Annotated in this window: 48 protein-coding genes and 1 pseudogene (2 of these 49 cut by a window edge); 24 read left to right on the top strand and 25 right to left on the bottom strand. The window is 71.2% G+C overall.

The window, feature by feature from the left end; translation table 11 throughout:
• The 5 genes from IO36_RS24600 to IO36_RS24620 all read right to left on the bottom strand — a co-directional run.
• Window positions 1-1,833 carry the 5' portion of a hypothetical protein gene (locus tag IO36_RS24600; RefSeq protein WP_037623021.1) on the bottom strand. The gene continues 144 nt to the left of window position 1, outside the view, so 1,833 of the gene's 1,977 nt are visible here — the first part of the coding sequence; it begins with the start codon at window positions 1,831-1,833; its stop codon lies beyond the left edge, outside the window.
• Window positions 1,830-5,462, bottom strand: a complete 3,633-nt coding sequence (locus IO36_RS24605) for a vWA domain-containing protein (RefSeq protein ID WP_037623022.1) — start codon at window positions 5,460-5,462, stop codon at window positions 1,830-1,832. Before IO36_RS24605 ends, IO36_RS24600 begins: the two co-directional genes overlap by 4 nt.
• A complete protein-coding gene (locus tag IO36_RS24610; protein ID WP_037623023.1) occupies window positions 5,459-6,619 on the bottom strand; it encodes an ATP-binding protein in 1,161 nt (386 codons plus the stop codon). The genes IO36_RS24605 and IO36_RS24610 overlap by 4 nt, the downstream gene beginning before the upstream one ends.
• An 87-nt stretch (window positions 6,620-6,706) precedes the next feature.
• Window positions 6,707-11,605, bottom strand: coding sequence for a DNA-binding protein (locus tag IO36_RS24615; protein ID WP_209441260.1), 4,899 nt, complete (start codon window positions 11,603-11,605; stop codon window positions 6,707-6,709).
• On the bottom strand, window positions 11,602-12,468 hold the full coding sequence (locus IO36_RS24620) for a DUF4132 domain-containing protein (protein ID WP_037623024.1): 867 nt from the start codon (window positions 12,466-12,468) through the stop codon (window positions 11,602-11,604). Before IO36_RS24620 ends, IO36_RS24615 begins: the two co-directional genes overlap by 4 nt.
• A gap of 237 nt (window positions 12,469-12,705) precedes the next feature.
• Here IO36_RS24620 and IO36_RS24625 point away from each other — a divergent pair, with 237 nt between their 5' ends.
• Together IO36_RS24625 and IO36_RS24630 are read left to right on the top strand one after the other, a co-directional pair.
• Window positions 12,706-13,494, top strand: coding sequence for an inositol monophosphatase family protein (locus IO36_RS24625; RefSeq protein ID WP_037623026.1), 789 nt, complete (start codon window positions 12,706-12,708; stop codon window positions 13,492-13,494).
• Window positions 13,495-13,737: 243 nt separating this feature from the next.
• Complete coding sequence (locus IO36_RS24630) at window positions 13,738-14,685, top strand: ABC transporter substrate-binding protein (protein ID WP_037623028.1); 948 nt, start codon at window positions 13,738-13,740, stop codon at window positions 14,683-14,685.
• 162 nt (window positions 14,686-14,847) lie between these two features.
• On the opposite strand, the gene IO36_RS24635 is transcribed toward IO36_RS24630, so the two are convergent.
• From IO36_RS24635 to IO36_RS24645, 3 genes are all read right to left on the bottom strand, one after another.
• On the bottom strand, window positions 14,848-16,512 hold the full coding sequence (locus tag IO36_RS24635) for a polysaccharide deacetylase family protein (RefSeq protein ID WP_051900905.1): 1,665 nt from the start codon (window positions 16,510-16,512) through the stop codon (window positions 14,848-14,850).
• A 109-nt stretch (window positions 16,513-16,621) separates the two neighbouring features.
• Window positions 16,622-17,995 carry a glycosyltransferase gene (locus IO36_RS24640; RefSeq protein WP_078943411.1) on the bottom strand — a complete coding sequence of 458 codons (1,374 nt, stop codon included), beginning with the start codon at window positions 17,993-17,995 and terminating at the stop codon, window positions 16,622-16,624.
• Window positions 17,996-18,273: 278 nt separating this feature from the next.
• Entirely contained in the window at window positions 18,274-19,617 is a 1,344-nt protein-coding gene (locus IO36_RS24645) for a nucleotide sugar dehydrogenase (protein WP_078943412.1), read from the bottom strand.
• Between the two features lie 672 nt (window positions 19,618-20,289).
• Here IO36_RS24645 and IO36_RS24650 point away from each other — a divergent pair.
• Both IO36_RS24650 and IO36_RS24655 read left to right on the top strand, forming a co-directional pair.
• Complete coding sequence (locus tag IO36_RS24650; protein WP_051900906.1) at window positions 20,290-21,159, top strand: LamG domain-containing protein; 870 nt, start codon at window positions 20,290-20,292, stop codon at window positions 21,157-21,159.
• Between the two features lie 326 nt (window positions 21,160-21,485).
• On the top strand, window positions 21,486-23,876 hold the full coding sequence (locus IO36_RS24655) for a beta-L-arabinofuranosidase domain-containing protein (protein ID WP_037623029.1): 2,391 nt from the start codon (window positions 21,486-21,488) through the stop codon (window positions 23,874-23,876).
• Between the two features lie 122 nt (window positions 23,877-23,998).
• On the opposite strand, the gene IO36_RS24660 is transcribed toward IO36_RS24655, so the two are convergent.
• From IO36_RS24660 to IO36_RS24670, 3 genes are all read right to left on the bottom strand, one after another.
• Window positions 23,999-24,505 carry a DUF6584 family protein gene (locus IO36_RS24660; protein ID WP_037623030.1) on the bottom strand — a complete coding sequence of 169 codons (507 nt, stop codon included), beginning with the start codon at window positions 24,503-24,505 and terminating at the stop codon, window positions 23,999-24,001.
• Complete coding sequence (locus IO36_RS47440) at window positions 24,492-24,686, bottom strand: hypothetical protein (RefSeq protein ID WP_167347415.1); 195 nt, start codon at window positions 24,684-24,686, stop codon at window positions 24,492-24,494. Before IO36_RS47440 ends, IO36_RS24660 begins: the two co-directional genes overlap by 14 nt.
• Window positions 24,687-24,784: 98 nt before the next feature.
• Window positions 24,785-26,161, bottom strand: a complete 1,377-nt coding sequence (locus IO36_RS24670) for a serine hydrolase domain-containing protein (RefSeq protein ID WP_037623033.1) — start codon at window positions 26,159-26,161, stop codon at window positions 24,785-24,787.
• A gap of 105 nt (window positions 26,162-26,266) precedes the next feature.
• On the opposite strand from IO36_RS24670, the gene IO36_RS24675 reads away from it, so the two are divergent.
• Complete coding sequence (locus tag IO36_RS24675; protein ID WP_037623034.1) at window positions 26,267-26,962, top strand: TetR/AcrR family transcriptional regulator; 696 nt, start codon at window positions 26,267-26,269, stop codon at window positions 26,960-26,962.
• Window positions 26,963-27,048: 86 nt separating this feature from the next.
• Here the strand turns inward: IO36_RS24675 and IO36_RS24680 are convergent, their stop codons facing one another.
• Window positions 27,049-27,651, bottom strand: a complete 603-nt coding sequence (locus tag IO36_RS24680; RefSeq protein WP_051900907.1) for an HD domain-containing protein — start codon at window positions 27,649-27,651, stop codon at window positions 27,049-27,051.
• Window positions 27,652-27,826: 175 nt separating this feature from the next.
• Here IO36_RS24680 and IO36_RS24685 point away from each other — a divergent pair, with 175 nt between their 5' ends.
• Together IO36_RS24685 and IO36_RS24690 are read left to right on the top strand one after the other, a co-directional pair.
• Window positions 27,827-28,786, top strand: a complete 960-nt coding sequence (locus tag IO36_RS24685; RefSeq protein ID WP_037623035.1) for an SdpI family protein — start codon at window positions 27,827-27,829, stop codon at window positions 28,784-28,786.
• Window positions 28,780-29,190 (top strand): GntR family transcriptional regulator, encoded by a 411-nt coding sequence (locus tag IO36_RS24690; protein WP_051900908.1) that lies wholly within the window; start codon window positions 28,780-28,782, stop codon window positions 29,188-29,190. The genes IO36_RS24685 and IO36_RS24690 overlap by 7 nt, the downstream gene beginning before the upstream one ends.
• 422 nt (window positions 29,191-29,612) lie before the next feature.
• Here IO36_RS24690 and IO36_RS24695 read toward each other — a convergent pair whose 3' ends face one another.
• Window positions 29,613-30,497 carry an alpha/beta fold hydrolase gene (locus IO36_RS24695; protein ID WP_051900909.1) on the bottom strand — a complete coding sequence of 295 codons (885 nt, stop codon included), beginning with the start codon at window positions 30,495-30,497 and terminating at the stop codon, window positions 29,613-29,615.
• Between the two features lie 103 nt (window positions 30,498-30,600).
• On the opposite strand from IO36_RS24695, the gene IO36_RS24700 reads away from it, so the two are divergent.
• The 4 genes and pseudogenes from IO36_RS24700 to IO36_RS24710 all read left to right on the top strand — a co-directional run bounded on the left by IO36_RS24700 (window position 30,601) and on the right by IO36_RS24710 (window position 36,136).
• Window positions 30,601-31,014: a winged helix-turn-helix transcriptional regulator gene (locus tag IO36_RS24700; protein WP_037623037.1), complete on the top strand. Its 414-nt coding sequence runs from the start codon at window positions 30,601-30,603 to the stop codon at window positions 31,012-31,014.
• 503 nt (window positions 31,015-31,517) lie between these two features.
• Window positions 31,518-33,353, top strand: a pseudogene (locus IO36_RS48315) (DNRLRE domain-containing protein); the annotation flags it as partial.
• A gap of 258 nt (window positions 33,354-33,611) precedes the next feature.
• Window positions 33,612-35,615 carry an amidase domain-containing protein gene (locus IO36_RS48320; protein ID WP_280923754.1) on the top strand — a complete coding sequence of 668 codons (2,004 nt, stop codon included), beginning with the start codon at window positions 33,612-33,614 and terminating at the stop codon, window positions 35,613-35,615.
• Between the two features lie 2 nt (window positions 35,616-35,617).
• Window positions 35,618-36,136 carry a hypothetical protein gene (locus IO36_RS24710; RefSeq protein ID WP_037623039.1) on the top strand — a complete coding sequence of 173 codons (519 nt, stop codon included), beginning with the start codon at window positions 35,618-35,620 and terminating at the stop codon, window positions 36,134-36,136.
• A gap of 748 nt (window positions 36,137-36,884) precedes the next feature.
• Here the strand turns inward: IO36_RS24710 and IO36_RS24715 are convergent.
• Window positions 36,885-37,382, bottom strand: a complete 498-nt coding sequence (locus IO36_RS24715; protein WP_245173463.1) for an SMI1/KNR4 family protein — start codon at window positions 37,380-37,382, stop codon at window positions 36,885-36,887.
• Between the two features lie 791 nt (window positions 37,383-38,173).
• On the opposite strand from IO36_RS24715, the gene IO36_RS24725 reads away from it, so the two are divergent.
• On the top strand, window positions 38,174-38,389 hold the full coding sequence (locus tag IO36_RS24725) for a hypothetical protein (RefSeq protein ID WP_158997472.1): 216 nt from the start codon (window positions 38,174-38,176) through the stop codon (window positions 38,387-38,389).
• Window positions 38,390-38,663: 274 nt separating this feature from the next.
• Here IO36_RS24725 and IO36_RS24730 read toward each other — a convergent pair whose 3' ends face one another.
• Window positions 38,664-39,239: a TetR/AcrR family transcriptional regulator gene (locus IO36_RS24730; RefSeq protein ID WP_037623047.1), complete on the bottom strand. Its 576-nt coding sequence runs from the start codon at window positions 39,237-39,239 to the stop codon at window positions 38,664-38,666.
• A gap of 91 nt (window positions 39,240-39,330) precedes the next feature.
• Here IO36_RS24730 and IO36_RS24735 point away from each other — a divergent pair, with 91 nt between their 5' ends.
• Entirely contained in the window at window positions 39,331-40,161 is an 831-nt protein-coding gene (locus tag IO36_RS24735) for an oxidoreductase (protein ID WP_037623048.1), read from the top strand.
• 545 nt (window positions 40,162-40,706) lie between these two features.
• Here the strand turns inward: IO36_RS24735 and IO36_RS24740 are convergent.
• Both IO36_RS24740 and IO36_RS24745 read right to left on the bottom strand, forming a co-directional pair.
• A complete protein-coding gene (locus IO36_RS24740; RefSeq protein WP_051900911.1) occupies window positions 40,707-41,450 on the bottom strand; it encodes a hypothetical protein in 744 nt (247 codons plus the stop codon).
• A 2-nt stretch (window positions 41,451-41,452) separates the two neighbouring features.
• Entirely contained in the window at window positions 41,453-41,917 is a 465-nt protein-coding gene (locus tag IO36_RS24745) for an RNase A-like domain-containing protein (RefSeq protein WP_342455128.1), read from the bottom strand.
• 451 nt (window positions 41,918-42,368) lie between these two features.
• Here IO36_RS24745 and IO36_RS48330 point away from each other — a divergent pair, with 451 nt between their 5' ends.
• A complete protein-coding gene (locus tag IO36_RS48330) occupies window positions 42,369-42,923 on the top strand; it encodes a hypothetical protein (protein WP_245173465.1) in 555 nt (184 codons plus the stop codon).
• A 423-nt stretch (window positions 42,924-43,346) separates the two neighbouring features.
• Here the strand turns inward: IO36_RS48330 and IO36_RS47450 are convergent, their stop codons facing one another.
• From IO36_RS47450 to IO36_RS46955, 5 genes are all read right to left on the bottom strand, one after another.
• Window positions 43,347-43,958, bottom strand: a complete 612-nt coding sequence (locus IO36_RS47450) for a hypothetical protein (protein WP_167347416.1) — start codon at window positions 43,956-43,958, stop codon at window positions 43,347-43,349.
• Between the two features lie 96 nt (window positions 43,959-44,054).
• The gene (locus IO36_RS24760; protein ID WP_037623051.1) at window positions 44,055-44,414 is read right to left on the bottom strand and encodes a hypothetical protein; all 360 of its coding nucleotides are present in this window, start codon (window positions 44,412-44,414) and stop codon (window positions 44,055-44,057) included.
• A gap of 668 nt (window positions 44,415-45,082) precedes the next feature.
• Window positions 45,083-45,922, bottom strand: coding sequence for an 8-oxoguanine DNA glycosylase OGG fold protein (locus IO36_RS46950; RefSeq protein WP_037623056.1), 840 nt, complete (start codon window positions 45,920-45,922; stop codon window positions 45,083-45,085).
• Window positions 45,919-46,878: a PIN domain-containing protein gene (locus IO36_RS24770; protein ID WP_037623060.1), complete on the bottom strand. Its 960-nt coding sequence runs from the start codon at window positions 46,876-46,878 to the stop codon at window positions 45,919-45,921. Before IO36_RS24770 ends, IO36_RS46950 begins: the two co-directional genes overlap by 4 nt.
• A gap of 491 nt (window positions 46,879-47,369) precedes the next feature.
• Window positions 47,370-47,522: a hypothetical protein gene (locus tag IO36_RS46955; RefSeq protein WP_158997474.1), complete on the bottom strand. Its 153-nt coding sequence runs from the start codon at window positions 47,520-47,522 to the stop codon at window positions 47,370-47,372.
• Window positions 47,523-47,620: 98 nt separating this feature from the next.
• Here IO36_RS46955 and IO36_RS24775 point away from each other — a divergent pair, with 98 nt between their 5' ends.
• A complete protein-coding gene (locus IO36_RS24775; RefSeq protein WP_158997476.1) occupies window positions 47,621-47,797 on the top strand; it encodes a hypothetical protein in 177 nt (58 codons plus the stop codon).
• A 592-nt stretch (window positions 47,798-48,389) separates the two neighbouring features.
• On the opposite strand, the gene IO36_RS24780 is transcribed toward IO36_RS24775, so the two are convergent.
• Window positions 48,390-48,947 (bottom strand): DinB family protein, encoded by a 558-nt coding sequence (locus tag IO36_RS24780; RefSeq protein WP_037623065.1) that lies wholly within the window; start codon window positions 48,945-48,947, stop codon window positions 48,390-48,392.
• 231 nt (window positions 48,948-49,178) lie between these two features.
• On the opposite strand from IO36_RS24780, the gene IO36_RS24785 reads away from it, so the two are divergent.
• From IO36_RS24785 to IO36_RS24815, 7 genes are all read left to right on the top strand, one after another.
• The gene (locus IO36_RS24785; protein WP_037623067.1) at window positions 49,179-49,907 is read left to right on the top strand and encodes a hypothetical protein; all 729 of its coding nucleotides are present in this window, start codon (window positions 49,179-49,181) and stop codon (window positions 49,905-49,907) included.
• Window positions 49,908-50,225: 318 nt separating this feature from the next.
• Window positions 50,226-50,795, top strand: coding sequence for an RNA polymerase sigma factor (locus IO36_RS24790; RefSeq protein WP_037623197.1), 570 nt, complete (start codon window positions 50,226-50,228; stop codon window positions 50,793-50,795).
• Entirely contained in the window at window positions 50,788-51,699 is a 912-nt protein-coding gene (locus tag IO36_RS24795; protein ID WP_037623069.1) for a hypothetical protein, read from the top strand. The genes IO36_RS24790 and IO36_RS24795 overlap by 8 nt, the downstream gene beginning before the upstream one ends.
• A 139-nt stretch (window positions 51,700-51,838) precedes the next feature.
• Window positions 51,839-52,498: a hypothetical protein gene (locus IO36_RS43315; protein ID WP_158997478.1), complete on the top strand. Its 660-nt coding sequence runs from the start codon at window positions 51,839-51,841 to the stop codon at window positions 52,496-52,498.
• Between the two features lie 53 nt (window positions 52,499-52,551).
• A complete protein-coding gene (locus IO36_RS24805; RefSeq protein ID WP_078943425.1) occupies window positions 52,552-53,205 on the top strand; it encodes a hypothetical protein in 654 nt (217 codons plus the stop codon).
• Between the two features lie 172 nt (window positions 53,206-53,377).
• Complete coding sequence (locus IO36_RS24810; protein ID WP_037623073.1) at window positions 53,378-53,584, top strand: hypothetical protein; 207 nt, start codon at window positions 53,378-53,380, stop codon at window positions 53,582-53,584.
• A gap of 1,223 nt (window positions 53,585-54,807) precedes the next feature.
• The gene (locus IO36_RS24815; RefSeq protein WP_245173467.1) at window positions 54,808-55,869 is read left to right on the top strand and encodes a hypothetical protein; all 1,062 of its coding nucleotides are present in this window, start codon (window positions 54,808-54,810) and stop codon (window positions 55,867-55,869) included.
• A 240-nt stretch (window positions 55,870-56,109) separates the two neighbouring features.
• Here the strand turns inward: IO36_RS24815 and IO36_RS24820 are convergent, their stop codons facing one another.
• On the bottom strand, window positions 56,110-56,397 hold the full coding sequence (locus IO36_RS24820; protein WP_037623077.1) for a hypothetical protein: 288 nt from the start codon (window positions 56,395-56,397) through the stop codon (window positions 56,110-56,112).
• Between the two features lie 29 nt (window positions 56,398-56,426).
• Between IO36_RS24820 and IO36_RS24825 the strand changes: the two genes are divergently transcribed.
• The gene (locus IO36_RS24825) at window positions 56,427-56,888 is read left to right on the top strand and encodes a hypothetical protein (protein WP_037623078.1); all 462 of its coding nucleotides are present in this window, start codon (window positions 56,427-56,429) and stop codon (window positions 56,886-56,888) included.
• Window positions 56,885-57,340 carry a VOC family protein gene (locus IO36_RS49375; protein WP_037623079.1) on the top strand — a complete coding sequence of 152 codons (456 nt, stop codon included), beginning with the start codon at window positions 56,885-56,887 and terminating at the stop codon, window positions 57,338-57,340. Before IO36_RS24825 ends, IO36_RS49375 begins: the two co-directional genes overlap by 4 nt.
• Before the next feature lie 48 nt (window positions 57,341-57,388).
• Here the strand turns inward: IO36_RS49375 and IO36_RS24835 are convergent, their stop codons facing one another.
• Window positions 57,389-57,671, bottom strand: the end of a protein-coding gene (locus IO36_RS24835; protein WP_037623081.1) for a TetR/AcrR family transcriptional regulator. It continues 329 nt past the right edge of the window; only the last 283 of its 612 coding nucleotides appear in the window; its start codon lies off the right edge, out of view — the gene reads right to left on this strand; it ends in the stop codon at window positions 57,389-57,391.

Genomic DNA, 57,671 nt, shown 5'->3' on the forward strand with positions numbered 1-57,671 from the left:
ACGGTCGGCCTCCGCGGTGAGTCCGGCCGCCAGTTCGGCCGCCGCTGCGAAACCGCCGCGCCGCAGGGCCGCCCCGTCCCCGCGCAGATCACCGTCGCGCGCCGGTTCCGCGACGGCTCGGCGGCCGCCCGACACGGCGGTCTCGACCAGCCGCCGCAGCCGCCACAGCGGGGCCTGCGCCAACGGGTCCGGCACGTCCTGGCCGGGACCGACGGCGGGCTCGGCGTCGGCCACGACCTCCGGCGACGGCAGATGCGCGCCCTCCAGGCGGTCGTAGCCGAGATCGGCGTGGCCCCGCCAGTCACCGGGAAGCCGCAGCGTCGCCTCGGTGCCCGGCAGCGGGGCGACGGCCAGCGGGCGAAGCGTCGCGGCGCGGTCCGGGTCCAGCCGGCCGACGACCCGCAGCCGCAGTCCCGGCCGGGAGGCGAGCCGGCGGAAGTTGGCCGTGTGCGCGAGACCGGGATGATCACTGGCCGGGGCCAGCCGCAGCAGGACCCCGTCCGCCTCCGGCCGTCCGGTCGGCAGTTCCCTGGCGATCAGGTGATCGCCGGCGGCTCCGACGAGGACCACATCGCAGCCGATCAGCTCGCGTGCCCGCTGTTCGGCCTGCTCGGGGTCGGCGTCCGGCGGCGCGGCCAGCCGCTCGGCGACCGTGTCGGCGAGCGGCCGGGCGAACAACGCGGCGAGCGGACCCGAGGTCCAGGACCCGCCGTCGGCACCCGAGGCCGAAGAGCCACCGGGCAGCGGAGTCGCCCGCACCCCCTTGCCCGAGCCGAGGCGCCCGTCGGAGGACACCGTCGCACCGGAGATCAGCAGCCCGCCCCGGGACAGCCGGGCGTGGTCGAGGTTCCCCGAACCGAGCGCCACGGTGGCGGTGGCCGCGCCCTGCGCGCGAGCCGCCCCGCCGGGCTTGACGTCGGCCACCGAGAACCAGCGCCCGTCCTCGGAGACGACATGGGTGACGACGCCGCCGTACCCGGTGGCGGCGATCACGGGCTCGCTGCAGACCCCGTGGACGCGCAGGCTGCCGCCCGGCTGATAGGCGCGGCGGGCCGTGCCGATCAGCGCGGGACCCGGTGCCGCCGAGCCCAGCAGGGCCGTGGTGAGGAGCAGCTCCCGCAACTGCGCGACGAGGTCCGCCAGCCGGTGGCCGTCCTGGCGGGCCCGCGCGCCCCGCAGCCCTCGTACGACCCGCAGCGCGGCCGCCTCGGCGCGGTGCAGTCCGGCGAGCCGGGCGGTGTGCGCGGCCCGCAGCAACTCGGCCTGGGGGACCGCTCCGGCGGCGGGCACACCCGCCGCGAGCAGGGCCGCTGCCGCCGTCCACAGCCCGGAGGCGGCGGCGCGTTGGGCGGCGGTGAGCGCGACGGCCTCCTCGGGCTCGGGCTCGGTGCGGGACGACTGGGCGGAATCAGCGGGCGTCGCGAACTCCGGCGTGGTGTCGGCCGTGGCGGCGCCCGAGTCGCCGTCCGTCGATCCGCTGGCCGCCTCGGAGCCCGCCGGGTCCGCCCCGACCACGCCTTCGCCCTCGGTCCCGGCGTCCGGCTCGGCCAGCGGGCAGGCGCCGAGGACGGCGGCCCGGTGCAGACACCGTGGAGCGAGCAGACAACTGCACACCACCTGGTCCGCGTCCGTGACGGTGCCCGAAGGACCGGGAGTGAGCGCGACCTCCGCGTCCTCGCCACACCGCACGCGCCTGACCGTGCCGTCGACGACGACCGGCAGGGCCGCGTACGACTCGATGGCGGCGTCCAGCCTCTTGCGCAGCCTGGTGGTCAGACCCTCCACGGCGGCGGCGACCACATCGGGAGCCGCCGGGGGCAGTTCGGGGTTCATCGGGCCTCTCCGCGGAGACGGTCGCCCACCCAGCGGGCGAGGGCGAGGGGACTGAGGGCGGCGACGGGCATGCCGGCCGCGACGAGCTGCTGGGCGACGGGCACCGAGTAGCGCGGGTTGCCGGTGTCGTCCAGGGCGGCGCAGCCCATCAGGTGCACCCCGGAGCTCGCCAGGGCGCTCACCTCGGCGAGGAGTCCGCCCAGCGGATAGCCCTCCTCGAAGTCGCTCACCACCGCTACGAGGGTCCTGCTGGGCACGGTGACCAGGGAACGGGCGTGGCGGAGCCCGGCAGCGATGTGGGTTCCGCCGCCGACCTTCACCTCCAGGAGCAGCGACAGCGGGTCGTCGACCCGGTCCGTCAGGTCGATCACGTCCGTCGAGAACGCGAGGAAGTGCGTGGACAGGGTGGGGACTCCGCCCAGCACCGCCGCCGTCAGGGCCGACCAGATGACGGAGGCCTCCATCGACCCGGACACGTCGACCACGAGGATCAGCCGCCAGTCCGCCTCCTTGCGCGAACGCGTGCTGAACACCGGCCGCTCCGGCACCACGACGGTGCGTCCGTCGGCCGTGCGGCGGGAGTGGGCGAGGTTGGCCCGCAGGGTGCGCGAAAGGTCGAGCCTGCCGCCCGGGCGCCGGGTGGGGCGGGGGGTCGCGAGGCCGGTGAGGGCGGGCCGCATCCGGGTCGCGAGTTCCTTGGCCAGCTCGTCGACCAGGCGGCGTACGAGCGGGCGCAGACGGGCCAGTTGCTTCTCCGGCATTCCGCCCGCGAGGGACAGCACCGAGGTCAGCAGGTCCACCGACGGCCGGACCGAGGCGGGGTCGAGTTCGGCCAGGACGTCGCTGCGGCCCTGGTCGGCGGCGCGGGCCAGCACCTCTTCGCGGACCTCGGCCCCGAACAGCGCCTCCAGCTCCTCGGACCAGTCGCGGGCCGTCGGGAAGGATGCCTCCCGGCCGCCGCCCTGACCCGGGGAACCGCCCTCGCGGCCGAGGTCCGTCGACCCCTCGCCCCGGCCGGCGCCGTACAGCTCGTCGAGCGCGTGGGCGTAACGGCGGGCGTTCTGCGGCAGCTTGTCGGTCTCGCGGCCCAGCAGCAGCCGCCAGCGGTCGGTGGGGGTGAGCCGGGGACCGTCGGCAAGCGTGGCTGCGGCTGTCGTCGCGGGGCGGGCCGGAGCGGCCGGGGGCTGCTCGCCCAGGGCCGGGGCCGCGTGGCTCCCGGTTGTCTTCGCCCGGACGGCGTCGATCCCGGTGGGCAGGCCCAGGGCCTGGACGGTCGCGCGTCCCGCCGCGTCCGCGGCCGTCCACAGGGCGAGAAGACGGGGCGAGGCGGTGAGCGACAGATCGGGACGGTCACCGAGCCGTTCGGTCACGGTGTGCAGGAGCCGGTCGCGGCCCGCGGGGGTGAGCGTGTCGAAGCCGCCGCGCAGCGCGGGCAGCCGGTCGAGGAAGCCCTGATCGGTCAGCGTGTCGATGCGGTCGAGGAGCGGGTCGAGGGCCGTCGGGGCGGACTGGAGCAACGCGGCCGCGCCGCCGAGCAGTCCGCCGAGCCGACGGCTCAGCGCCTGCCGTGCCTCCGGACTCGTGGCCGTGTCGATCCAGCCCGCGGTGCGGGCGCCGAGGACGGTCGCGTCGTCGAGGTCGAGCAGCACGCGGGCGGCCAGCGCGGCGCCCTGAACGAGCGGGGAGCCGGTGCGGGCGAGGGAGGCGAGGGCGTCGTCCATCCGCAGTCCGAGGCGGTGCTCACCGGCCCGCGAGGCCAGCTCGACGAGCGCGGCCGTGTCCTCGGGCCGGTCGCTGCCGGCCAGTCCCGGCAGGGACCGGACCGCCGCCTCGAGCAGATCGTCGGCAAGGCCGGCGGCGGCCCGCCGGGTGTCCGGCGTGGTGCCGGGCAGATGGCCCCGGCACAGGGCTTCCAACAGATCGAGTGCGCCGAGCAGTTCGGGCAGGGTGGCGGAGGCGGGGAACAGCACCTCGGCATCGGCCAGTCGCTCCGACACCAGGGCCGGCAGGTCGCACCGGGCGGCCGCGCCGAGCGCCGCGAGGACGAGGGCGCAGGTGGGCCCGCCGTCCGCGGTCTCCCGGCGGAAGGTCTCCCGCAGGGTGCCCTCGGCGGCCAGCGCCGGGGTCACTCCGCGCATCCCGGCCAGGTCCAGCCGTACGGGGACGGCCGGTGCCCAGGTAACCCGCCACCGGGTGGTCAGAGCGCTCCCGTCGCCGGTGCCGGCCACCGCCACGGCCTCGCCGTAGCCCGCGCCGCACACCGCGAGACGCTGGAGCAGCACCTCGCGGCGGCCGTCGAGGTCCGAGCGGAGCGGGTCGAGGCGCACCTCGCGAGCCGCGGGGTCCTCGGGGCCCGGCAGCCGCAGCGCGGCGACCTCGGCCTCCACACAGGGGCCGAGCCCGGAGCGCGGCGTGCCCGGCGCGATCCGGCCCCGGTCGGTGCCGACCAGGACCACTTCGAGTGCTTTCGCCAGAGCCCGGCCGCGGCCCAGGGGTTCGCCCTGGCCCATCACGCTCGTCAGGGCTTCGACGATCTCGCCGCGTCCCGGTGCCGCGAGTCCGCGCACCCGCGCGAGGTCGCCCGCCATCCGCAGGGTCTCGGCGGCCTCGCCGGTTCCCGCGGGATGCCCGGCCCCGCGCAGTTCGCGGACCACGTCGGTGATGGCCCGCGCGGCCGCGTCCCGCACCTGCGCGGGGTCGCCGCCGGCCCGGAACACGGCCTGCTGCCAGCGCGGATCCCGGATCCCGGCCGGATAGCCGGAACGGGAGTCCAGCAGGTCGAAGGCGTACGGGACGAGGGAGGTGACCACCTCCGGGTGCTTCGGGCCGGGGCGCCGGTCGGGCGCCGCCGAACCCGTCCCGGGGACGAGCGCTCCGGGAGCCGTGGCGGAGGCGTCCGGGTGGACGGTGTCCGTCAGCGCCGGGGCGTGGAAGGCGCCGACGACGGCCGCGACACGCCGCCCGTCGAGGCCGGCGCGGGCGATCGTCCCGCGCATGTGGGCCTCACGGGCCAGGTCCAGCGCCGGGGTCCCGCCCGAGGCCTCGGCGTCGCTGCGCAGCGCCCAGCCGACGCCGAGCGCGGCACGACGGATCGCCTCGGGCGTGGAGCCGGGCGCGAGGACCTCGACGCAGCGGTCCCACAGGTCGTCGCCGTCGCGGCCGGTGCCGGCGGCGGCCAGCGCGTTCCCGAAGGAGACGGCCGCCGCAACGGGCACCTCCTCGGCGACAGCGGTCCGCGTGTCACTGGAGGGAAGGTGTCCCTCGGCGGTCCACCGGGGATCGGACATCGGCAGGTCGCAGCACACGACCTCCGCCCCGCGTTCCCGGGCCCAGCGGACCGCGGCCAGTTCCGGGGAGAAGTCGGCGAAGGGATAGAAGCCGAGCCGGCCGTTCGCACCCGCTCCGGCGAGCGCGACCGGCGCGACGGTGCCGGGCGCGGCGAGATGGAGCAGCCATGGCTGGAAGTCGGCGGGCAGTTCCACGCACACCACCTCCGCCCCGCAGGCGTCGAGCAGGGCGGGCACCGCCGCGGCGAGCGCCGGGCTGTGGTGCCGTACCCCCAGCAGGTACGGCGCCACGGAGCCCGCGAGGGCGGTGACGGCCGCCCGGGGATCCTGGGGGTACGTCACCGGAGGTTCTCCCGCAGGTCCCAGAGCCTGCGCCACAGCGCGGAACCGTCCTCGGCGCGGCGGCGCACCGGACCGTCCCAGTAGCCGAGGAGCCGTGCGTGGTCGGCGGGGTCGTCCTTGCGCACGACGCCCAGCAGATGACCCGGCACGAGATCGAGGGTGTCGGCCCCGGGAAGGTAGGCGGCGGCCACGCCGAGGGAGACGGCGACCTGTACCGCCTCGGCCGTCGACATGACCGTGCCCGGCCGCTCCACGTCCCAGCCCTCGGCGGACCGTCCGGCCCTGAGGTCGCGGAAGACCGTGACCAGCACGTCCAGCACCGCGTCGTCCACGCCGAAGGCGGCGCCGGCCCGCTCGACGGCCGCGACGGCCTGCCGTCGTACGAGCGAGGTCTCGGCCTCGACGTCGGCGATCGGGTGGACCGTCTCGAAGTTGAAGCGGCGCTTGAGGGCGGCGGACATCTCCGAGACACCGCGGTCGCGCAGGTTGGCGGTGGCGATGACGGTGAACCCGGGCGTGGCGGCGACCTGGGCGTCCTCGGTCCCGGCCAGTTCCGGCACGTTCATCCGCCGGTCGGACAGGATCGACACGAGCGCGTCCTGCACCTCGGGCAGACAGCGGGTGATCTCCTCGACGCGGGCCACCCGCCCGGTGCGCATGGCGGCCAGGACGGGGGAGTCGACCAGCGCCGTCGGCGTCGGGCCCTGGGCGAGCAGGAGGGCGTAGTTCCATCCGTAGCGCAGGGCGTCCTCGGTGGTGCCCGCGGTGCCCTGGACGGTCAGCGCGCTGGTGCCGCAGACGGCGGCGGACAGCAGCTCGGAGAGCATCGACTTGGCCGTGCCCGGTTCACCGACCAGCAGGAGCCCGCGCTCGCCGGCCAGGGTGACGACACACCGCTCCACCAGGGCGCGTTCGCCGACGAACTTGGGCGTGATGACCAGCCGGTCGGGCAGCGCCTCGTGGCGCTCGGGAAGCGTGAGCGCCTCTCCGCCGCTGCCGCACACGAAGGTGATCACGGCGCGGGGCGTCAGCCGCCAGCCGGGCGGGCGGGGGCCCGTGTCATGAGCGGCGAGGAAGGCGAGTTCGGTGGCGTGGCGCTCCTCGGCGGGCAGGGTCTGCCGTGCCGGAGGGGCCATGGCCGTGTCGGTCGCGGTCATGCGTGTTCCTTGATCGGTAGGTACGTGAGTCGTCGGGGGAGAAGCGCCGGGGCCCTCGTCGGAGATCGCCGGGGCCCCGGCGGTGGATCAGCGGCGGCGGCCGCGTCGGACCTCGAAGTCCTCGAACCGGGGCCCGCCGCCCTCCTGGACCAGCCGCCAGGCCCTGCGGTAGAGGTCCGCGACCGGTTCGGCCGGCGCGATCACGCCGAGCAGCGCCTCGTCGCGCCACAGCAGGTCCTCGTACAGCGGCCGCTTCCACTGCTCCAGCGGGACGCGCGGCGCCTTCGGCACCACCCAGCCGCCCGGCAGGAACAGCGAGCGCCCGGCCCGGGTGCGGGTGGCCTCCACGAGCAGGTCGGTGGCGGCCAGTTCGGCACGGGCGGCCTTGAGGCGAGCCGGCTTCCAACCGGTCCACCGGGCCGTCATCCGGTCGGTCGGGTCGGGCATGGCGAGCAGCATCAGATAGAGCGCCGCCGCGTCCTCCCCGAGGCCGTACTCCTTCGCCGCCTCGGTGACCAGGTCCGGCACCGAACGGGTCGGGTCCTGCGGCCACCAGGTGCCGTCCTTGCCGCGCTCACCGGCCACCGGGTCACCGGGATCGGCGAGCAGGGCCTCGAAGCGGGCGGAGCGGGCCAGGCCCAGGGCCACCTCCACGTGGTAGGGGCGCTGATCACCGACGCGCAGCGCCGGCAGGTACGGGTCCTGGCCCGCCTCGTCGAGCAGCGAGACCCGCAGGGCGGGGGACGGCTGGTCGTCGTGCGTGGCGAGGACGACGGCTCCGTACCGCTCGAACCCCTTGCCGACCTCGGTGGGCGCGCCCGCCGTCTTCCGGAAGTCGGTGATGCTGATGTACCTCCCGAGGTCGAACATCAGCCCGGGGTGCGCCAGCCGCTCGCGCACGGAGGCGAGCGCGGCGGGCAGCGCGGCGCGGATCGGGTCACCGGCCGGGAGCCGGTGGGCGAGCCAGGCGGCGAGTCCGACGAAACCGATCAGGACCTGCCCGGAGAACCCGGGATTCACCTTGTCGACGCTCTTGACCCGGTCGCCCTCGATCACCCACTCGTGGTCACGGGTGAGCCGGGGTTCCCCGGCCGGGTCGAGGATCGCGGGCAGTGCCTGCCGGGGCTGCCACTGCCCGTACTTGAAGGCGCGCACCGCTTCGCCGAGCAATTCCTCGGGAACGGCGGCCCGTCGACCGACCCTGCTGTTCCAGACCTCGGCCGCGGCGGCCCGGTCAGGTCCCTCGGTCCACAGCCGGGCGGGGTCGGCGGGCAGCAGCGCGGCCACGACCTCGGCACGGCTCTCCGGGCCCAGATGGAGGAGTTCCTCCTTGGCCACGCCCGCGGGACCGGCCTTCACGCCGATCGCCGCGCAGGTCTCCGCCGTCAGGTACGAGCGTTCGTTGATGATCTGGGGCATGCCGGCCACGATCAGCCGGGCCATGGTGTCCGTGACCCCCGTCAGCCGGGCGAACTCCTCGGCCGCCTCGGGGAACCAGGGCGCCGGTCCCCGTACGGACAGCTCCTTCAGGAACGCGGCGAGCCGGCCAGCGGGCCCGTCCTCGCCGAGCGGGGCGGCGGTGCGGAGCGTGTAGGGCGCGGGCACCTCGAAGCGCCCGGCCGGATCGTGGAAGAAGCCGCTGAAGACACAGCCGTCGTCACCGTGCGAGGTGTGTCCCACCAGGGCGAGGAAGGCTCCGCCGCCCAGGGGCAGCACTCCGTTCCAGGCCCCCTCGCGCCACTCGCCCGACGGGGTGCGCAGCAGGCCCGCTCCCAGGTGGAGCTCCACCTTGCGCCAGGGCGAGGGCTCGGCGCCCGGCGCCAGGCCCAGGGCGTCGATCTCGGTGAGCAGGGCCCGCAGGACCTCCCGGTGCTCGTCGGTGGTGGTCCCTGCCGCGGTCCTGAAGGCCAGGGCGGGCACCCGGTCGAGCACCGTGTCCAGGCCGGGCCGGCCGACGGGCACCCTTCGGCCGTCGAGGTGCAGGGGGGCCGCCGCTCCCTCCGCCACGGCGGCGTCGGTGAGCCGGGCCGCCCGCCCGAACTCGCGCAGGGCGCGGAAGACGGTGTCGGTCTCGTTGTCGTGGCCCCACCGGGAGCGGCTGAAGTCGCAGAGGCTGTTCGCCGCTTCGAGGAGCTCACTGTCGGGCGGACCGGCCGGGCCGTCCTCCTGCGGGCCGCCGTCGAGGGCACGGGTGAGCCGGGCGGCCACCGCGTCCAGCACGGCCTGCTGACCGGCCGCGTGCCGCACGACACCGGCGATTCCGGCGACCAGCGCGGTGTGGGTGACCGGGAGGAGGGAGCGGACCGCCTCGGGCAGTGCCTCCTTGTCCTCGGCGACGGCGGCGGAGAGCAGGGCCGCCGCCGTGTCGCGGTCGATCCTCCGCAGCGCCTCGGAGCCCTCGGGATCGCGGGCCGTCAGGCACTCCCAGTACTGCACCGGCGGCAGCAGCAGCGAGCCCTCGCCGAACGCTCCGGGCACCCGGTCGGTCTTGGCCACCGAGGTGGTGACGCCGTCCGCGTCCACGAGGGCGAGGCGCCAGCTCTCGCGGACGACGGCCGTGGCCGCCTCGGCTCCGGGGAAGACCACGAGCGCCGAGGGCCGGCCGGCGTCGGCGGGCAGCGTGGCGCTGTGTCCGGCGAGGTCCTCGGCCCGCACGGAGCCGTCGGGCAGCCGCACCACGCGCATGCCGACGAGACCGTCCACGGGCCAGGAGGCGGGGGCGGAGCCGGCGGTCGGCGAGGGGGTCAGCCGGCCGCCGCCGAACGTGCTGCCCTCGGGGGCGTCCCGCAGGGCGTCGGCGAGGAACGCGGGCTTGCTCGCACGGCCCTGCTCGCCCGTCGCCGGGTCGTACTCGTACCAGTCGTGCGTGCCGCCGTCCGAGCTCCACACCCAGTACGAGACGCCGTCGCCGAGGAGTTGGCGCTCCTCGGGCAGGGTGGTGTCGCCGGCGTGCAGGATCCCGCCGCCGGTCGTGCGGCCGCCGCCGGGCAGCGCCAGGGTGATGGCGCCGTTGCCCTGGTACCAGTCCATGCGGATGCCCCGGGTGTTGCGGGCGCCCTCCAGGGACAGCGGACGGTCGGGGTCGGTGTGCCAGTAGCCGCGCAGGCCCTCGGTGCGGTCGTTCCAGTAGACGAGAAGCCGTCCGTCCACATGGTGGAGGCCGGGATCGCCCCAGTGGCTGTTCGCGGGGATGCGCAGGTCATGGGTGAGGAGCGTGCCCTCGGCGCCGATCACCCGCGCCTGGGCCGCCCCGGCGACGATGAGGTGGGGCCAGGCGTCGGCGACGACCACGTCCTCGACGTCGGTCTTGGGAACGAGGGAGGCGACCGCGTCCTCCCAGGCGGGCCAGCCGAGTTCGTCGAACAGACCGGCCCGCAGGGTGCGCGCCAGGACCGGCGCGAGGTCGGTGCCGGCGGCGGCGCGCACCTCCTCCTCGGCCAGCAACAGCGCCTCGGCGGGCAGCCACTTCAGCCGTGACAGCGCGTCCGGCAACTGCGGCAGCCCCACGGCGGTGAACCGCAGTACGACGCCGCGCACCCAGTCCGCGAGCAGGGGACGACCGCCCGGCGACGCCGCGAGGAGCGCGATCGCCCGCCGTGACCCGTCGTCGTCGCCGAAACGGTCCGCGCCCCGCCGGAACGCCCCGTGGAAGCGGCTGTCGGCGGCCACCGACAGCAGGTCCCGGCGCCCCTCGCCCAGCGCCCACTGCGACAGCAGCAGCTGGTCGCCCTCCCGCGGAGCGGCCACCGGAACGTCCAGCGACAGCAGCAGATCGATCAGGTCGAGGTCGTGGACGACCCTCAACGCACCACCGGAGGCAGCGAGTTCGGCCCGCAGCCGGGCCGCGCTCCGCTCCACCAGCGGATACAGCTCGGCCATGCGGCTGGGGTCGCGCCACGACCGGGCCCGCTGCCAGTAGGCCAGGAACCGCTCCAGCCAGCCCGCGGCGCCGTCCGCGGGCCGCTGCTCCTCGGGCAGGGCGTCGTCCCACAGCCCCGCGGTGCAGCCGGAGGTCTCCAGCAGCTCCAGCCACATCGCCGGCATGTCGCTGTCGGGTGCGGAGGGCATCAGGTCGAGCAGGGTGCCCCGCACCTCGGGCTCGCGGGTGGCGAGGGCGATCAGGGCCGTGCGGTGTCCCTTCCACCAGCCGGCCGCTGAGCGCAGGGTCGCGGGCAGGGCCAGGAGGTCGCGGACGTACCCCTGCTCGGTGAGGCTCGCGTCGCGTCCGGCCGCCCTGGCCAGCTTGCGCAGGTCGTTCGCCATCTGCACGGACGGCGGGAGCCCGCCCGCCGTGCGGCGCAGACACAGCCGGGTGAAGCGGCGCAGCGCGTCCTCGGCCGGTACCCGTGCGGCCAGCTCCCTGGCATAGCCCGACAGGACCTTCACCGGGAGCGCGCCGGCCAGCGCGAACTCCAGGAACACGGCGTCCAGCCGGTCCTCGTGCACCGTCAGCCCGTGCTCCGCCTCGGCCTTGCGGGCCCGGGTGAACAACTGGGCGGCGTAGGTGGCGTTCTCCTCCGCCAGGAACACGCGCCCGGCCTGCTCGTAGAACGTCGGCAGGAAGTGCGGCACCGAGGCCGCCAGCCGGTCCCCGAGCTCGACGAAGGCGTCGAGAGCGGCCTTCGGACGGGACTTGACCTGCCGTCCGGCCCGCTCCAGGTCCGGCACGACGCGCAGCGCGTGATGCCCGTCGTCCGGGTGGTGCACCAGCACCCACTCCGGGAAGCCCAGGGACTGGCGCGGCCCGAAGCCGACCACGGCGGGCTCGGCGTCCGGCTCCAGACCGAGGAAGCCCGCGGCCAGGTCCTCCGCCGCGCCCAGCTCGCCCGCCACCAGCCGGACCACCACCCGGCCGTCCAGGCCCGGGTGACGGTACGCCCGTGCTGTCAGCGCCACCGCCTGCTCACCGGCGTCCTGTGTGTCGGGCGGCAGCACCGCCCCCGCCGCCAGCAGTTCCTCGTTCGACACCTGCGTCCCCCCGCTCATGCGTTCTTGCCCTCCTCGATGATGCGCCCGGCGTACAGCGCCGCGGCCATCCGCATCCCCTCCGACCAGGCGACCGGTCCCACCTCGACCAGCGGCAGCGCGCGGCCGTCCTGGTCCTGCCAGGTGAGCGCCCCCGTCTCGCTGTCCCCGTCCCAGTACGGCTCCCCGATCCACACCGAGGCGTCGACGGTGCGGACGCCGTCCCGGATGCGGGAGGTCGCGTACCCGCCGGACACGCCGTAGCCGAGGGAACTGGCCCGGGCGGCGAGCGCGAAGCGGGAGCGGAACGAGCCGCCGGCGAACTCCCTGACCTCCGTGGCCTTGGGACGGAGGTCGTCCGGCCGCCGCCATATCGCCCGGTGGATCTGCTCGACGCCCTGGACGATGCCCAGTTCGGCCGCGAACTCGCGCAGGTCGTCGAGGTCCGGGAGAAGGGCCGGGTGCGGCAGGGTCACCGTGCGCGGGGCGATACGGACGGTCTCGCCGTCCAGGTTCACCAGCCGCAGTTCGCCGGTCTCGGTGGCGCCGCGCAGGAAGCCCACGTCGTCCGGGTCGTCGCCGACGACGACGAGATCGCGCAGCGCGGCCTGCCAGGCCTCGTCCGGCCACACCCGGGCCAACAGCCCGGTGGGCACGGGCAGCGACGACACCATCCACGCGTCGACCTGCGCCACGCACGAGGCAGCGTGCCGTTCGAGCCACTCGGCGAACCGGCGCAGCCGGTCCACCTCCGGGTGGTCCTTGAGCGCACGCGGGAGCGTCTTCAGCTGCCGTCCCGCCGCCCGGCCCGAGGTGGCCCGCACGGCCACCCGCCCCTCCACAAGGGCGACTTCATACCCGTCACCCGCCGACAGCCACCCCACGAGCCACAGCCTTCCGCGTCAGGAACACAAGATTTGAGCACAGTTCACCCAGGTCAGTGCGTCCCGGGCGGAGTGCGACTATGCAGCGAACGCTAGCGCCGAGCACTGACAACCGGCCGCGCGGCCCCACAGGCGACCCACAGCGCACCCGACTTGAGGGTCCGGGCCGGTCGGCCGGACGTCCCGCTTTCGCCGGAGCGGGGGCGCGAAGCCCGGTGCCGCGGCTATCGTGCCGACGTGACCGACACGTACGTGGGACTCGACGACGCCGGGATCGCGACGGCCGCGGCCCGGGCCGGTGCCGCCGTGGTGCGGGACCTGTACGGGCGCCGTCTCACCCGCGTCGACAAGGGCGGCGGGGACTTCGCCACCGCCGCCGACCTCGAGGCCGAGAAGGCGATCCTCGACGTGCTCCGCGATGCCCGTCCCGAGGACGCCGTGCTCGGCGAGGAGAGCGGGTCGCTGGGCGCGGCGGGCGCGGCACGCCAGTGGCTGGTGGATCCCCTGTGCGGCACGCACAACTACGCCGTCGGCAACATGCTGGTCGCCGTCAACGTCGCGCTGCGCGGCGGTGCCGCGGCGGTGGCCGACCCCTTCGCCGACGAGGTCTTCGTGAGCGACGGCGAGCGCGCGTGGAGGAGCCACGAGGGCGCCGACACCCCGCTGGTGCCCACGTCCGCCACCCGGCTCGTGGACGTCAACCTGGACCCGCCGTTCCCCGGCGCGCCCGGCTTCCGGGCCGTCGAGCTGCTGGCCCGGCACGCCTTCGTGGAGTACTTCCGGCCCCGTGTCGTCTCGACGACCCTGGCCCTGGCCTGGGTCGCCGCGGGCAAGCGAGCCGCGTACGTGACGGACGGCGGAGACCTGTCCGGGAGCGTGCACTTCGCCGCGGGCATCGCCCTGTGCGGGGCTGCCGGTTGCGTCGTCACCGGCATCGACGGCAAGCCGGTCGGGCCCTCGGGGCGCGGCCTCGTGGTGGCCGCGGACGCCGAGACGCACGAGCGGCTCATGTCGATGATCGGATGATCCGGGTCCTTCTTCGGTGACCTGCTCCTGACCGGTGTCCGGCTCCTGACCGGCGCCCGACCTCGGACCAGTGACCGGCCCGGGTGCCTAAGGGGTCACGGCCGCGCGTGTGAACGACACCCCGGGCCGAGACCGGCTCGTTGACAGATAAAGCGGTGAAATGCCCTAATGATGCACAATGATCTTTTATGTGCGTCTCCTGGCGTTATGTCGCCGAGTGGGGCGCTGGAAAGGGGCCCTTGGATGGCGGTTGCGACCTGTGCCGGCGGCGGCCTCCTCCCGAGGAAGCACCTCGCCCCGCTCGGCGCGATGACGGTCGCGGCCGCTCTCACGCTCACCGGTTGCAGCGACCAGAGCCCCAAGGACCCCCCGCCCTCGCCGTCCGGCACGGGCACGCGGGCGCCCCTGTACGAGGAACTGCCCGCGGCGGTGAAGAAGTCCGGGGTCATCAAGGTCGGCTCGGACATGCTCTATCCGCCGATGGAGTTCATCCAGAACGGCAAGCCGACCGGCGTCGACCCCGGTCTCGCCGAGGTGCTGGGCCGGGAGCTGGGGGTGAGGTTCCAGTTCGCCAACAGCGCGTTCGACACCCTGCTCACCGGCCTGCGCGCCAAGCGGTACGACGTCGTGATGTCCGCGATGAGCGACACCAAGGAGCGTCAGCAGGGGCTGGATCCCTCCACCGGGGAGAAGATCGGCGAGGACGTCGACTTCGTCGACTACTTCACCGCCGGATCGTCGATCATGGTGAAGAAGGGCAACCCCGAGAAGATCAGGACACCGGCCGACCTCTGCGGCAGGAAGGTGGCCGTGCAGAGCGGCAGTACCGCGTACGACCTGCTGCAGTCCCAGCAGTGCGACGAGCCGATCGACATCGAGGCCTACGACACCCATGACGAGGCGCAGGCCCGGCTGGCGTCCGGTGCCGCGGTGGCCGATGTCGCCGACTACCCGGCGGTCGCCTACGCGGCGCAGACCTCGGGCGGCGGCAAGGACTTCGAGGTGGTCGGTGAGCAGATCGGGCCCGGTCCGTACGGCATCGCGGTGCCGGCTTCGAACAACCAGCTGCGGGACGCGCTCCAGGCGGCCCTGAACGCCGCCATCCGGGACGGTTCCTACAAGCAGGTCCTGGACAAGTGGAACGTCGGCGACGGCGCGGTGACCGACGCGACGATCAACAGCGGTACGTGAGTCGGGGCCCGTCGGCGCCCCCTCGTACATGGCTGCCTGTCGTACACAAGTCCCCGTCGTACACGGGCGCCTGTTGAACTCGAGTGTGTTCCGTCCCCGCCGCGCCGGCGGCCGCGCCGGCGGCCGGGACGGAACCTCACGGGGTGTCGGACAGCGGTCGGGTCAGGAGCCGCGCGACGCGCCCTCGAGCGGCGAGATGTCGAGGGATTTGAAGACCGGCCACTGGTTTCCGTCCTTGTTGATTCCGGAACGGATGGTGACCCCGCCGGAGAGCCGGCCGGCCGGCTGGTTCGACTGATGGGTCAGTTTCACCTGGCCGTCGACGTAGGCCGTCGTGGTGTCCCGTCCGACCTTGACGGTCACGGTGTGATCGGACTTCGCGTCCAGCGGCCGCGAAGCCACCTTGTAGCCGTTCGCCAGCAGCGTCGCCCGGTTCCGGGTGACGACCACGGTGACCGGCTCCTTGCTGTTGGTCCGGACCCCGAGCGCGGCCTGGTTGGTGCCGTTGCCCAGTGAACCGATGAGCGCGGTGGCGCTGTAGTTCGTCCAGTCGACGCTGCTGCCCGGCCGGTAGTCCGCCTTGGCGTAGCGGGGGATGTTCGCCGACTTGGGCGCCTTGCCCAGGAAGACGTCGAAGCTGGTCCGCGTCTGGCGTCCGCCCCAGTTCTCGCGCTCGTACAGGGGCCGGTGCGCGTTGGCCGGCACCTGGACGTTCTGCCGGACGTTGTCCAGCATCTGGGCGGGAGTGGTCTCGGCGTAGACCTCGACGCGCTGGACGAGGCCGGCGGCCGCGGACCGGCGGCTCGCGGTCAGGGGGACGCTCGAATGGTCCGTCATCACGAGCGGGAACATCTCCTTGAGCAGATGCCTGGCCAGGGAGTCCTGCGAGTCGGCGTCCTGCTGCCCCGGTCCGTCGGAGAAGGGGACGGCGAACATGGTCGGGGTCGGCATGCCGTGGCCGACGATGTCCTTGACGGACCCGGCGAGGTCGTGGAGCACGCGGGCGCGGTACTCGGCCGTGGTCTCGCGGCGCCCCTTGTCCTCCAGCCACAGGCGGTTCACCAGCGGTGCGCCCGTGGTGCCGGTGACGTCGACGGGCTTGACGCTGTGCATGGCACGGGTGTGGCTCTGGAAGTCCCAGCGGCCCGACTTGTGCATCCGCTGGATCTCGCGCCAGGTCAGGTAGTAGGGGCGGTGCTTGTCCATCGACCCGGTGATCAGGAAGATCGTGCCGTTCATCTTGTGCTTGGCCAGGATGCGGTCGGCGTACTTCCACAGCCCGTCGGTGCCGTCGTCGAAGGTGAGCAGGACCGAACGGCGCGGCGTGGGGCCGCCGTTCATGTACGCGGTGAACTGCTTCGCGGTCAGGGTGCGGTACCCGGCGTTCTCCAGCGCCGTCAGATGGGCGTCGAAGGCCCCCGGGGTGATCGCGTAGGGGCTCGTGCTCTTCTTGTTGACGTCGTGGAAGGTCAGCACCACGGGCGGAGCGTATTCCGGCAGGTTCTCGCCCCGCCGCGTCCAGCTGATCTGGTCCGAGATCGACATGGACGACCGGGTCAGCGGCGCCTGCGGGGTCATGTACTTGCGGCCGAGGTAGCGCTCGATGCCGACGGCGCCCGACGTCACCACCACGGAGAGGGTGAGCGCCCCGAGCAGGACGCGCACGGGCCACTGCGTCCAGCCCCGGCCCCAGCCCTGACCGCGGCCGCGGCGGCGGTCATGGGCGGTTTCCTGCGAGTAGTGGCCGCGCGAGCAGGGTTCCGGTCCGTGCCCGTGATCGTGCACGACGACGGCGACAGGCTCGCGCCGCTGGCGCATCCACACCATCAGAGCACGCTCCCTCGCGACAGGACGATCAGATAGATGCAGCTCACCACCGAGATGGCGACCACATCGGTGATCACCCGGACCACCTTTCGCCGCAGGAACTTCTTCATCATCGAGTCCTTGACCAGACGCCGCGACGGATGGTCGCGAGGGAGTAGGGGAGCAGCCAGGACAGCAGCAGGGCCGACAGCAGGCTCATCAGCGGCCGGTAGCGCCAGCGGGGGTCCCCGGGGTTGTCGATCTTGAACGCCAGGCCCCAGATGCTGCCCTTGAGCACCACACCGCTCAGGTACAGCACGCTCACGAACAGCCCGCCCTGCATGGGCGACCAGATCATGTGGCGGACCGCCATCAGCGGCGCGGCCATCACCCACAGCACATGGCCGTAGTACAGGCAGGACGGGCCGATACCGCGGCGCCACATGAACGTGCCGGTGAAGCAGGTGTTGCGGATGAAGCTCTTCTTCCAGCGGATCTGCTGCTTCATGAACGGCCCGAAGTGCTCGGGGACGTTGGTCCACACCTTGGCCGACTGGACGTAGCCGATACGCCACTTGCGCTCGGGGTAGTCCTGCGTGGTGACGAACGGGGAGTCCGCGTACTGCTTCTTCAGCTTCTTGCCGACCCACAGCTGTCCGAGGACGTAGCCGGTGAGTTGACGGTCGGTGGCGAACCGGAAGGGGGCGCCCAGGAAGCGGTCGCCGGCCCAGGCCGGGAAGTAGTTGTACACCGCGTCCCGGCGGAAGACCGCCAGCGGACCGGAGACACAGGTGACCGATCCGAAGGTGGACTCGGCGGCCTTGGCCACCCGGAACTGCCCCTCGTACCAGACGTCCTGGGCCTTGGTGAAGAGTGTCCGGTCCACGTTCAGCGCCCGGCAGTGGCCGCTGACCGCGCCCAGTTCGGGGTGGTCGACCAGGGCCTGCACGCACTTGCGCAGGGCATCGGACGCCAGGATGCAGTCGGAGTCGGTGAAGGCCAGCACGTCGCCGGTCGCGATCGCGGCTCCCCGGACCAGGGCGTGCTTCTTGCCCAGGTTCTTCTCCAGCTTGAGCAGCGTGATGCCGAGCTCCTCCGCCAGACCGTCCAGGATCTCGCGCGTCCCGTCCTCGGAGAGGTCGTCGATCACGATGATCTCCAGGTCCGGATAGTCGCTCGCCGCCATCGACCGCACGCAGCTCTCGATGTACTCGGCCTCGTCCTTGACCGCGAGCAGGAAGCTCACCTTCGGCACGGCGGGCAGGGACGGGAAGGAACCGAGGTTCTTCGGGCGCCGGCGCAGCGTGCGCACAGACGGGTCGTCGTAGCGGCTGTAGGCGATCTGCAGCATGGCGATGGTGCCGACCAGCACGGTGATGCCGTAGCCGATGACGAGCGGCTTCTCCGGTACGAGCGGGAGTTCGCGGGCCAGGATCAGCCCGAGCGGCAGCAGGCAGAACATCGCCAGCACGCGCCGCACCGCGAAACGCACGTCGGTCTGCATCCGGTTCGTCCATCGGGTGAGCGGGCCCGGGGGCCTGCTCACGACGGCGGACGAGCGGACGGCCGGCAGCGGCACGGACGCCCTGGGGTGCGGGTTCGGCAGGATCAGACCGCAGGAGGCGGCGCCCGCCGGGTCGGCCGCACCCTCACGGCATACCGCTGTGTCGGGCGACTCGGCCGAAGTGGCCTGACCTGGCACGCCGCCTCCAGGCGCCCCGGGCACCGCTGCCCCGGGCGCCTCGAGGGCCGCAGCCGCGGCTCCCGGCGTCTTCAGGTCGGTCACAGCGTCTCCCGGGCGTCCACGGAGTCCAGCCGGTAGGTCGCGTCCAGCACGTCGTCCCGGTCGTTCAGCCAGCTCAGGTCGGCACCCGGGTGCACGGTGTGCACCAGCACCAGGTCCCACTCGTGGTCCTCGGGCGCGATCACGCTCTCCTGGATGCCTCCGGCCACCCGGGCCGCGCGCACCATCGAGTCCGTGAAGCGGACCTCGGCGCCCTCCTCGACGAGTTCGTCGAAGATCTCCAGCGCCGGCGACTCCCGCAGGTCCTCGACACCCGGCTTGTACGCCATGCCGACGATCAGGATCCGGGCCCCGGTGAGCGGCTTGCCGCGCTCGCCCAGCGCCTCGCGCACCCGCCGCACCACATGGCGCGGGCGGCCGGCGATGGCGTTCATGGCGGCCTCGACCAGCGGCGAGGTGCTGCGCTCGGCCCGTAGCTGCCAGAGCAGGTAGTGCGGGTCGCAGGGGATGCAGTGCCCGCCGACGCCGGGACCGGGGTAGAAGGGCATGAAGCCGAACGGCTTGGTCGAGGCGGCCTCGATCACGGGGATCGGATCCAGACCGAGGACACGGCAGTTGTCGGCGAACTCGTTGGCCAGCGCGATGTTGACCGCGCGGAAGGTGTTCTCCCAGAGCTTGGTCATCTCGGCGGCCTCCGGCGAGGGCAGCACGTAGACCGAGGCGGCCGTGCGCGACAGCACGGAGATGGCCCGGTCGACGGTCTCCTGGCCGGCGCCGCCGACCACGCGCGGGGTCGTGTCCTGGGTGTGGCGGGCGTTGCCGGGGTCGATCCGCTCCGGCGAGAAGGCCACGAAGATGTCCTCGCCGACGGTGAAGCCGCGCTCGGTCAGCGGCTCGGTCAGCAGGTCACGGGTGGTGCCGACGTAGGTGGTGGAGGTCAGCATCAACAACTGGCCGGGAACGGCGTGTTCGACGACGGTGGCCGCGGCGGCCCGCAGCGCCCGGAGGTCGGGGGCGAGGTGCTGGTCCACCGGGGTCGGCACGCACACCAGCACGGTGCGGGCCCGCGCGAGGGCCGCCGGGTCGTCGGTCAGCGTGAAGCGGGGATCGTCGTCGAACTGCGAGAGCCGCTCGAGGTCGCTGGGCAGCAGGTCGACGTCACCGCCCCGGATGGCCGCCAGCCGTTCCGGGCTCGCGTCGATGCCGATCACCTCGGTGCCGGCGGCCAGCAGGCCGAGCGCGGTCGGAAGGCCCACGTAGCCGAGACCCAGGACCGCCACGGCCCCCACGTCCGGGGTGCCCAGGGAGACCTGACCGCTCAGCGTCTCGAACGCGTCGCCGAGGTGCAGTCCTTGGGTGGCGGGAAGGGTGTTCGTCAGCATGATGGACGCTCCTGATATCGCTCGTGGGTTGCACGCCGACCGGCGCGCGCACATTGCCTGGGTGGGGACTACAGGTCCGCCGCAATGTCCTTGGACAACACAACCATCCCAATGGGCCAATTCTTGGTCAAACGCTTGGAAAGGTAAGGTATGTACCATTTCGACCCACTTACGGAGTCATTACCTGCCCTCCGAGCAGGGACTCCTCCCCGATTCGACGCCCCACGGGGTGTTCTCGCGCCCATGGTGGTGTGATTTAGCAGTCATTTTCCGATAGATCCGATGTGGTGCAGTTCACACTATTCGGTATTGACTGCGGGACTTTAGTCCCTGAAAGCCGCAAGGTCCGTGCTGTATGCAACTCACCTGTTTCTCAATGGATCCCAGAAGCCTCGCTGCTCCTCTTTGCGGTCTTTTGTGCCAGTATGGAAAAGGCCGCGGAGTCACTTGTTCCGTGAGCGAGGCGCCGTGTCCGTGAGCGGCAACCGGGGCGCCGGATCAGGCGAGTGGTCTCACCACCGCGAAGGGTCGCGCCCCTGTCCGGGCGGGCCGAGAGGCGAACGAGCGGGACATCCTCATGACTTGTGGCATCGCGGCATCAGGCCGCCGCCGACTCTCCTTGCCGGACGCGTCGTTGCGGTGGTCGTCGGTCGAGCACCGGGCGTCCCGGTCATGACCCGAAGACGGCGCACGGGCTACCTGGCGGTCGCCGCCGTCGCCGGGGTCACGTCGGTGCTGACGGCCTGCGGCGCTGGTCCGCCGCCCTCGGCGCACCCCGCCGCGTCGTACGACGCCGAGGTCCGGGCCGACTCGCCGGCCCTGTATCTGCCCCTCGGTACCGGGCGCGCCGACCAGCGGTCCGCGGGCGCCGTCAAGGCGACCCGGCATCATGCCCCGGGCGTCGCCACCCTGCCCAACGGGGACCGCGCCACCCGCTTCGACGGAGTCTCGCAGTACGTGGAGGTCCCGGACGGCGACCGGCTCTCGGTCACCACGACCGGTGAGCTGACCGTGGAGGCATGGATGCGGCCGGACACGCTGACCTTCGCCCGGACCGCGGGCGCGGGCTACGTGAACTGGCTCGGCAAGGTCTCCGACAAGGGCGTCCGTGCCGAATGGCTGGCCCGCATGTACTCGCGCGACAACAAGGAAGCGCGCGCCAACCGCATCAGCGGCTATGTCTTCAACCGCGGCGGAGGACTCGGCGCCGGATCGTACTTCGAGGACCCGGTCAGGCCCGGTGAATGGATCCACTTCGCGCTCGTCGTCAACACCCGTGAGAAGAGCGCCGATTACCCCACCGGGTACGTCAAGGTCTACAAGAACGGGGTGCTCCGCGACCAGGACGCCCTCGACGACTACGACATCACCCCCAGCAACACCGACGCCCCGCTGCGGATCGGCGCCGCCGGGACCAAGTCCTTCTTCAAGGGCGCGATCGGCAAGGTGGCCGTCTACGACTCCGAGGTGTCCCAGTCCCATCTGGCCGCCCATTACCGCGCCATGACGGCGGGGCCCGGGGAATCGGCCACCGGAACCTGACACTTGGAGGGCGTGGCCTGCGTACGGCGTCGGGGTCCCGGGGGCTGCGGGCCTGTGGATCCGGAGCGGCGTCTCGGGGGTTCGTGGACCCGGAGGGCGCCTCCTGCGAGTGCTTTCGTGACGCCCATATGGACAGCGGCCCCCGGCCGTGCTGTCATGTCCGCGGCGCACTTTCCAACGTTGTAGAGAGGGCGCACCCGTCCCTCGCGGAAGCCGAGCCGAACCGGATCCGGAGGGCCCGGCGCTTCGCACCCTGTGCACGGGACCGGACGGGACAACGTTGTCGCACGCTCAAGCGGACCCCTCGCGGAAGGCAGGTCACCTGCATGTCAGTGAGCAGACGGAGAGTGCTCGCGTTAGGTTCCGGCACGCTCGGTGCCACGGTGCTCGGAGGCGCACTCCCGGCGGCCGCGGCCGCTCAGCCGCGCGCCGACGCCGCGCCGGCCGACACGTTCCAGAAGCTCCCGCCCGGAAGCGTGGTCGCCCGTGGCTGGCTCGCCGGGCAACTCCGGCTCCAGCTCGCCGGGTTGTGCGGAACGTACGAGAACCTCTCGCACTTCCTCGACTTCTCCGCGACCGGCTGGGTGCATCCCGAGCGCGACGCCTGGGAGGAGGTGCCCTACTGGCTGCGCGGTTACATCCCCCTGGCGATCGCCACGGGCGACGCCCACGCCCTGTCCCGGTCGCGCGAATGGGTGGACGGCATCCTCGCGACCCAGCAGAGCGACGGCTTCTTCGGACCGCGATCGCTGCGCACGGCACTCAACGGCGGCCCGGACTTCTGGCCCTTCCTGCCCCTCCTCCAAGCGCTGCGCACGCACGAGGAGTACACGCACGACCAGCGGATCGTGCCGTTCCTCGTCCGCTTCCTGCGCTACATGAACGCCCAGGGCCCGGGAGCCTTCAACAGCAGCTGGGTGTCCTACCGTTGGGGCGACGGCCTCGACATCGCCGTCTGGCTCTACCGCCGGACCGGCGAGGCGTTCCTGCTGGATCTCGCCGCCAAGATGCACGGTTACGGCGCCGACTGGACCGGGGCCACCCCGAGCCGGCACAACGTGAACATCGCCCAGGGCTTCCGCGAACCCGCCCAGTACGGACGGCTGACCGGATCAGCGGACCTCGTCCAGGCGACCTACCGGGCCTACGACACCGTGATGGGTGCCTACGGACGGTTCCCCGGAGGCGGGCTGGCCGGTGACGAGAACTACCGCCCCGGCTTCGCGGACCCCCGGCAGGGCTTCGAGACCTGCGGCATCGTCGAATTCATGGCCAGCCACGAGCTGTTGACCCGGATCACCGGCGACCCGGTCTGGGCGGACCGCTGCGAGGACCTGGCGTTCAACATGCTTCCCGCCTCGCTCGACCCCGACGGGAAGTCCATTCACTACATCACCAGCGCCAACAGCGTCGACCTCGACAACCGGCCCAAGACACAAGGGCAGTTCCAGAACGGCTTCGCCATGCAGGCCTTCCAGGCGGGTGTCGACCAGTACCGCTGCTGCCCCCACAACTACGGCATGGGATGGCCCTACTTCACCGAGGAGCTCTGGCTCGCCGGCGCCGACGGCGGACTCGTCGCCGCGCTCTACGCCCCGAGCACGGTCCGGGCGACGGTCGCCGGAACGACGGTCACCGTCACCGAGGACACGGGCTACCCCTTCCAGGACACGGTCACGTTCACGGTCTCCACCCCCGAGCCGGTGCGGTTCCCGCTGCGCCTGAGGATCCCCGGCTGGTGCACCGGACCCCAGCTCCAGGTCAACGGCGCCCCGGCCGCCGCCTCGGCGGGTCCGACCTGGGCGCGCATCGACCGCACCTGGAACAACGGAGACGTCGTCCGGCTGCGGTTGCCCCAGCAGGCCCGGCTGCGCTCGTGGCCCGGCCGGCACGGCGCGGTCAGCGTCGAACGAGGCCCCCTCACCTACGCGTTGAAGATCGGCGAGCGCTACGACCGCTACGCCGGGGACGCGGCGTTCCCCGCGTACGAGGTGCACGCGACCACCGCCTGGAACTACGGTCTGCTGCCCGACACCTCGCTCACCCCGGCGCAGACCGGCTCCGGGGTCCCGGACCAGCCCTTCACCCCCGGCACCACTCCGATGTCGATCTCGGCGCGGGCCCGGAAGATCCAGGAATGGATCGCCGACGACGAACACGTCGTCGCACCGCTCCAGGACTCGCCCGCCCGCAGCGCCGCAGCGGTCGAGACGGTCACCCTCATCCCCATGGGCGCCGCGCGCCTTCGCGTCGCGTGCTTCCCGACGGCGGCCCCCGACGGGAAGCCGTGGACCCCTGAACCGCCCTTCCGCAGGCTCGCCAACAAGAACAGCGGGAAGGTCCTCGCCGTCGACGGGATGTCGACCGAGAACAGCGCCCGCGTGGTGCAGTTCGACAACACGGGGACGGGCGACCACGCCTGGCAGCTCATCGACAAGGGCGACGGCTGGCATCTGATCCGCAACGGCAACAGCGGCAAGGTGCTGGGCGTCGACCACATGTCGCTGGACAACAGCGCGATCGTCGTCCAGTTCGAGGACAACGGCACCGACGATCACCTGTGGGCCCTCGTCGACAACGGGGACGGCTGGTACCGCGTCCGCAACAAGAACAGCGGCAAGGTGCTCGGCGTGGATCGCATGTCCACCGCCAACAGCGCGCAGGTGGTCCAGTACGACGACAACGGCACGGCCGATCACCTCTGGCGCTTCCTCTGAGGGGGTGAGTCCCGGCCCTCGCGCCGGCTCGCCCACGGGGGGCGAGCCGGGCCGCGGGGGATGCCGTCGGTCCCGGAGACGGAAGCAGGCGGGTCGGCCGGGTCGGGCGGGGGCGGCCAGGGTCAGTCGAAGAGGGCCACGAGGCCGTTCACCCAGATCGCGACGATCACGACGGCGACCACCAGGCATCCGAGGCCCGTCAGGGTGTCGGCGAGGCGGCCGCTTCTGTCGTCCGGTTCCGGGACCGAGGAGGAGGTGTCCCAGTCGACGTCGTGGCCCACGGCGTCGGAACACGCCGCTCGTACCGCCTCCAACTGCTCCTTGGCGAAGGGCGTTTCGGCGAGCGACTCGGAGCCGCGCCAGGCCAGGGCGCGCATGCGCTCCGCCGCGTCGGCGTAGCGGTCCTCGAAGGCCGAGGTCTCGGCCGCGTCCCGGTCCGCTTCGAGGTACATCCAGCGGCCGGCCTGCGCGGATTCTCCGTACAGCCGGTATATCTCGCCGAGGCGGCGTCGGAGCGCCAGGTCGTTCGGGAACGACGACACGAGTCCGCGCAGGCGCTGGCGCGCGGCGGGGACGCGGCCGGCGGCCAGGTCCGCGTCGACTCGTGCGAGGGTCTCACTCAAAGGCATATGCCATGATCGACTCACCGGGGGCCCGCCGTCGAGTGGTTTCGGCCATCGCTCTCGTCGTGACCTGCGGATCGGGGGTTGCTCCGCGTTCGTCGGGGTGGAGTGGCGGCAGGGGCGCAAGGCGGCCGAAGGCGATCACGTCCGCCGGGATCACCGGCTCGGTCTCCTGCCACGCCAGCATCGGCTCCGGCTCCGGCCCGGGGATCACCGACGACGACAGTGGCCCGGTTCTGCCCACCCCCGTCCTCCGCCGCCAACTGCCGCTCAGGCAGCAACGCTTCAGGACACCGGGACCACCCGGTTGAAGAGGCGGCCCGCGATGTCGACGCCGGTGACCGTGCCGTCGGCGTCGCGGGAGAAGTAGCCGCGCTGTCCCGCGAGGCCGCCCTCGGTGACTACGTACTCGTCGCCGTCACCGGGGAGGAACCCGATGGACGCGGCCGGGTGGTCCGGCGGCATCTCCTCGTCGGACGCCGCGCGGATCCCCGGCTTGATCCCGACGCCCAGGGTGAGACGGGCGCCGTCGGCGGCTATGTCGAGGTCCATGGCGTCGATCTCGTACCGCCCGACGACCTCCCGCGCCCGCCCCTCGTCGTACGGGAGCGGCCGCGCGGCCTTCTCCGTGACGCCGAGGTGGTGCTCGAGGGCCCACCGCACGACGGACTGGTTGAAGGCGTGGCCGTCCGGACCGAGATTGGCCAGGGAGACCACCGCGAACTCGCGCTCGGGCACGATGAGCAGTTCGGCGAACTGACCGTTGCCCGACCCGCCGTGGCCGATCCCGCGCAGGCCGTCGAGGTCGTGCAGGAACCAGCCGACACCGAAGCCGTCGCCGAGGGTGCTGCCCCGCAGCGCGACCGTCCGCTCCCGCATGCGATGGAGCTGAGAGGCGGGCAACAGGCCATCGCCGTCACCGAGTTGGAAGCGCGCCCAGCGGAGCAGATCGCTCACCGAGGAGGCGAGGCCGCCGCCCGGGTTGTCGCCCCGGGCACCCTCCTTGAAGGCGTTCCAGGGCCGGGCGACGCGCAGTTCGCCGTCCGGGGCACGGTTGTAGCCCAGGGCGAACTTGCGGACCATCGCCTCCGCCAGCCCGTACACGGTGTCCTTCAGTCCCAGGGGTTCCAGCAGGAGCGAGGCCATCGCCTGCTCGAACGGCAGACCCGTGACCTTCTCGACGATCCGCCCGGCGAGGTTGTAGCCGGCCTGGCTGTACGAGGCGCGGGTGCCGGGCGGTGCGATCAGCGGGAGTTCGTGCAGCCTCGACACAAGCCCGGCCAGGGAGCGGTCGCCCTTGCCGTCGTCGATCAGGTTCCATTCCAGGCCCGCGGTGTGGTTCAACAGGTTCAGTACGGTGATCCGCTCCGCGGCCCGCTCGTCGGCGAGGCGCAGCTCCGGAACGTAGCGCCGTACCGGTGCGTCCAGATCCACTGTGCCCTGGGCGACCAGGCGCATCAGCGCGGTCGCGGTGAAGGTCTTGGAGACCGAGGCCACGGGGAAGAGCGTGTTCTCGTCCACCGGCGACGGATGGGCGAGGCTCGTCACGCCGTGCGACACGCAGATCTCGCGGCCGTCGATGAGCACGCCGACCGCCGCCCCGGGGATGCCGTGTTCCGTGGCCTGCGATGCGACGAACTCCGACAGCGTGTGGTGCGACATGGCTCCTCCTAGGTTCGCTTGAACTAAGTACAAGCCAGGAGCGTAGAAGTCACTTGAACAAAGTGCAAGGCGCTCCATGAACTAAGTTCAAGTAAGGTGGTGGCCATGCCGCGAGACAAGCTGACCGCAGACCGGATCGTCCGAGCCGCCATCGAGCTGCTCGACGCCGAGGGGCTGGACGGCCTGAACATGCGCAGCCTCGCGCAGCGTCTCGGTTCGGCCGCCACGGCCGTCTACTGGCACATCAAGAACAAGGACGACCTGGTCAGGCTCTCCAGTGAGGCGGTCTGGGGCGAGGTCGAGCTGCCCGACCTGGACACCACCGACTGGCGGACGGCCGCGGCCGCCCACGCCGCCGGAGTGTTCGCGATGCTCACCCGGCACCCCTGGCTCGTGCAGGCGTTCGGCAGCCACCTCCTGTACGGACCCGCCCAGGCCCGGCACAACGACTTCAGCCTGGCCGTCTACGAAAAGGCCGGCTTCGAGGCCGCCGACGCGGACCGGGCGGCCGCGGCCGCGCTCGCCTTCGTGCTCGGCAGCACGCTGGGGCCGGCCGCGCAGGTGTCGTTGAACCGCCGGCTGGGCAAGACCGGCGAGGACGCCGGCCAGTTGGTGGCGGACGCCATGGCCCAGGCCACCGAGACCGCGAAGCAGTTCCCGCATCTGCGGAAGCGCCTCGACACGGCGGCCGCCGCCGAGTACGCCGGTGCCCCGGACCACGCCTTCGAGTTCGGGTTGCGATCCCTGCTCGACGGATTCGAGGCCCGTCTGGCGGCCGACCGCGCTGACGCGAAGGACTGACGGTCCCTCACCGCCCCTATTTGCGACGGGCGCTGGGTGGATCGGTCATGGTCCGGGTCGGTCGAGCGGCCGGGGCCGGCCGGCCGTCACCCGGTGCGGACGGGGGAGTAGGACATCTGGAAGGCGAGCCGGTCGTCTGCGCCGTCGCCGATGCGCGTGAGGACGTCGTCCAGGTCCAGGAACTCCTCCCAGGCCTGCCTTCCGCTCGCCGCCGCCAGACCGGCGACGACCAGGCCCTCGAGCTCGGGGACCCGCTTGTTCTTCCAGATCTTGTCGGCCAGGCTGACCAGCAGGTCCTCCATCGCGACCCCGTCGTCGGTCCAGGAAGCGTGCGTCGCCGCGAAGCGCGCCCTGCGGGAATCGACACCCCGTGCCATGAGCAACTCGCGGCCTGCCGCCTCGTGCCGTGCGCCGGGAGCCGACAACTCCTCGGGGTGCAGGGCCTTTCCGAAGTCATGGGTTGCCGCTCCGAACAGGACGGCCTCCGGATCGACCCCCAGGTCGAGGCCGCGCCCGTCGATCCACGCGAGGAGTTGCGCGGCGACATCGTGAACCGCCCGGAGATGGGCGACCAGTCGCGGGGGAGCGCCGACGTCGTCCAGCAGCCTCGCGGCTTCGGCCGGCAGGGGGCGCAACGAGGGTCCGAGGGATTCCTGAAGGGCTGTCGACAGCACGGGCGAGGTCGTCACCGCGACAGGGTAGCCCCGCCCCTACCGTGCGGGGCCGGGTCGTTGCCCCTGCCTTCCGTGGCCGGTTCGTCGGGAGGGCGGCGGACCGCTCGCCCTTCGAGCCCCCTTCAAATGCGCGGTACTCATGTGTCATTGTTCTATTCGAAGGCGAACAATGATGCGAGGGGGGATCAAGATGAACGTCGTCCGCAGGTGTGTCCTGACAGCCGCTCCGTTCGGCGTGGCCGCCGGGGCCTACGCCGCCGTTTTCCGGGCCGGCCACGACCGACTGCCCGACCGGATGGCCACCCACTTCTCCCTGGACGGCACGGCCGACGGCTTCATGGGCCGCACGGCCGCGCTGTGGTCGGGAGTCGGTGTGATCTGCGGTGTGGGAGTCCTGTTCACGGTGCTGGCCGCGGTCGCCATGAAGGGCGCGGGGGCACGGCTGACGGCCGCGGTGGGCGCCGGGACGGCGGTCCTCATCGGCTACGCGCTGATCGCCACCGTCGTCGCCGACACCGGCGTCGACGACCCGGCGGACGCGCGGCTGCCCCTGTGGCACCTGGCCGTGCTGCTGGTCTTCGTCGTGGCGGCCACCGGCGCGCTGGTGTGGTGGCTGGCGAGGACCGGGCCGCGTCCGGCGCCCGCGTCGGCGCCCCCTTCGCTCCCGCTCGCCGAGGGTGAGATGGCGGCCTGGACCCGTACCGTCGTCACCCGCGCGCTCCTGATCCCGGCCGGTGCCGTCGCCCTCGCCGGCCTCGGCACCCTGTTGTTCGGTCCCTGGCAGGTGGGGTTGCCGCTCGTGGCCCTCGGCCTGGCGTGCGCGCCGATCGCCGCGGTACGGGTCACCGTCGACCGGCGTGGATTGACCGTCACCTCCACCCTGGTGCCTCGGCCCCGGCTGCACGTGCCTCTCGACGGCATAACCGACGCGGACAGCACGCGGATCGACGCCATGGGAGACTTCGGCGGCTGGGGGTACCGGATCCTCCCGCACCGCCGGGGCCTGGTGCTGCGCTCCGGGGAGGCGCTCTCCGTCCGTACGGTGAAGGGACGCGACTACGTGGTCACCGTCGACGACGCGACAACCGCTGCCGCGCTGCTCAACGGCCTGGTCGCCCGTCATGTGGGGGAGCGTGCGGCGGGATGCTGATCCGTGTCCTGCCCGGCTCGCCCGTACCCCTCGGCGAGCAGATCGCCGCCTGCGTACGGGGGGCGATCGCCGACGGCAGCGCGGCGCCGGGGGAGCGGCTGCCGCCCGCCCGTCAGGTCGCCGCCTCGCTGAACGTCAATGTGCACACCGTGCTCCGCGGTTACCAGCGTCTGCGTGACGAGGGACTGATCGAGCTCCGCCGCGGCCGGGGCGCCGTGGTCACCACGGCACCCGGCATCGCGCACCGCGCCCGACTCACCGACGCCGTGCACGGTCTCGTGGCCCAGGCCCGCGAACTGGGCCTGTCCGGCGAGGAGTTGCTGGCCCTGGTGCGCGACGGCCTCGCCGGCGCACCCGCGGCCACGGCTGAGGGGTCCGGCTCGGCGGACGAAGCGGAGAAGTGAGCCGGGTCCGGGGCGAGATGTCCCTGCCGGATGTGTGGACGGCATCGGGTCGGTCCTCTCGGCCTGGCCTGGCGCCATGTCACGTTTCTGGCGCGGCCGGGGGATGTCTTGACGATGGGCCGCCGTATTCGGGTCAACGCGCCGACGAGGCGCCCGCGTCGGGGACCGGGCCGCGCCGGCAAGGTCTCGCCGACGCGCCATCCGGCCGTGGCCGCTCCGTCCCGGTGACCTCATCCTGCCGTCGCGATCTTCCACCTTGGCGCCCGCGCGGAGGCAGCGGAGCCGGGCGACGGACACAGAAGGGGTGTACCACCTGCCGGCCGCGGCAGCCGGGACAACGGTGATCGCGGCGGCACCGTCGGGGGAAATACCAGGTCAAGCCCCGCTTCGACCTACCTGAGAAGAACCTTGTGCAACACCGTTTAGGGTGAAGAGCGCATGTCCGCGCCGCCCCGGTCACGCGCTTTCGCGTCCTGGCCGGCCAGGAACGGACGCAGCAGCGTGAGCAGGCTGTGCGGGCGGTGCAGCGGGATGATGTGGCCGCAGTCTTCGATGACGTGCCCGGTGAGATCGTCGGTGATCGGGCGGAGTTGGCGTTCCAGCGCAGCACCGACAGGTCGGGCGCCCAGTGCCATCGTGGGCATCGTCAGGCGGGCAGTGGCGACCGCCTGTTCGATCTGCACTGCGCTCTCGGGCAGGGCCCGGTAGTACGAGAACGCGCAGCGGAGCGCCTCGCGGCCGGTGTATGCGCGGACGAACGCGTCCCGGATGGCGGGGCGCACCCCGTCGTCGAGCGTGCCGGCGTTCAGGAACCAGTTGACGTAGGCGGCCTCGTGGCCCTCCAACACGGTCTCGGCAAGGTGGGGCGCGGCGGAGTGGAAGCCGAACCACCACGGTGGCCCGTCGGCGAGGAAGTCCTCGGCGCCGGGCAGCCTGCCCAGAAGGGACTCCATGACGACCAGGCGCCGGACGAGACCGGGGCGGCGCAGGGCGAGGAGGAAGGCCGGCGCGGTGCCTGCGTCGATGCCCACCACAGCGGCCGAGGATATGCCGAGCGTGGTCAGGAGCGCCGCCGCGTCCTCGGCCAGGGTGCCCGCGTCGTACCCGGAGGCGGCCCGGCCGCTCGCGCCGAACCCGCGCAGGTCCGGTGCGATGACGCGGTAGCGGCCGGACAGATCGGCCATGATGTCCGTCCACAGTTCCCAGGTGTGCGGGAAGCCGTGCAGCAGCAGGACAGCCGGGCCCGATCCGGAGAGGGCGACGTTCAGTTCGACACCGTTGGCGAGGATGCGTCGCAGCTCGGGCATGGAGGGACTCCAGGTGCTTGGTGAGGATGAGTGACTAGGTCACGCTAGGGAACTAGCCTGGTCTGCCCAAGACGGCACTTTCCCTTCAGGTGGTGAGCCCCAGGTGACCACGTCGAGGCCCGGCGGACGTGATCAGCGACCCGGTGAGCGCGGGGACCTGCTGGATCCGCGCTGTCCGACCCGCCAGTTGCTCGACCGTATCGGCACCAAGTGGACGTCGATGGCGGTCAAGGTGCTGGCCGAGGAGGCTCCGGGTGAGCTCCGCTTCGCGGAACTGCGGCGCCGTATCCCGGGCATCTCGCAGAAGATGCTGTCCGTCACCCTGCAGAGCCTGGTCCGCGATGGACTGGTCGCACGCCGCGTGGAGCCCACCGTGCCGCTCGCCGTCCATTACCGGCTCACGGAGCTTGGCCTGTCCCTCGAAGGACCGCTCTCCGCCCTGCGCCTCTGGGCCGAGACACACATGCCGGAGATCGACCGCAGCAACCGGCTCGCCGACGAGTCACCCCCCGATTAGACGTGGATCGAGCCACGTTTCTCGCGGCTGCAGGCATGGTCGGCCTTGTCCGGGATGGTGCGGCGCAGCGGGGATGAGTGGTCGCGCCACACGTGCGGTGGCCTGCCGCGGATGTGGCGGGTCACGTTGGGAGCGTCGAGGTTCAGGGCGGGAGCACGCCGTCGTAGGTGTCCCCGCGCGCCGTCGCCGCCTGCGGCGCAGTGTCCAAGCCGCGGCCGCCTCCACGCCCGGGACGGTGACCTTCTCGGCCGGCTTCCCGGCCGGGGGCGGTGAGGCGACAACCGCCCCACCGAGCACGGGAATTGCCCGGGCCGGACGCGAAAGGGCGAACGCCAAAAGAGTCTTGAGGTTCCCTCGCTTCTCGGTGACAAACCCCACCGCACGCCATCCAATACTAAAGCGGAATAAAACGCCCGCCAGGTGAAGTGTGCACACCTGCCAGGCGCTAGCTTTACGACTTCTTGATCGCACCATGACCATCTGACCAAGGGTCGAACGCACACATGCACATAGCACCACCCGTTCCGGGGGAACGGGACACTTCGCACACGCTCAGACGCCTGCCCCGCACCACCGCCCTGCTCGCCCTCTCCCTGACCCTGCTGAGCGGGACGCTGCTGGTGACGCCCCGGCCGGCCGCCGCGGCGACACCCGCCGTGACCACGCCGGCCCCAAAGCTCTCCGCTCCCGACGTCCCCTCCGCCCTCGCCGAGGCGAAGCGTTTCGGCGCCCGGGTGGAGGCCCTGTCGGAGCGCACCGAGACGTCCACCACCTGGGCCGACCCGAACGGCTCCCTGACCACCGAACTCACCGCAGGACCCGTACGGTTCGACCGGGACGGCAGCTGGGTCGGCGTCGACACCAACCTCACCGAACGCCGTGACGGCACCGTGGCGGCCAAGGCCCACCCGGCATCGCTCACCCTCGCCGGCGAGGGCGGCACCCCCGTCACCTCTCTCGGCGCCGCACGCAAGGCAGGCGCCCGTGACCTCGTCACCCTCGGCGAGGGCGAGCGGCAGGTCACCGTCCAGTGGAGGGGCGGCCTGCCAAAGCCCGAACTGGACGGCAACCGCGCCACCTACCCCGACGCCGTCCCCGGCGCCGACGTCGTCGTGGAGGCCACCCGCACGGGATTCGAGCAGTACGTCGAGATCAAACAGCGCCCGTCCACGAAGGACTACGGCTACACCCTCTCGCTGCGTGCGGACGGACTGCGCGCCGAGCAACAGACCGACGGCAGCGTGCTGTTCACGGACCGCGACACCGGCCACGAGCGGGCCGTCATGCCCGCCCCGGTGATGTGGGACGCGACCGTCGACGAACGCTCCGGCGAACACACCCACCGCGTACCGGTGGCCATGCAGGTCAAGCAGCACGACTCCGCGATCGACCTCGTGGTCGCGCCGGACGCCGCGTTCCTGGCCGACCCCACCACGCGGTACCCGGTCACCGTCGACCCCTCGACCTCCGTCCTCGGCAACGTCTTCGACACCTACGTCCAGCAGGGCGAAGCCCGCGACTGGTCCACCGACACCGAGCTGGACCTCGGCAACCCGGGCACGAAGAACCCCGACGGCACCCCGCGCACCGCACGCTCCTTCATCACCTGGAACACGGCCCCCCTCGCGGATGCCCTGGTGACGAACGCCGAGCTCGGCCTGTGGAACTTCCACTCGGGCGACACCGACTGCAAACCCCAGCCCTGGACCGTCTGGTCGGCCGACAAGGCCACGGTCTCCAGCCGCTGGACCTCCCAGCCCGCACTGCACACCCGGCACGCGACGTCCACCGAGACCAGGGGCAACCCGAAGTGCGGCGCGGACGGCTGGATCAAAGCCGACGTCACCTCCCTCGTGCAGACCTGGGCCTCCGCCAAGGCACCCCAGTCCAGCCTGGGCCTCAGGGCCGCAGACGAGTCCGCAGTCGACCAGTGGAAGCGGGTCAACTCCGCCAACGCCACCAGTAATCCGCCCAAGCTGACGGTCACCTACAACTTCCGTCCCCGCTCGGGCAACAACCGCCAGGCCGGCCCGCCCTTCACCAAGGACGCCTCCGGCACCTGGCAGGTCGACACCACGACGCCGACCCTGCGCGACACCTTCTCCGACAAGGACGGCGACCGCGTCACCGGCACCTTCGAGATCGTCGACGCGGCGACCGGCAAGCAGGTCGGAGAGCGCCTTGTCTCTCCGCGCGTCGATTCCGGACGCGCCGCGGCCGTGACCGTCCCCGACGGCGTCCTCAAGGACGGCGCGACCTACCGGTTCCGCACCAGCCCCTTCGACGGCACGCACTACAACCTCGCCTGGTCCGACTGGACCACCTTCACCGTCGCCACCGGCCGCCGCCCAGGCGGTCTGCCGGACATGCCGCAGGCCCTGGAGTCCGGAGCCACGCAGTCCCTCACCCCGCTGCTGTCCGGACTTCTCTCCAGCCCCGAACAGGGCCGCGTGCGCGCCGAGTTCGTCCTGCGCGACGCCGACGGACAGCAACTGCCCGGGGTGAGCGTCCCGGAGACCTGGGCCGACAGCGGCCGCCGCGCCGCCGCCCGCGTCCCCGAAGGCGCACTGCGCGCGGGCACGACGTACCGGTGGGCGATGCGCGCCTGCACCGACCGGGGCTGCTCGGCCTGGTCCTACGAGCAGGAGTTCACCGCCACCGACACAACCGACCCGCAGGCACCCGAGACCACGTCCATCACCCTCACCGGCCCCTCCCTCGACGACGCCACCGTGCCGGTCGCCGCCAAGACCTGCGCGGACGGCGGTTGCCCCGCCGCCACCGACGGCCGTCTCACGCTGGACGCCGGCGCCGACGGCGAGCGGGCCGCCTGGTTCGAACCGGACCTCGCCAAGGTGCCGCGGGGAGCCAGGATCACGAGCGCCCGCCTGGCGCTGACACCGGCCGAATGCGGCACCGACGCCTGCACGCAACGACCGGTCGAGATCTACCAGTTGTACGAACCCTGGGCCACCCCGCACACCGGGACCGGCCTGCTGGACGTACTGGACGACGCCCCCTTCACCGAAGCCGCGCCCGCCGACACCCAGGACCTCGCACCCCTGGTTCAGTCCTGGACGGACGAGCAGACGGGCGAGGGGTTCGCGATGCGGCTTCCCGGCGCCCACGCCGCGCCGGCACTCTCCTATCACTCCAGCCGCAGCACGGACCAGGCCAAGCGGCCCCGGCTCGTCGTCACCTACGTGGCACCGGCCGCGCCCGCGGCCCCCGAGGACCTGCGCGTGAACGCCGGTGACGGCGGGCTCCTGGCGACCTGGAACCCGCCGCAGGAGCTGGGCTCGTCGGCCGACGGCGCCGAGTACACCGCCGTCGTCACCAAGGCCGACGGCAGCGAGGTCACCCGGGCCACCACCCGCGACACGCACCTCGTCGTGGACGGACTGACGAACGGCACCGCCCACCGGGTGACCGTGACGGCCCGCACCCCCTATGGCACCGGTCCCGCCACCACCTCGCAGACACTCACCCCCGCGGCCGTCCCGGGCGGCGCGGCCACCTACCGCGAGATCGTGCAGCAGTACGCCGACGCCCGCAGCGCCATCCTCACCGGCAAGCACCCCACCATCGCGGCGGCCCTCGCCGCGAGCCCGCGCGGAGCGGCGTTCCAGGACCTGCTCGGCGCCCAGGCAGGGGACCTCGGGCGGACCAGGGACGTGCTGGCCCGGCGCGGACAGCGCTACACCGCGATGAGCACGAAACTCTCCGACGTCCTGGTCGGGGTCGACGACGACGGCACGGTGTTCCTGCGCGCGGTCATCGAGGACTCCGCGGTCCTGACAGACACCGGCCCCACGGACCCGGGCGAGCCGGACGGTGAACCGGAGGAAGGACGCCGCGAGCAGCGCTTCACCTTCAGCACCAACAGCGGCGCCCCGATCCTCCACGTCGAGGCGGATGCCCCCGCGGCGGAGACCGTGCTCCCGGCGTCGGCTTCGGCCCCGGCCGCCGACGCCCTGGAGACCACCGACGATTCACTGGGCCCCGTCAGCGAGGTGCCCGACGAGCCGATCGCGCTCGACGCCGACGGCCTGCCCGTCGAGGAAGCCGGCCCGGCCGCGGGCAAGCCGGCCGCGCGCATCCGGCGCGCCGCCGCGCAGGTCTCCGGCTCCGGCACGCTCAGCTGGGCCTCCCGCAACGTCAACACGCGCTGGGAGTACGGCCAGGACTGCACGAACTTCGTGTCGAAGGCGCTGTACTACGGGGGCCACATGAAGACCCGTCAGGGCGGTCGCAAGCACGACCGCGCCTGGTGGCAGCAGTACTTCCTCTTCGGCAGCATCAAGAACAAGAGCTACACCTGGGCCGCCGCCGAGAACTTCCGCCGCCACATGATCCGCTACCGCGGGGCCACGTACGTCAACGCCCTGTCCGCCAAGCCGGGAGACCTCGTGCTCTTCAAGTGGAAGAAGGAACGCGGCTACAACCACGTCGCCATCGTCGAGCGCAGGCGGCACGGACTCCAGCTGATCCAGCACGGCAGCTCCAACAGGACCAGCCTCGCGGCCGCCATCCTGCGCTACCAGGGCAAGCCCAACCACATCGAGCGGGTCATCATCCTCCACCCGAAGGCGAGGTCCTGACCATGACACCCACGACGCGACTCACCCGCCTGACCCTGGCAGCCGCCGCCACCGGCGGACTCCTGACAGGCTGCGCCGCGCCGGACGACTCCCTGGCCTATCAGACGGACTACAGCAACCACCGGCCGCTGCGGGTGGTCGGCTACCCCTCCACGGGAAGCCTCGAGACGGTGCAGAAAGCCGTGTGGCGGCTCGCCGACGGCGACGCCGACGCCCTGGCCGCGCTCGCCGTCGACGACACCCAGGCCAAGGCCACGGCCCGCAACTGGGTCAAGGCCTTCGGCGACGCCGCCAAGGGAGAGGTGACAGCCGACTTCTACGACGAGGGCTCAGTACGGCAGGTCGTGGTCCTCTACTTCGCCAAGAGCGGCCAGATCAAGGAGATCGAGGCACGCATAGGGGAGAAGGACGACGCCTGGGGACTGACCCTGGCCGAACCCCACCTGGCCGAGGCGACGGCCAAGCCCACCTGGGCCCCATCGAAACCGGGCCACTCCGGCTCGCGCACGTCCGGCAACTAGCGGCTCCCGCACGACCGCGGAGGTCCGCACCCCGACCCGGGGTGCGGACCTCCGCCCTTGTCCGGCCGGCCGCCGGCCCAGGAACCCGGTGCTGCCGAGCATCAGCGGGCCGGCCATGGGCGGATACGGGCCGCGCCTGCGCCGGCCGCGGCGCGAGGCGGCGAGGCTGCCGTCTCGGCGCGAGACGCGGTCGTCGAGGACATCTGGACCTACGCCTGGTGCCGGGCTGCCGCACGGTGCTGCCCTGGGCCGCGCCCGGGTTGCCGGACGGCCACGGCCAGCTCGACTTCATGTTCAACGAGCGGCTTCCAGAAGCGCCCCGGCCCGCTGAACTTCCCGGCGTCACGGTCGTACGGGCGGCCACGCCGGAACTGTCCCTTGCCTGGAAGGTGATGTGGCTGATCACCGACATGCATGGCCAGGGAAAGACCTCTACGACGCCGTACTCCTGGCCGAACGGCGTTCCTCCACTTGGAATGGGACCACTTCGTCACCAAGTATCCGCAGTTCAAGGACGCTGAACGGGAGTACGCAGGCAGGTTGGTGCGCGCCCTGGCAAAGACGTTCGACGGGCCTACTGGTTGAGGGCACCTCGGCATGGGGTGCGCTGCAGAAGGTGTCTCGGTCGGTGTGAGGGCTTATATGCCGCGTTCCGGTCCGTACGTCTCCCACGTGCGTTGGTTCGGCCCTGTGGGCAGGTATTCCAACAGAACAGGGCCCGGGTAGAAGACCGCGCTGTCCCAGCCGATCATCTCTTCGCCGACCAGGTACCGCACAACCATTCGGCGAAGGTCATCGCGTGTCCTGCCCAGTCACCTTCCGAGCCCTGGACAACCACGCCCGCAGAGATCCCGAGGACTTTGGTAGCCGCGAAGACCTGTCCCCCCTGGTCGGTGGAGGCGAGGGGGATCAGACCCTCGGAGGTTCCAAAGCTGAGCTGCGGGAGGTTGCAGAAGATGCGAGGGTCGTTCTCCGGCTCAGTGACGTAGGACTCCCATGCGCTTTCAGTCCAAGAGGCCGACGTCGAGCGTACGTGTTCGGCCAGGTTGAACCATTCAGATGCCGGATGGTGGAGGTAGAGGTGTTCGTTGATCTGCACCGGCGCGTAAGCGTCGACGATCTGCTTGTAGTCCGCCGGCAGGGCTCTGCCGATTTCCTTCTCCAGCCTGAGCCAGGCGGCAGGCTCAAAGAACCGGTCTTCTTTGGGGCCGAGCATGGCGAAGACGGCTTGCAGGTAGTCGGTCATGGTCTCTCAGGATCTTGTTCGTGAGACGTCCGGGACAGCATTGACCACATCGGTTATCAGCCCTCCGTCGGGGTTCTCGTTGTTCACGGCATGGAGATGGTGCAGTAGCTGGTGCCCAGCAAGTTGTGGGAGCTCTTGGGAGGCTCGATGTCCTTGCGCGTGATGTGCGGGGTGCTGTTCCGGGAACACGGCCATTGGCGCAGGTGGTCGTAGATGTAGCTCCTGTCGCCGTGACGCTTGGCGGATCGTCGTTGGCGTGGTCCGCGGTGGGAGCGGATCGGTGGGGTGCCCCGCACGACGGCCCCGGTTGGCCCGGGCACTGCAGTGGCCTCAGAGCGTGTGGTGGGTGGGGGAGGGGGCTTCGGGTGCGGACGGGCTCTCGCCCGTGCAGCGGACGCGGGTGCGCGGGCACAGAATCATCGCGCGCGCTCACTGGTCGGCAGACCGGGAAGCGTGGGCGAGGATCGTACTTGTGAAGGCGTCGTCGCGCCACATGCGCTCGCGGCTGGTGACGCACGTCCAGGCGCTCATGAGCCGCTGGGCCAGGGCGTCGGCGAAGGCGACGATGCCCGACTCGTGATCATACGCTCCTGGGAACAGAGTTTGCGGCTTGTGTCCCGCTGTCCACTGCCCGGGCCTACGACAGCTTCAGGCTGTGGACCAGTTGCAGCTGCGGGTCCCAACCTGTCGGTCGTTTGCTTTCCGGCCCGCGCCAGGGGCAGTCTGCCTGGATCCATGCGGCTCGTGCGCTACTCACTCCAGCGTCCACATGGTCCTCCTAGCAGAACTCGATGAAGCAGCAGTCGCAGATGGTGAACGACGGCGTCAGACCGTCGGAACCCCACGCCGACCTGCTGCGCCGCTACCTGCAATCCCCCGACCCCGACCGCTACATCACCCGTGAGGCCATCCAGCACCTGGATGGCCTCACGGGTGTGGTGTCCCAGGAACCGGCCGAGCCGGTCTGGATGGCCGTCGGTCGGCATATCGCCCGCGACTGCAGCTGACAGCCGGACCGCCAGTGAACGGGCGCCGTTCCGGCCGCCATGGCGTAGGCGGCCCTTGTCGTCCGACAGGCCCCCTTCCCCGCCTGGTCGAGACGGACGCCTGAGCCATGCTGTGGGGCCCGTTGCTGTCCGCCGGACAAGGGATACAGGGAGGGTCCGTACGGGGTCCTCCCGCCCTGCACGAGAGGCCGCACCACGGCCCAGTACATCGTCCGCTACAAGGTGGTCAACACCGCCGCGAAGCCATGTGACCCGTTGTCCGAGGCTCCATGCGTCAGTTCCCTGCCTCCCGGGTGCGGGTGGTCAGCCCGGGCGTGACAAGGGCGAGCCAGCGGGCGCGGGCCGCCGGTGGCTGGTCGGTGGGCGCGGTGGAGAACAGCAGGTAGATGTCGCTGACGGTGACGTCGGGGTGGATGTCGCCGTCAGCCTGGCCGACTTGGATGAGGGCGGCGACAGCGGCACCGGCGCGGTCCTCATCAGCGCGGTCACCCGGCTCCGCACCCAGGGTCTGGGCAGCGGCCTTGACGGCGCGGTCGGTCACTGACGCCTCAACGACGCGCCTGAGGAACGCGGTCAGCTCGTCCACAGCATGGGCACCGGCCTCGACGCGACCGAGCGCGGTCTCGGCGTCGTCGGCGACGCGGGCGATGTATGCGGCGACGACCGCCGCGACCAGGTCCGTCTTGGTGGGGAAGTGCCGGTACAGGGTGCCCACGGCCACGCCCGCCGCGGCGGCGATCTCGTCCATGCCTACCTCGGGGCCGTGCGCGGTGATCTGCTCGCCGGCGGCGGCCAGGATCTTCTTACGGTTGCGGACCGCGTCGGCGCGCGGCGCCCTTGCTGGGGTCACGGAGGTGCCTGCCCTTCCACTTGCATCAAGGTGAACCTGGGTTCGATATAGATGGTGAACCACAGTTCATCTTATTCGTGAGGACTCCGCCATGCCCGTCAAGACCGCCCTCGTCACCGGTGCCTCCTCAGGCATCGGCGAAGCCACCGCCCTCAAGCTCCAGGAGCTCGGTTACACCGTCTACGGAGCCGCCCGCCGCACCGACCGGCTGCACACGCTCGCCGAACGCGGCATCCGTCCCCTGGCCATGGACGTCACCGACGACGCCTCCATGCAGGCCGGCATCGACCAGATCACTGCCGAAACAGGTCGCATCGACGCGCTCGTCAACAACGCCGGTTACGGCTCCTACGGCGCGCTCGAAGACGTCACGCTGGACGAGGCCCGCTACCAGTTCGAGGTCAACGTCTTCGGCGCGATCCGGCTGACCCAGCTCGTCCTGCCCCGCATGCGCACCCAGCGCGCCGGCACCGTCGTCAACGTCACCTCCATGGGCGGAAAGATCTACACCCCGCTCGGCGGCTGGTACCACGGCACCAAGTTTGCCCTGGAAGCCCTCAGCGACTGCCTGCGGCTGGAGGCCAAGCCCTTCGGTGTCGACGTTGTCGTGATTGAACCCGGCGGCATCGCCACCGAGTGGGGCGGTATAGCCGCCGACAAGCTGGAAAAGTCCTCCGCCGATGGCGCCTACGCCGCGCAGGCCGCCGCCGTAGCCTCCTCCCTGCGCTCCGAGGCCAACGCCAAGCGCAACTCCCCGCCTTCCGTCATCGCCGACGCCATCGGCAAAGCCGTCACCGCACGCCGCCCCAAGACCCGCTACGCCACAGGCTTCGGAGCCCGCCCCCTCATCGCCCTGCGCCGGATCCTGCCCGACCGCGCCTTCGACGCCGTCATCGCCCGAGCCGTTGGCATGCCCCGCTGAACCCTCGTGAGGTACTCGCGACGCGCAGACCGCTGTCGGATCTCGTGGACTGTTCGATTCGCCGCACCCGCCCAGGTGCCTCCCGAACTCGCCTTCCAGTGCTGCCATAACGCGGATATCGGCGAAGGCGCCGACGGGTGGGAATTCAATGGCGACCTTTACGCTGTCGAGCTCAGGTGAATGCCGTCCCTGTCGCTATGGCTGTTCGACCATGCATCACGGCGTACTGCCTGGGCCTCCTCGTCGAGCGCTGCCGCGGGGTATCGGGAGCTGCCGCGGGCGAGTAATCATGGGCCCCCGAGCCTTCGGCGAGTCGGCCAGTCCGATGGGCCGAGGACCCGACCCAACCGTCGTACTCGCCGATCGGGCCTGCCGATCCCTCCCGATCCACGGACGCCTGTGGCGGGGACACACCGGAGGCCGCCCTCGGCCCCGAAGCGTGCAAGCAGCACGACACTCCCGACGTGCGGGGGAAGCGTCGCGTCGTTGCCGGGTGCCACGGGGTGGGCGGATTCTGTCCGTCCGCCCACCCCCGCCTCTCGGCGTCAGTCGGTCCGGTCGTTGAGCCCTTCGCGCACGAGCCAGTACGGGTAGCCGAACCGCTCACCGAGGGCTACGAACCTGCCGTACGTCACCCCGTTGGCCGGCACCGACACGAAGCAGGTCTTCACCGCGCGCAGGAAGAGCCGGTAGCCGAGGTCGGCGCACGCCTCGGTGACCACCCGCTCCAACGCGGGGACCAGGCCGGTCGCCGGAACCCCGTACGGGGGCTGCTCCGAGGCGAGGCGCAACGGCTCCTCGACCGAGTGGATCACCTGGATCACAGCCTGCCGCAGTTCCTCGTCGACCACCGGCTGTGGCGGCGGAGGTACGAACGCCGGATCGTCCTGGCGCACGCGGGCCAGCCACGCCTCCTCGATCCGCCGCAGCCAGGTACGGGCCGTCATCCCGTGCTCGGCCGGGTCGAGGATGCCGTGCGTGGCGGCGAGCCACACCGTACGGATCGTCTCGTCGGGCAAGGGTGAGCGCAGCAGTCGCTGCACGTCCTGGCCCAGTTGTGCGGCCTTGGAACGGTCGAACTGGTCGAGCGACGTTTCCGTAAGCATGAGCCACACCGCGACGGGGCCGGGTTCGGCGGCATGGGGCGGGAAATGTTCCCTGTAGAACTCTTCCAGCACGCGCCATCGCGAGGCGAGCCATGTCAGCCCGATGTCCGTCACGTAGATGTCTTCGATGAATTCGACCTCGACGAAATCGTCGTCGGCGTCGCTCTCAGGTTCGTGTGTCATGGTCACCCCTCCAGATAGGCGGTATAGACGACCCACTTGCCATGAGGGTGCGCACGGTTTCCCCTGCCGATGTACTTCAGTTGGACGACGACCTTTCGCGACGTGACCGCGAATTTGTCGGCCGTGGTTCCGCTCTTGACCCATTTGTAGCCGATCGGGGCACCCTTGGTGTCAAGGTCTCGCACCTCCCACTCGATCGTCTTGAGCGCGGTCGGCTTCTTCTTGCCCATTCTCTGTGCCTGTTCCGTCTGCCACTTCTGGAGCTTTCCCACGTTGTCCGGACTGTGTTCGAGCCACTGGGTGACGGCCTTGTCGACGGCCTCTTGGGCAATGTCGAGACTGGCCCAGCGCGTCGCCACGCCACCTGTGGTTCTATGGTCGAGGGCCTTCGCCTTCATGGTGTCGTCGTCCGGGTTCACGTGGTCGCCGATGGTGTGCGTCCGTTCGACATCCTCGTCTGCGAGGATGTCCTCGCTGTCGCGTCAACCGTCTGACCGACCCGGGGCGGCCCGATCCCCGATGCAAGCGGGGGCAAAGCTCGCCCCTGAGCCGCACGACGGGCACGATCAGACTTCCAGCCACGAGATGTGGCCGCCCTGGGTGAAGACCAGGACCTCACCGGGATACTCGCTGGCTTCGGTGACGAGTTGCGCTTCGCCGCTACTGCCGTGCCGAAGGCAGGCGGGTGGTGAGCGAGGCGGATGAAGCAGCCGAAGTGCCCCGAACGGCCCCGGACAGAGTATGTGCCCGGCGCCGTTCTCCGGGACCTCCGCACCTTCACGAACTCCTCTCCAAGATCAGCGACAGTCGGTAGCCGGAGTCGTTGGGAGTCCCGATCCGATGAAACTTGATCAGACGCGTCCGTAACGTGCGTCTGCGCCGCTAGCATCCCGACTCCGCACAGTCCTTGGGGGGCCAGTGACCAACGAATTTCCGCAACAGGCCGATACCGACACCGCAGCATCCGAACCGCTTGCCGTCACCGAGGCGCCAGCCATACGGGAGATGCCGCCGCAGCCGCCCATGCCGCCTTCGAAGAACAGACCCAGCCCGCGCGTTGCCGGACTCCTTGGTCTTGCCGCCGGCGCGGCGCTTGTGGGTGGCGCGTGGGTGATCTCTGCCAACATCGGACCCGGCGATCCAGACACCTTCACGCTCAAAGGCTTCTTCAGCCTTACTGACGGGTCCTCGGTCGTCCGCGATGGCAGTGGCGGCTGCCGAGGTTCCGGCGGCTACGACGACATCCAGGAAGGTACTTCCGTCACGGTGTACGACGCGTCTGGATCCGTCGTGGCTACCGGCAACTTGGGGGACTCGAAAGGCGCCCCGTATAGCGCCTGCGTTTTCAAAGTTGCCGTCGACGGTGTCCCCAAGGGGCAGAAGTACTACAAGGTCGAGGTGTCCCATAGAGGCACGGTCCAGATGACCGCGAAGGAGGCCGAGGCCGGGGAACTCGCGGCAACGCTCGGCTGAGCGAAGACGCCGGGCCTCGCCCATCGGGCGGGGCCCTCAACCCATCCACGTCCTTGATTGACCGGGCCGATCGCCGTATGTCGCAACGCAGGGCCGGCTGGAGGCCTGAGCACGTGGGATTACAGATGGGGGAGGACCCCGGGGAGTGCGATATTCGGCAATCCCCCCTGCGGCAGTGACGCCGGAGACCTCCTCTCCCTCACCGTTCTGCTCGTCGCGGTCGGCAAAATCGTGTCGCTGCCGGAGACAGAACGGCCAGCAGCTGTACCGTCACAGCCGCGACCGCCTCGGAGGCCGGCCGCCGGCATTCGACCTCTACACCTTCGCCGCCGCAACGCAGTTGAGCGCTGCTTCACGGCCCCAAGGGCTTCCGAGGCATCGCCGCCAAATACGACAAGACCGCCATCTCATACGAGGCGGCGGTCAGGCTCGCGTCATTCCTGCTCTGGGCAAGGCCCGTTCGAAGGCGGACCCTAGTTCCATCCGCCGAACAGTCCGCCGCTGAGCTGTGCGGAGCAGATGTTGTATCCGCCGCGGGCGTGGCCCGTCTTCGTTTTGCCGTCGACGGCCGTAGGTGATGTCCACGCCTGCCGGAGCCGATCCCCACACCTTGAAGACGACCTGGTCCTTCGGTGCTGCCGACTCCGTCTTCTTCGCCTTGGCCTTCGCGGGCGCGGCTTTCGCGGTCTTCGTCACGGTGACGGTCGGGGCGGGCTCGGCTTTGGCCTTGGCCGCTGCGGTGGCGGTGACGGTTACACGGGGAGCGGGCTTTGCACTGGCAGTTGTCTTCTGGTCATCTCCTGAGGATCCGATACCGACGCCGATGAACAGGATGAGTATTGCTGCGGGGATGGCGATCCGCTTGCGCGCCCACTTCGGGGCCTGCGGCGGTGTCGGCAACTGCCCGAAAGGCGCTTGTCCCGGGTAGGGCGGCTGAGCAGGCGGTGACTGGTTGGGGAATAGCGTGGGGGAGAAGTGATCAAAGTGTGACGGGATGGTGAACGATGGTCGGCGCTCCCGTTCCCTTCGCTGCATCAGCAGCCCCCGACCCGCAGTCAACAAACCACCGCTAGATGGGAAGGGCACGGCCGCACCCATTGCGTCGGGTGCGGCCGTGGGGGAGACAGAGAATCAGGTCAGGTACGAGGAGCCGGACCGCTGGTCCTGGACGGCCCGGTCCATCTGCTCGTCCTTGTCCAGCGGCCGGTACAGCCACGCGGCGCCGACAGCGGCCCCGAACGCGCAAGCCCACACCACGGAACCGGTGACGTTGGAGATCTGGTCGCTGCGCTTGCTGGGGTCGGCGGCGAACGCGATGTAGACCGCGGCCTGGGCGACACCGAAGACGACGGCGGCCCAGATGTCGCTGCGTGTCTTCGTCTTCATCGCCCGCCAGAAGAACGGCAGTTCCAGGACGAGCCCGGCCGATGCGATAGGGACGAGCGCCCAGATGATCTGGGCGCGGCGCGAATTCAGGGAGTTGCCGGCCATGAGGCTCTCCTTCACAGGGAGTGTGTTGAGTTAGACAGTGTGGTGGGCGGTCTACGGGGCCAGCCACGGGTTGGCGTAATCCGTCATCTTGTGCTGCACCCGGAATCGACCTGTCTATGGGCTGGTTCATGCAGCCGGGGGGAGACGAGGTTCGTCGGAGGGGCCGTCGCGGAGCATGGTGAACGGCGGACAGTCCAAGGCGATGGGCGGGCCCGCGCGGCCCGTAGAGCTTCGCCAATGGGTGAGGCCCGGGCCCATACCAGTCCGGGACCTCCGCTGGGGCCGTGGTCGGGGGATTGCACGGCCGCGCTCTTTGACGATACCGCCGGCCTATATGTCGCTTACTTCGGCGGCCGCGCCGTCGGGTCGCGGCTGAGTCGTCGCCTGCATCGGCGTGAGCGCCGGCGCCGCGCGGTGAGGCAGCTGCTGAAGGAGGCCGTCAGCTCCATGACCACCCCCGCTTGGTGATCTCCCCGGGACATCGTCGCCCCGCAACGACGCGGCCACCAGTAGGTGTATGGGTATGGGCATGGGCCTGGCGCCGTCTGTCGCGCCGCCGGCGTGCCAGCCGTCGCCTACCGGGTCACTCTCGGTCACGAGACCGGCACCGAGCCGACGGTCGTGGCTCAGGCCGAGGCCCACGTGGCCTGGCAGGTGCGGCGTGCCCGTTAGCCGGTTGTCTCCCAAGCCGTGGTGAACAACGCGCATTCGAGGAGGTCGGGGGACGCGCCGGACGGCCAGCCCTCATGAGCGGCCAGTTGGCCCGCGGCGGCGCGCATGAAGGAGAGGTAGACCCGGTAGCGGTGGGGCGTCCAGTTGCTGTCGGACCAGACCCAGGTGGCGATGGAGCCGTCCGGGTCGTGGCCGCTCTCGCGGCCGACGGCAGCGGCGATCTGCCGCAGGCGTCTGGCCAGCACGCGGTCGAGGATGAGCGGCCGCGGCCCGTGGGCGGGCGGTACTGCGGTGCCGGTGAAGTAGAGGAACTTGGTGAAGAAGGCGGGCCCGAGCCCGAGTACCTGCCCTCTAAGCGCGGCGTACGCCTCGGGTGCACCGTGTTCGCGCAGTGCGGTGACTGCGGCGGCCAGCGCCGTGTCGAGGCCGTCAAAGGTCAGAATCTTGTAGAGGGCGGCGGGTCCGCTGCCGCCGGGAGTGCCGCGTTTTCCCTTGCCCCACACGTACGTCGCGACCAGCGCCTCCCGGAATGCCTCCCGCTGCAGCGCGTTGGCGACGGCCGAGGCGACCTCCGCCCTGCTGACCGCCGCATCCCCGCTGGCGGAGGTGTGCGCCAGCGCCTTCGGCCACGGAGCGATCTGCGCCCACCGGCTGGGCGTGTAGCGGACGGAGTGCGCGCCGGGCGTCCTGTCCGCGTAAGCCGACGCATTCGTCTCCCACCAGCGGCCCAGAGCCCGTACGGCGGCGTCGGGCAGCAGGCGTGCGGCCATCTCGCGGTCCACCGCGTCCGCATGCTCCTGACGGCCCCATCCGTCCTGCCCGTTTTGCTCGTTCACGAGCCGCTCCCTGTCTGACGCGCCGCCGAGTCAGAGGCAGGGGCGCCTGAGTCGGGCTGCTGCGGTACGCCCCCGCCCGGCACGAGCACGGCGACTGCCTGTTCCAGTTCCTGCTGGCGAAGTTCGCCGCCCTCGATCAGGTACTTGTCGGGCAGGGGTCGTGCCGGCAGTTCCCAGGCTCGGGCGCGGGTCCGTACGCCGATGTCGCGGCTGACGACGACCACCTCCGCGGGAGCGACGGCCTGGTGCAGCCGCAGTGCCGAGGCCACCAGCTCGTCGTCCGGCACGGGGAGGCGGGCGTGCCCGGGCTCATCGGCCGCGATGAACACGGGTGTTCCGTCGTCCGCGGCCGCTTTCCCGGGGCCCGCTTCCAGCACCGTTTCCAGCAGCCGGAACACGCCGCGCGCCCGCCGGGAGATCTTCTTATCCCCGGTTTGGTAGCTCTTGGTGTCGATCTCGTCGACCACGACGTGCGGCAACATGACCGCGGTGCCCTTCCCGAACACCTGCTGCCAGGGGACCTTGTCGAACCGCGTGAAGTGCAGCGTGGTGTTCGTGTCCAGTACCGCGTACCGGCCGACACCGGCGTGGCCGTACTGCTCCTGCATGGCACGCACACGGTTCGCCAGGGTTCTGAAGTAGTCTTGGAGCTCGGCGATTTCCACGTACATCATCAGCCGGGCCTCATTCAGCGGCGCGGTGAGGATCGCCCGGTAGCGGCCCGCGCGGAGCTGTCCCGCGATCTCCCGGTCGCTGAACCGCCGGTTGAGCTCCTCGGCGGCCTTCCAGGTCCACTCGTCGTACCGCTTGCGCACGGCCCGCATCTCGGCCGCGGCTTCCGCGCCCGTTCTCATCGAGTGAGGGATCCGGATTGAGACGTCGTTGAGGCTCCCGGCCACGAGACCCTGCTCCAGGAAATCGATCGCGTCGGTACAGGTCGTTCCGGCTCTCAGCATGCCCTTGCTCTCCCCCAGGGACGGGGACCGGTGCGCCCCATCCCGGCCATCCTGACAGCCTTGATGACGTCTGGTGCGAGTTCTGCTTCCTGCGCGTGGAGGCCTGCTCCCTTCCGGGCTGGGTCGCCGCGCCCGAGACTTCCCGGTGTCGTCGTCAGGTGTCGCTCAGCAGTAAGCGGGTGACGGCTTCGGGCGGCGATGCAGCCCGAGCGGATGTCGCCGAAGAGCGCCGTCTAAGGCGCGTCGAAATCGGCGCTTGGCTGGCCAAGGCCCGCCACAGGCACCGCTCCAGCCAGCTCCCCGAAGCGGACGCACGTCTGGTGGCCGTCCTATTCGAAGGGGAATGGACGGCCGAAGACACCGTGCCGACCGTCCTGGCGTAGACCCCACCCCCGGCCAGGCGGCCGCAGGGAAAGCCCATGACCCCGCTGAGACGAGCGCCTGAAGACCATCGGGCCCAGCCCTCCCACCGGAGGACCGAGCCCGCGGCGTCAGTGTTGGGTGTCCCAGCCCAGCGCTTCGGCGACGACCTGGAGACCCACCTCCAGGATGAAGCAGACTCCCAGATCGTGGGCGTCGAGGCTGCTGCCGATCCCACGGAAGTGGCCGGCCAGCGTGCCCGGTTCGAAAGAGTGGGACAGCACGTGCCAGGGCGGGGCACACGGTCAGCTCCTGCGGCGCGGGGGGCGCCAGCAGGTACCGCGCCGGGTAGCTGTTGCCACAGATCGCGCACTGCGCGTCGATGACCAGCTTGGCGATCTCGCTCTCGCGCGCGCGGGCCACCGCGGCCGACATCTGGCTCACCAGCTCCGGCGGGGGCGTGTCGCCCGGCACCTCGAGGACCATCGCTTCGCCGGTGTTGATGCTGATGGGCGGGGCGATGAAGGTGAACGCAGGAGTGATCGTCAGGTCATGGTGATCGGCGTCGTCGGGGTGAGCTTCCGTGTCCCCGGTGCCGGGGCGCGAGAGCAGCGACCACACCGGCCCGGCGTACGCGGACCACTGCCCCCCTTCGGGGAAGCCATCGCTCTCCGTCGGCCAGCCGGCCTGATGGAACGCTTGGACTGCGGTGCGCTGCACATCGGCGGTATGGATGGCTCGGGAGCCTTCCGCGTGCATGCGGGCCGTACGGGCGTATCCGCCCTCGCCCGCCGCAGCACGGACGGCCTGCTTGCGTGCACGATTGCGCGTCATGAGGGTCTCGTCTCCGGCGCAGCCCCACGTCCCGCGCCTGGTACGCATCACGTGCAGGCAGAGGGTGTTCACCGTGAGATTCGCAGAACCTTGTCCACCAGGCCGCGAGCCACGTGGGGCCCGTAGACGGGAGTCGGGCGATCACGGTCGCCGCGACGAGGGTAGCGCGGCGAGTCCCCGGGGCTCAGTGCCTGTTCCTGAGCTGAGCATGACATGACAACCTGCGGCGTCTGGGCGTTTGCCCAGCGCAGAGTTCGAACGGCGGGGTCTGGGTGGCGGGGGCGGCTGGTCGCCTGCTGCTTGGCACCGCACCCGGCTCATATTCGGTGTGGTGCGGCTCCGTCCTGCCAGCGGTAGAGGTCGCGCAGCAGGGAAATTTCGGCGCCGTGATGGATCAGCTCCCTGTTGACGTGCAGGACCCTGTTCTCCATGGAAAACGGCTCGGAACCCATCGCGGGCGGATTGTCTAGGTCGACGTCCGAGAGCTCGCGGACCCCCGCGTTCCATCTCCCGTACATCTCATCAAGCTGTTTTAGCGCCTCGTCAGCGGTCCCCGCGTAGGCGAACGCCTCGGCGTCGAAGTCCTGGCCGTCGAAGTACCACTCGACCCGATAGGCCAGGCACGAGACGATGATGTGCGCCAGCCGCCAGGCAATCGTGGTCACCGGCGCCGGGGCAGAGGACGCGAAGTCCATCGTCCACTCGCCTGAACCCGCCGACATCGGTGCGGCCGACGTGCCACGTGGGCGGATGCTCCAGCAGCCGCGCACCGGCTCCCAGAAGTACTCCTCGTCGGTAAGACCGTCCAGCCGTGGCCGCAGGTTCTTGTGCCAGTACCAGTCCAACTGCTCTGCGAGCCGCTCGCTTCTTGTCATTGCCGCACACTACAGACCCGTCGAACAGAGCGTGCCGGCCCGGTGGACGCAGGAAGACTCCGGCTATGCCGTCCGGCAGCGTGACCTGGGATTTCTGGGCAACAGGACACCGGCCTCGATGTTGCCGGTTGCGCTGATGAAGTCGCTCCTGAAGTGCGAGTTCAGTGATCGCTTCGGAATGTGGTGATCGTCGCAGGATTCCCCATTGCCGGGCACCAGTAGGGTCGCGGAATGAACGTAAGCGTCCAAGTCTCGTTCGATGCCGCGGTGTCGGACGGTCCTGGGGCATCGCTGGTCCGGTGGTTCCGGACCGCCCGCACCGGGCTGTACCGCGGCTTGGTGGAGGCGGAGGCCGGGAGTGGGGGAGGGGTCGTCTCCGAGGCGCAGATCGTCCCGGACATCGACGACCTGGTACGCCGCTTCCCCCGCATCGGGAAGACGTGGCCGCAGTTCGAGGAGGAGCTCGCCACGTTCCCCTGGGGCGCCCAACTCGTGTTTCTCACGCAGGGCGGGGAACTGGCCACCCTGGGCCGGGCAAGTTCCTGCCACGTCCTGAGAGACGACTCCAACTGGCGGGCATCGGCTTTGACCAGTGTCAGCTCCCCGGATGACGCCGTATCCTGCACCGCGGTGGTGGACTTCCTGCACGCCGCGCTGGATGGGAGCAACCCCCTCTACGGCCACGTCGAATGGGACGACTTCGACGAACTCACCAACCTCGATACCGTGCTGCGCCGCAAGCCGCGCACGTCCCTGTGCGAGGGCGGGCAGTTCCTGCGCGGCTACGCCTGGGTGACGGTCTGTCCGGCGGAACTTGCGGCGCGCCTCGGCGGCGCCGCGGCGCTGGAGGACTCGGGCGCGTTCCACCGGGTGCTCCCGCTGCGGGCGGGAGGTGTGCTGCTCCAGGCATCGGCCACGATGGACGGGTACACGGACCAGGTGATGGAGCGGGTCTTCTAGGCACTGGCTCCCGTGCTGCCGCCGGGCGAGCCTCGCCCGGACCCCGCCCACCCGTACACGCGGTTCGTCCCGCGAGACGCCGCAACGGTGCGCTGAGCCGGCTGCACGCTGCGACGTGTGTCCCCTCGCCGCCCACCTCCAGCGCCAGGACCTCGACGCCTCCCTGCCGCGCCGCTACCTGCAGTCTCAGGTACAGGGGCCCGCTCCGGAACTGGCCGGAAACAGATGTGCCGCGGGTGGGAACCGATGAGCCGCGGGCGGTGTAGCAAGAGTGTGAGGACGCGGGAGGGGGGCCGCATCGTCGTCGACGAGGCCGTGGTGATCGCACGGGTACGCGCCGGGGAGCCGGAGGCGTACGCGGAGCTGGTCCGTGCCCACACGGGCATCGCGATCAGGGCGGCCAGGGCGCTCGGAGCGGGCGCGGACGCGGAGGACGTGGTGCAGCAGGCCTTCATCAAGGCGTACTGCTCGCTGGGGCGCTTCCGGGACGGCTCTGCGTTCAAGCCCTGGCTGCTGTCGATCGTCGCCAATGAGACGAGGAACACAGCGCGGACGGCGGTGCGTCAGCGGACGCTGGCCGGCCGGGCGGCGGCGCTGGCGGAGGCGGCGCCGCTGATACCAGAATCGGCGGACCCGGCGGTCGCGGCGCTGGAGTCGGAACGGCGCTCTGCGCTGCTGGCGGCTCTGGAGCAGCTGAGCGAGGACCACCGCCTCGTCGTCACGTACCGCTACCTCCTGGAGATGGACGAACCGGAGACGGCCCAGGCCCTGGGCTGGCCGCGCGGCACGGTGAAGTCCCGGCTCAACCGCGCCCTGCGCAAGCTGGGCCGGCTGCTGCCCGCCTTCGAACCGCGGGAGCCTCGGGAAGGGGGTGCCGAGCATGAGTGAGTCGCATGGGGAACGAGGCGCCAGCGGCGCGGAGTCCGGCCGCGAGCGGGCCCGGCGAGCCCGTGCGGACGTCTCCCGGCTGCCGGACGAGCTGCGGGCGCTCGGGCGGTCGCTGGACGGCCCGGGGGCCGACGGCGACGAGTCGATGGTCGAGCGGGTGCTGGAGGACATACTCGCGAGGGGGGTACCGCCCGCGCCTTCCGGGCGGCGGGTGGGGATCCCGCTCCCGCCGCCCGGGACTCCGGGGCCCCGCGAGCGGCTGCGCGCGGTGCGCCGCTGGGCGAGGGCCCGCCGGCGGGCGCTCACCGCGGGCCTGTGCGGAGTGCTGGCGGTCCTGGTGCTCACGCCCCCGGTGCGGGCGGCGGTCGTCGACTGGTTCGGCTTCGGCGGGGTCGAGGTGCGCTACGACCCGTCGGCGGTGCCCTCGGCCGGGGCCCGGGTGCCGGGCTGCCCCGGGCCCTCGCTGACCCTGGCTCAGGCCGGACGGCGGGCCGGGTTCGAGCCCCTCGTGCCCGACGCCCTCGGGGTGCCAGACGCGGTGACGGTGACGCCCGAGCCGCGAGGACGGCTGCTGATGAGCCTGTGCTGGATCGAGCACGGGCACACGGTCCGGATCGACGCGTATCCGGCGCGGCTGGACATCGGCTTCACCAAGACGGTGCGGGAGCCGCCGCAGTGGCTGCGCCTGGACGGTGACGAGGAGTTCGGCGATCCGGCGCTGTGGTTCCCGAAGCCGCATCGTCTGAGCTTCTGGCTCGTCGGCGCGGACGGCGGCCGCTTCACCCGCTCCGAGCGGACCGCCGGGCCAACGCTGCTGTGGATGCACGAAAGCGAGGTGACGCTCCGGCTGGAGGGAGTGTCCTCGAGGACCCGGGCACTGGAGATCGCCAGGTCGCTGAAGTAGCCGGGTTCGCCGTCTCCGGGCACGGTTCGGAATTCGTGGTCGGCGGGTGGGAACCCCGGCCGGTCGGGCGGTGTACCAGAAGTGACAGACGACGTGCGGGAGGACCGCACATCGATCGGCCGGCCGGTTCGGGGGTTCCATGCGCAGACTTCGTGAGCTGCTCACTGCTACAGGGGTATTGGTATCGGTTCCGGCGGTCGTGCTGCTGGCGGCACCGTCCGCCCTGGCCGGCGGACCGACGAGTGTGCTGCTGGTCTCGCCGGAGAGCGCGGAGAGTGCCGCGCTGTACTACTCGGACGAGGGGTACGGCGAGTTGATGCGGGGTCTGGGCGGGGCGGACTCGGACAGCCGCGAGGTGGAGCTGCCGGGGCTCGGCGCGGCCGACGGACCCCAGCTCAATGTGACGTGGATGGCCCATGACGTGTCGCCCTGGCGGGTGGACCGCGTCTATCCGGACGCTTCGTGGAGCGAGGACATCTGGATCAACACCACGACCGACATGGAGACCATGAACAGCTACTGGCACAAGGCACGGCAGCCGGCCGAGGTGCGGATGCTGCTCAAGAAGCTGGGAATCCTGGGCAGGCTGAAGGCCCAGGGTGCCGGAGGAATCCGCCCAGGTCCCCGGCAGACACCGGAGGGCACGAGTGCCGGTCCGTCGCCCACGCCCACCGCTCGGTCCCGCACGAGGACCGCCGCCGCGACCGGCGACGGCACCGACTGGTGGTGGGCGATACGGGGGAGCCTCGACAGGAGCTGCGGGACGTGTAGGTGCCGGCCGATCGAGGGGGACATATGAGGGGCCGGGTCGAACGGATCAGGAGCGGGGTGCGGGTCCTGTTACTCGTGTCCATGGCATTGGCCGCGCTCGGCGCAGCACAGGTTCCTGCCTCGGCGGGTGCCTGGGGGCCCGGTAAGGGCGACAGCCCGGACATGGCCCTGGTCATCGCGGGCGACACGGGGCGGACGACCACGCTGCACGCCGAGGAGCGGGACTTCGGACGGCTCTGGCGGCTGCTGTCGCCCCGGTACACGGGGACCGAGAGGGTGCCCGAAGCGTGGACGCACGGCCGTTTTCCCGAGGTGCGGGTCACCGTGATCTGGGGGCTGACCGGTGTCGGGGGCTGGCCGCAGACCAGTCGGGCGCCCGGCGGCGATGTCGCCGTCGAGCGCCAGGACCAGCTGTTCCTCACGCCGGACGGAACGCCGTGGGTGCGTTCGGATCCCTCGCCCGACGTGGTGGACGACGACATCCGCTGGCATCGGGCGCCGAGCGCGGTGTTCGGGCAACTGGCACAGGAGGGCAGGCTATTCGGTTCCCGGCCCGCGGCGGTGGCCGCCGTGGCGGAGCCGGACGCGGTGGACCGGGCGCGGTGGGTGCTGCCCGGACTCGCCGTGGGCTTGGCTCTCGGCGCCGGTGTTCCGTGGTTCATACGGCGCGCGGCGGCCCGGCGTGAGGACGCGGGACCGCCGCGGGAGCCACGACAAGAACTGATCGACTTGTGAGGACCGGACCGCCGAGTGCCTCGGGCCGGTCGGCAGGGGGAACCTCACAGTTCGGACCCCCCGACGGCCGGCACCGAGTCCTGGAGGACTTCGCCACCTCGCTGCGCGTCAGCGAACGCCGGGGCGGCCAACTCAGGGCTTCGATCTCATCCTGTCGGTTCCCCTGGCGAAGATGCTCAGCTGGTTCATCCAGCACTTCCCCACCTCGGCCCAGTGGTACGTCGGCGAGATCATGGGCGAGGCGGACAAGCAGCTCGGCATCCCGGCCAAGGTGACGGGCGAAGCACTGCGGCGGTCCGCGACCACGAACGCGGAACTCGACGGGCAGAGCGCGCAGGAGTTTTTCTCCCGTGCCGTACCGCGCGAGCCGGAGAGCTGAGGTCCTTCACCGCTCGTGAGGGGTGCCAAGCCAATCCCAGTGGCTTGACACCCCTCACGGCTCTACTGGCGAACAGACCGGCCTGGCTCTGTTCACGAGAACCGGTTCTGGCACAGCTTTTGTGGGGCGTCAGCAGTGGCAGTGCACTCGTACCAGGATCGTGTCGTGAGGCAGCTGCGACAGGTATGCCTCGCTGCCAGGCCAGACACCTGGCCCGGAGAGTTCGTGAGGACACGAATCCGGGTCGCAGTACGCGTGAAGGGCGCCTCCGTCGCTCTCTCGCCACCAGCCGTCCACGGTGAGCACGTCGGTCTCCCACGGGACTCAGGAGAACTCACGGATGTAGTCGGCGCGGCTGCCGCGGAATCCGATGATGGGATGCTCCGCACGGATCGGGCTGTCGAGATAGCCGGGTCGAGGCTCCAGGGGTGGTGGATGTAGGCGTTGATCAGGGGCTGGGCCCGGTAGGCGGCCAGCATGCCGTCGGCCCAGGGGCCGCCCGGGAACGCGTGCGGATCTTTTTCCCAACGGTCCTCGAAAACCGAGAGGGGCAGTGCCGGCGGGTGTATGGCGGACAGCTGTCGCCACAGGTCCCGGGACGCGGCTGCCGCTCGTTCGGGAGCGGCTTGCGGCCGTGACAGGTCGAGCAGGGCACGCGGTCCTCCGGCGCAGACTCCTGGGGCGCTGGGAGCGGGGGTGCCGTCATACGCGGGCTCGTCGTGAACCAGCCTGGGATCCTCCTCGTATCCGCGGACGACCGCGAATCCCTGACCGGTGCTGCCACCGCGGATACGGCGTGAATCCCACATGCCGCGGTCCACGGGGTTGTCACTGTCCTGGTCGAACGGCGCGAGGGCCGCAGTGAGGGCCCCATCGATGTCGTCCGCAGCTCCGGGCGGCAGACACACCGTCACCGTCAGGCCAGCCACGCTTCTCCCCGCTCTGTCGTCGGACGGCATGATCGCATCGAGCGGCGACGTTTTGGCATGCCGATCGGCACCGAATAGGCATCCCATCCGCTCTGAGTCACAGCCCCAGCGGGACCGCCGGGTTGATGTCTAAATTGAGGCTGTCAACCGGCTTCTTTCCCTCCACAGAAGTTGAGCCAGAACCCGAGAACCGGCAGCGAATGTTCACCAGTTTCGACAGCACGGAGCGGTCCGGAATCTTCGAACGACGGTGGCCTGATGACACCTGTCAGACCTCGGGCCTAAGGTGTGCCGGTGATCTTCAGAAGGAAGCAGAAGGCCGCGGCCCTTGCCGCCGTCATAGCAGAGCTGGAGCAGGCAGTGGCCGCTCGAGACGGTGGCCGCACCGAGCGTGCGTTCAAAGCGGCGATGAGTGGTCTGCAGTCGGCAACGGGCACCGAATGCGTGCCGGTGGGACCCCGGTTGGCCGCGCTGCTCCCTGCCCTTCCGCCCACCGGCCCGCGCCCGATGCTGGCGATGATGGCCAGCTTCTGCGTGGAACGTGGTGCCGATCCGGCGGCGTGTGCGGAGCCGGTCCTCGACGGCACCCACCGGGACCTGCTCGATGCCCTGGAGTTCGCCCGCCGCTGGGCCGACGCCGGCGGTGCCGGGGAGGAACTGCCAGAGGCCGACGAGAAGATCATTGACGACGCGCTGATGGCCCGGCTGGGTGGCGAGGCGCACGAGGCGTTGCGGCTGGCGCTGGCCTACTGCTCGGTCGAGGAGTGGCAGCCCCCCGCGCTGGCCGTGCTGTGCCGCAGCACCGAGGTGCGCCGACGGCACGCATCCGCGCTCCTCCCCGCCTGCCGCGACTTGGCGGCCCTGGAGCGGCATGACCTCAAGTGCCTGGCCTACGCGCTGGCGATCCTGGACGACGAGCCTGTGGTGGTGCTGCACCGGCCCACCGGGACCGGGTTCGAAGTCCGCATCGGCGGCATCGGGGACAACTTTCAGTTGCACACGCTGCTCGCTCACGTGCTCGTCGGCGGCGGTCACGTGCCCGGCACCGCACCGTCGGCGGAGAGCGTCCGCCTGGCCACGGACCCCGAGCCCGCTCAGGGGCGCACCGGGGCCGTCGCGACCGGGGCCTTCGAACTCCTTGCCCCGGACGGGGAGCGTATCTGGAACGAGGGGCTGCCCGACGATATCCCCGTTGTGGAGGGGCGCCGTCTGCTCGTGCTGGACGAGCCGATGTACCCGCGCAGTTGGAATGCCGACCGGTTCTTCCCGATGCTCCCGGGGACGGCCGAGCTGACTCGTGTGCTGTCCGCCGACGAGGTCCAGACCTGGTTCGCCTACACCTGTTGGACGTCCTGACCCGCTCACCCGGCGCCACCGCTCGGCGTCGGCTGCTGCCGCAGTCAGAAGTCGGGACTCGGGCCTGGCCTCTAGCGAACAAGAATCGCGCCGGGTGCTGTCGAAATTGCTGAAAATCTGCTGTCGATTTTCGTGAGCAGAGCCAGCCCCCCAAGTGTCCCCAACGGCACCGGAGGGTGGCCGGAACTTGAGACAGGCCGCCGATCCCGCTCGACTCGCGGGCACACCTCACCGGCCGCTTCACCCGGCTGTGCTTGTGCGTAGTGCCTGGCGTATGCGGGGGTCGGCGGTGCGGTCGTCGGCTATGTGGCTGAAGTGCTGTGCGGAGTCCGGGTGGTCGCGCAGGACGGCGGCGATGACGGAGGCGGGCTCTTCTTTCAGGGTTCGTAGCCAGGGGGTGATTTTGTCCTGGGCGCTCCACTGGTCCCAGGCGCCGTCCCAGATGCACATGGTGTGGGCTGCCTCTTCCAGAAGGCCCCAGTCGCGGCGGCTGGCGGCGTAGGCGCAGATGCCGTGCAGCCAGATCACGACCGTCGCGGCTTCGCCGAACTGACCATGTGGGTGTCGTCTCCGTCGACGTGCTCTGCCAGGGCGCGCAGGAGGCGGTGTGCTCGTGCCGGTTCTCGCTCCAGGGCGGGTGCCGCCTGCTGGGTGTCGACGCGGGCGAGCACGCCGACGTGGAGTTCATAGTCCTCGGGATGGTCGCCGACCAGGGTCAGCAGGGTGTCCGCGGCGGCCGGGTCGCCGGTGCATGCGGTTTCGAGCAGTGCCTGGGCGGTCTCGAGGGGGTCTTCGGGGATGACCGTGTGCTCGCGGTTGATCAGGGCGAGCAGGTCGCTGACGGTCCGGGGCAGCGTTGCGGATCCTTTTGGGTGGCGGCGCGCACGATCCGCCGGCCAGCGCCTAGGAACCCGGTGCTGCCGAGCACCAGCGGGCTGGCCATGGGCAGTTACGGGTCGCGCCTGCGCCGGCCGCGGCGCGAGGTGGCGAGGTCGCCGTCTCGGCGCGGGACGCGGTGATCGAGGACATCTGGACCTACATCCGGGCGCCGGGCTGCCGCACGGTGCTGCCCTGGGCCACGCCCGGCCTGCCGGGCGGCCCCGTCCAGCTCGACTGCGTGTTCAACGAACGGCTTCCAGAAGCGCCCCGGGCCGCTGAACCTCCCGGCGGCACGATCGTACGGACGGCCGCGCCGGAACCGTCCCTTGCCTGGAAGGTGATGTGGCTGATCACCGACATGCACGGCCCGCACGCCACAGAACTGCCCAGCACAGCAGCCTTCCTGAACCACACCGCCGTCTACGCCACCGACCAGCACCTGTCCGCCGAGTTCATCGCCGCGTTTCTCAAGGCGGAGGCCGACGCGGCGCGCTGTCCGGGCCCCACCAGCTCGTCGGCCTCGGCAACGGGGTCACGCTCGACCACTACGAGAAGCGCGACAAGCCGATCCAGTCGCACATGGAGATCATGAACCGGCTTACGTCCGGCCCTGGCGCGGACGGGGGTCCGGCCGGGCGGCTCACCCGGCCGGGACCGCCTCCGGCAGACCGAGCGAGGTGGCGGCGTGACGCCACACGGACGCGAGCGCCCCCTCCAGGGTGACCATGGGATCGCGCAGCATCAGGCGGATGCCGTAACCGTCGCTCAGGGACAGTACGAGCGTGGCGAGTTCGTCCACGTCGGTCGGCGTGAACTCACCCGACTCGATGCCCCGCCGCACCGCGCCGCTCACCCACGCGTGCAGCTCGGCGTACAGGTCCACGGCGAACACCCGGGTCGACTCGTCGCGCAGCGCCCGGACC

The sequence above is a fragment of the Streptomyces aureus genome (assembly GCF_000725495.1).
Taxonomy (GTDB): Bacteria; Actinomycetota; Actinomycetes; order Streptomycetales; family Streptomycetaceae; genus Streptomyces; species Streptomyces aureus_B.

Excerpts from the sequence above, each read along its gene's own strand:
- IO36_RS24610 (WP_037623023.1), bottom strand. The coding sequence starts at position 6,619 with ATGACCGCGACCGACACGGCCATGGCCCCTCCGGCACGGCAGACCCTG.
- IO36_RS24615 (WP_209441260.1), bottom strand. The coding sequence starts at position 11,605 with ATGAGCGGGGGGACGCAGGTGTCGAACGAGGAACTGCTGGCGGCGGGG.
- IO36_RS24630 (WP_037623028.1), top strand. The coding sequence starts at position 13,738 with ATGGCGGTTGCGACCTGTGCCGGCGGCGGCCTCCTCCCGAGGAAGCAC.
- IO36_RS24635 (WP_051900905.1), bottom strand. The coding sequence starts at position 16,512 with ATGGTGTGGATGCGCCAGCGGCGCGAGCCTGTCGCCGTCGTCGTGCAC.
- IO36_RS24640 (WP_078943411.1), bottom strand. The coding sequence starts at position 17,995 with ATGCAGACCGACGTGCGTTTCGCGGTGCGGCGCGTGCTGGCGATGTTC.
- IO36_RS24645 (WP_078943412.1), bottom strand. The coding sequence starts at position 19,617 with ATGCTGACGAACACCCTTCCCGCCACCCAAGGACTGCACCTCGGCGAC.
- IO36_RS24650 (WP_051900906.1), top strand. The coding sequence starts at position 20,290 with ATGACCCGAAGACGGCGCACGGGCTACCTGGCGGTCGCCGCCGTCGCC.
- IO36_RS24655 (WP_037623029.1), top strand. The coding sequence starts at position 21,486 with ATGTCAGTGAGCAGACGGAGAGTGCTCGCGTTAGGTTCCGGCACGCTC.
- IO36_RS24660 (WP_037623030.1), bottom strand. The coding sequence starts at position 24,505 with ATGCCTTTGAGTGAGACCCTCGCACGAGTCGACGCGGACCTGGCCGCC.
- IO36_RS47440 (WP_167347415.1), bottom strand. The coding sequence starts at position 24,686 with ATGCTGGCGTGGCAGGAGACCGAGCCGGTGATCCCGGCGGACGTGATC.
- IO36_RS24670 (WP_037623033.1), bottom strand. The coding sequence starts at position 26,161 with ATGTCGCACCACACGCTGTCGGAGTTCGTCGCATCGCAGGCCACGGAA.
- IO36_RS24675 (WP_037623034.1), top strand. The coding sequence starts at position 26,267 with ATGCCGCGAGACAAGCTGACCGCAGACCGGATCGTCCGAGCCGCCATC.
- IO36_RS24685 (WP_037623035.1), top strand. The coding sequence starts at position 27,827 with ATGAACGTCGTCCGCAGGTGTGTCCTGACAGCCGCTCCGTTCGGCGTG.
- IO36_RS24690 (WP_051900908.1), top strand. The coding sequence starts at position 28,780 with ATGCTGATCCGTGTCCTGCCCGGCTCGCCCGTACCCCTCGGCGAGCAG.
- IO36_RS24695 (WP_051900909.1), bottom strand. The coding sequence starts at position 30,497 with ATGCCCGAGCTGCGACGCATCCTCGCCAACGGTGTCGAACTGAACGTC.
- IO36_RS48320 (WP_280923754.1), top strand. The coding sequence starts at position 33,612 with ATGCGCGCCTGCACCGACCGGGGCTGCTCGGCCTGGTCCTACGAGCAG.
- IO36_RS24710 (WP_037623039.1), top strand. The coding sequence starts at position 35,618 with ATGACACCCACGACGCGACTCACCCGCCTGACCCTGGCAGCCGCCGCC.
- IO36_RS24715 (WP_245173463.1), bottom strand. The coding sequence starts at position 37,382 with ATGACCGACTACCTGCAAGCCGTCTTCGCCATGCTCGGCCCCAAAGAA.
- IO36_RS24725 (WP_158997472.1), top strand. The coding sequence starts at position 38,174 with ATGAAGCAGCAGTCGCAGATGGTGAACGACGGCGTCAGACCGTCGGAA.
- IO36_RS24735 (WP_037623048.1), top strand. The coding sequence starts at position 39,331 with ATGCCCGTCAAGACCGCCCTCGTCACCGGTGCCTCCTCAGGCATCGGC.
- IO36_RS24740 (WP_051900911.1), bottom strand. The coding sequence starts at position 41,450 with ATGACACACGAACCTGAGAGCGACGCCGACGACGATTTCGTCGAGGTC.
- IO36_RS47450 (WP_167347416.1), bottom strand. The coding sequence starts at position 43,958 with ATGCAGCGAAGGGAACGGGAGCGCCGACCATCGTTCACCATCCCGTCA.
- IO36_RS24760 (WP_037623051.1), bottom strand. The coding sequence starts at position 44,414 with ATGGCCGGCAACTCCCTGAATTCGCGCCGCGCCCAGATCATCTGGGCG.
- IO36_RS24770 (WP_037623060.1), bottom strand. The coding sequence starts at position 46,878 with ATGCTGAGAGCCGGAACGACCTGTACCGACGCGATCGATTTCCTGGAG.
- IO36_RS24775 (WP_158997476.1), top strand. The coding sequence starts at position 47,621 with ATGACCAGCTTGGCGATCTCGCTCTCGCGCGCGCGGGCCACCGCGGCC.
- IO36_RS24780 (WP_037623065.1), bottom strand. The coding sequence starts at position 48,947 with ATGACAAGAAGCGAGCGGCTCGCAGAGCAGTTGGACTGGTACTGGCAC.
- IO36_RS24785 (WP_037623067.1), top strand. The coding sequence starts at position 49,179 with ATGAACGTAAGCGTCCAAGTCTCGTTCGATGCCGCGGTGTCGGACGGT.
- IO36_RS24795 (WP_037623069.1), top strand. The coding sequence starts at position 50,788 with ATGAGTGAGTCGCATGGGGAACGAGGCGCCAGCGGCGCGGAGTCCGGC.
- IO36_RS43315 (WP_158997478.1), top strand. The coding sequence starts at position 51,839 with ATGCGCAGACTTCGTGAGCTGCTCACTGCTACAGGGGTATTGGTATCG.
- IO36_RS24805 (WP_078943425.1), top strand. The coding sequence starts at position 52,552 with ATGGCATTGGCCGCGCTCGGCGCAGCACAGGTTCCTGCCTCGGCGGGT.
- IO36_RS24810 (WP_037623073.1), top strand. The coding sequence starts at position 53,378 with ATGCTCAGCTGGTTCATCCAGCACTTCCCCACCTCGGCCCAGTGGTAC.